Genomic DNA, 55267 nt, shown 5'->3' with positions numbered 1-55267 from the left:
GCGGCGGTGAAGTCGTCAGGGGTCGGCGTGATCCCGCTCGCGCCGCTGGCCATCACGGTCACGGTGTCGTTGGTGGACATGCAGCCGTCGGAGTCGAGACGGTCGAAGCTGACCCGGGTCGACGCGCGCAGTGCCCGGTCGAGCTCGTCGGCCGGCACGACGGCGTCGGTGGTGATGACGACCAGCATCGTGGCCAGCTGGGGCGCGAGCATGCCGGCGCCTTTGGCCATCCCCCCGATCGACCAGCCGGCGCCCTCGACGACTACCTGCTTGGCCACCGAGTCGGTGGTCATGATGGCGGTCGCGGCGGCCGTGCCGCCGTCGTACGACAGGGCCGCGTGAGCGGAGTCGACACCCGCCAGCAGCTGGTCGCGCGGGTTGGCTAGGCCGATGAGGCCGGTCGAGCAGACGACGACGTCGATCGCGCCGATGCCGAGGTGCTCGGCGACCCGCTCGGCGACCGCGTGCGTGGTCTGGAAGCCGTCGGGGCCGGTGTAGCAGTTGGCGCCGCCGGAGTTGAGTACGACGGCGCGTACGACGCCGTCCTTGACGACCTCCTGGCTCCACAGCACCGGGTTGGCCTTGCAGCGGTTGGCGGTGAACACGCTCGCCGAGTCGTGAGTCGGCCCCTCGTTGACGACGAGGGCCAGGTCGGGGGCACCGGTGGACTTCAGGCCGGCGGCGACGCCGGCGGCCTTGAAGCCCGCGGGATGGGTGACGGTCATTTCTTCTTCGGCTTCTTTCCTGGCTTGACGGGAGTGGCGACGACGACTTCATGCCCGTGTCGTCGCCACGCCTCGCCGGCCCGGGCCGCATCCTTGGTCGGCACCAGGATCCAGTCGGTCTCGTAGGTCGAGAGCGTGAAGACGCTGATCTCGGCCTCGGCCATCGGTGTCAGCAGCTCGACCAGCACGCCGGTGAGGGCGAAGTCGAGCGGCCCCTCGACCGCGAACGCGGTGAACGGCTTCTGGTGCACCGACTTGGTCGGCACGCTGCGGCCGGCGCAGACGAGCGAGGTCTCGGTCGCGGTCGCGGTGATCGAGAAGATCGACGACGACTCGGCCCAGTCGGGGACCTCCCCACCGGGCGGCAGCTTCACGACGGCCAGGGTCTCGGGGAACTGGTTCAGCTTCACGGTGCGACTCCCACAGTCGTCAGCCCCAGGGTCTCGTCGAGGCCCAGGGCGAGATTGAGGCACTGCACGGCAGCTCCGGCGGTGCCCTTGGTCAGGTTGTCGACAACGCCGACGGCCACCAGTCTGCGGGCTGCCTCGTCGACGGTGACCTGCAGGTGTACGGCGTTGGCCCCGGTGACCGACTGGGTCTGCGGCCACTGCCCGGCGGGCAGCAGGTGGACGAACGGCTCGTCGGCGTAGGCCTTGGCGTAGACGGCGTACGCCTCCTCGGCGGTGACGTCTCCCTTGAGGGGAGCAGAGACGGTCGCGAGGATGCCGCGGGCCATCGGCACGAGGATCGGCGTGAAGCTGACGGTGACGTCGCCGTCGTGCACGAGACGGAGGTTCTGGACGATCTCGGGCGTGTGCCGGTGCGCGCCGCCGACACCGTACGCGCTGGCGTTGCCCATGATCTCGGACCCGAGCAGATGCGGCTTGGCGGCCTTGCCCGCGCCCGAGGTGCCGCTGGCGGCGACGACGGTGATGTCGGAGGTGATCAGGCCGGCCGCGAGGGCGGGCGCGATGGTGAGCGTGCTGACCGTGGGGTAGCAACCGGGTACGGCGATGCGCGTGGCCCCACGCAGCTGGCTGCGCTGGTCGGCCAGCTCGGGCAGGCCGTAGGGCCAGGAGCCGGCGTGGTCGCCGCCGTAGAACGTGGTCCACGCAGCCGGGTCGGTCAGCCGGAAGTCGGCGCCGCAGTCGATGACCACGGTGTCCTCTCCCAGCGCTGTCGCCATCGCTCCCGACTGGCCGTGCGGGAGCGCGAGCACCACGACGTCGTGGCCGGCCAGCGTCTCGGGCGTGGTGGGCTCGAGGATCCGGTCGGCGAGGGGTAGCAGGTGCGGCTGGAGCGTGCCGAGGGCCTCGCCGGCGTTGCTGCCGGCCGTGAGGGCGCCGATCTCCACCAACGGGTGGGCCAGGAGCAGCCGCAGCACCTCACCGCCGGCGTATCCGCTCGCGCCGGCGACTGCCACCCTGATCTTCGCTGCCATGCGCATGACTATACACCTGCCTGCATGTTCATGTTAAGCGGGTACAGGGTGTCGGCGGGCGCCCCTAGCGTGGGCGCATGACGCGACTGGAGTTCGACGACTACCTCGACCACATCCGCCGCGAGTCGGCGCGCTTCCGCGAGGTGCTGACCAGCTGTGCCCCCGCAGCGCGGGTGCCGGCCTGCCCCGACTGGGATGCCGGCGACCTGCTCTGGCACCTCACCGGCGTGCAGTGGTTCTGGAGCCGGATCGTGCTCGGTGAGTCCGATCCCGAGGCCGTTGTCGAGCGCGAGCGACCGTCGTCGTACTCCGAGCTCCTCGACCTGTACGACGAGTGCTCGGCCGCACTGACCGACGCACTCGCCGCGGCCGACCCGGCGGCCGCGGCGTGGACGTGGGCGACGGAGCAGACGGTCGGGTTCACGTTCCGTCGCCAGGCGCACGAGGCACTGATCCACCGGCTCGATGCCGAGCAGACGGCCGGCGACGTCACCGATCTCGACCCGCAGCTCGCGGCCGACGGAGTCAACGAGACGCTCGACGTGATGTTCGGCGGCACTCCTCCGTGGGGCACGTTCACGCCGGGTGAGCCGTTGCTCCGGGTCGACTGCATCGATACCGACGACCACGTGTGGGTGCGGCTCGGCATCTTCTCCGGCACCGACCCCGACAGTGGCACGTCCTATGCCGACGAGGCCGACATCTCCGTGATCGACGACCCGGGCGTCGAGCCCGACTGCCTCATCTCCGGCCCGGCGGGTGCACTCGACGCCTGGCTGTGGCGGCGGGCCGGCGACGACGGGATCGACGTGACCGGTGACCGGGCGACGTACGACGCGCTCCGGGACATCGTGAACAACCCGATCAACTGAGTCTCGCTACACCTCGCGAGTCGGTTGTCGAGTAGCGAGAGATCAGGCGCGCTGAACGGCCCCGGTCTTCGCGGCGGCCGCCGCGACCGCGGCGTCGCGAGCAGCCGTGGTCTCGGCCTCGGTCAGCGTGCGGTCGGGTGCGCGGAAGCGCAGCGCATAGGCCAGCGACTTCTTGCCCTCCCCCACCTGCGGCCCGGTGTAGATGTCGAAGAGGTGGATCGACTCCAGCAGTCCACCGGCACCTTCGCGCAGAGCCGCCTCGACCGAGGCCGCAGGCACGGAGGCATCCACGACGAGGGCGACGTCCTCCTTTGCCACCGGGTACGACGAGAATGTCGGGCCCGGCACGACCTGCTGGGCCTGCTCGAGCAACGCGTCGAGGTCGACCTCGGCGACGGCGGTGCGCGGCGGCACCCCGAAGGCCCGGCAGACCGACGGGTGCAGCTCCCCACCGTGGCCGATCACCCGGTCCCCGATACGGATCGCGGCGCAGCGCCCGGGGTGCCACGGCGCCGACGTGTCGGCACTGACATCGACCTCAACACCCAGGGCGCGCGCCACGTCTCGGACGGCGCCGATGGCGTCGGACCAGCCGGCCTCACGCCCGGTGCCCCACCAGCCCGAACGCTCGCGATGCCCGGACACGGCCACGGCGAGGTGCATCGGCTGGCTCGGCACGGCCTTCTCGATCGCGGCCCACTCCTCGGCGGTGGGCGGGCCGTCGACGCCGAGGATCGGCGCCTTCTCGTTGCCGGTCGGCCGGAACACGAGCGAGTGCTCGAAGAGCGCGACGTCGGCGTTGGCGCGACCGATGTTGCGGGCCAGGGCCTTGAGCAGCCCCGGAAGCAGCGTCGTGGTGAGCAGCGGCTCCTCGTTGTTGAGCGGGTTGGCCATCCGCAGCGTCGTACGACGCGGGTCGTCGGCAGGCAGGCCGAGCCGGTCCCAGTCGGCCTCGCCGACGAACGGGTAGGTGATGGCCTCGGTCCAGCCGGCGCCGGCCAGGGTGAGCCCGACGCGACGGCGCAGCTTCTGGGTCGGGGTCCAGCCGTTGCCGGCGGGCGTGGTCGGCAGCACGGACGGCACCCGGTCGTAGCCGACGACCCGGACGACTTCTTCGACCAGGTCGTAGGGGTCGGTCAGGTCGGGACGCCAGCTCGGCACGACGGCGGTGAGCTGGTCACCGTCGACGGTGACGTCGCAGCCGACAGCGACGAGGTGGGCCGCAGCCGTGGCGGCGTCGATGTCGACCCCGCTGATGCGGGCCGGCAGGTCGACCGGGATGGTGATCTGGCCGCGCGCGGGCGGGATGCCGACGATCGTCACGCCGCCGTCGTCGGTCGCGCCACCGAGCTCCACCATCAGCGCCACAACGCGGTCGGCAGCCGCCTCACAGATCCTGGGGTCTACCCCGCGTTCGTTGCGCTTGCCCGCCTCGGAGGTGATCCGATGCCGACGACCCGTGCGGAACATCGACACTGCGTCCCAGTGGGCAGCCTCGACCAGCACCCGCGTCGTGGAGTCGGACATCTCTGTCTCCTCGCCGCCCATGACACCGCCCAGGCCGATGAGGCCGGAGTCGTCGGTCACGACGAGATCCTGGGTCGACAGTGCCCGGACGGTGCCATCCAGAGTGGTGAGGCGCTCACCGTCAGTGGCGCGTCGCACCCGGATGGCCCCGGTCAACTTGTCGGCGTCGTAGCCGTGGATGGGTCGGCCCGTCTCGAGCATGACGTAGTTGGTGATGTCGACGCCCAGCGAGATGGACCGCATGCCGCACTGGGTGAGCCGACGAGCCATCCAGTCGGGCGTCGGCGCATCGGGCTGGAACCCGGTGACGCTGCGCGCCACGAACACGGGGCAGCCGTCGGCGTCATCGACCACGACCGGGTAGCCCCGGTCGTTCGCTGCCGGCACATCACGATCGGCCGGGTCGGAGTACGGGGCGGAGAACCCCAGCGCGGCGTCGCGCGCGATGCCACGCAACGACAGCGCGTAGGCGCGGTCGGGGTTGATCTCGAACTCGATGACGGCGTCGTCGAGGCCGAGCACCGCGAACGCGTCGTCGCCGGGCGCGCCCGTCTCGGCGGGCAGCACGATGATGCCGTCCTGGCCCCCGGGACCGCTGTCGGGCAGGCCCAGCTCACTGGCGGAGCAGATCATGCCGGCGGAGAGGTGGCCGTAGGTCTTGCGGGCGCTGATCTCGAACCCGCCGGGGAGTACGGCGCCGGGCAGGCACACCACGACGAGGTCGCCGACGGCGAAGTTGTGGGCGCCGCAGACGATGCCCTGCGGCTCACCTGACCCGTTGGCGTCACCGACGTCGACGGTGCACCAGTTGATCGTCTTGCCGTTCTTCTGCGGCTCCTTCTCGAGGGTCAGCACGCGGCCGAGCACCAGCGGACCGGTGATCGAGTCGGCCGGGTTGTGCAGCGCCTCGAGCTTGAGCCCGAGCATGGTCAGTCGCCACGTGAGGTCGTCGACGGTCACGTCGGCCGGCAGGTCGACGTACTCCCGGATCCAGGACAGGGGGGCCTTCATCAGATCTCGACTCCGAACGGCTGGGCGAAGCGGACGTCTCCTTCGAAGACGTCGCGCAGGTCGGCGACGTTGTGGCGGAACATCAGCATCCGGTCGATGCCGAAGCCGAACGCGAAGCCCGAGTAGACGTCGGGGTCGATGCCGCACGCGATCAGCACGCGCGGGTTGACCACGCCGCAACCACCGAGCTCGATCCAGCCCTCGCCGCGGCAGGTGCGGCAGGCGACGGAGTCGACGCCGCGACACACGAAGCAGACCATGTCCATCTCGGCCGACGGTTCGGTGAACGGGAAGTACGACGGCCGGAAGCGCGTGGAGATGCCCTCACCGAACAGGGCCTCGGTCATGTGGTCGAGCGTGCCCTTGAGGTGGGCCATCGTGATGCCCTTGTCGATGACGAGTCCCTCGACCTGGTGGAAGACGGGCGAGTGCGTGGCGTCGATCTCGTCGGTCCGGAAGACGCGACCGGGGCAGATCACGTGGATCGGCGGCTGCCTGGTGAGCATCGTGCGGGCCTGCACGGGCGAGGTGTGCGTGCGCAGCACCAGTGCGGCGTCGGCCGGCTCGAGCCAGAAGGTGTCCTGCATGGTGCGCGCGGGGTGGTCGGCGCCCATGTTGAGGGCGTCGAAGTTCAGCCACTCGGCCTCGACCCACGGGCCCTCGGCGACGTCCCAGCCCATGGCCACGAAGATGTCGGCAATGCGCTCGGAGAACGTCGTGATCGGGTGCCGGGCACCGACGGGACGCCGGTCGGTCGGCAGCGTGACGTCGACGGTCTCCTCGACGAGCATCCGCTCCTCGTGCTCGGCCTCCAGCACGACCTGGCGCTGGCCTAGGGCCTGGTTGACCTTGCCGCGCGCCTGGCCGACGCGCTGGCCGGCGTCCTTGCGGGCCTGCGGCGGCAGCGCACCGATCTCGCGGTTGGCCAGGGCCAGCGGCGAGCGGTCGCCGACGTGGTCGAGCCGCACCTGCTTGAGCGCCTCGAGGTCGTCGGCGTCGGCGATGGCCGCGAGCGCGGCGTCGCGCATCGCCTCCACCTCCTCGGCTTTGAGGGGCGTGACCTCGACGGGGTCGTAATCGGTGTTGGGGCCGGACATGGGCGTCAGTCTAGGAACGGCCCGCCCACACCCACCACCGGGTTAGTACGTCGTTCGGTCCAGGTCACCCGGGCACGACTGGATCGGTGGGACCGCGAGACTCTCACCGCCGACCGCGAGTCGGGCCCGTGCGCGGCCGAGGTTCCAGCCCAACCAGTCGTCGTCGCTGCGCCAGCCGCTCATCAGGGCACAGGCACGCACATCGTCAGGCAGCTTCATCAGCTCGGGGACAGCGTCGGCCGACAGCCCCGCGAGGTAGTCGAAGTCGACCTTGCCCGACGTCTCGTAGCGATCGATGTTGTGCCGGGCGATCCAGGCGTCCGGGTTGACCAGGGCCAGGCCTGCCAGCGCCGCGGCCCCGGCGAACACCGCGGCGCGGGGCAGCCAGCGCCCCTCGAGCCGCAGCCCGGCGACCAGCACGCCCAGCACGACGACGCCCAGCCAGCCCTCGAAGACGTCGACGAGCAGGCGCAGACGCGTGAACCCGTAGGCGTCCTGGTAGACGTCCATCCGGAAGAGGGCAGAAGCGACCACGACGAGCGTCATCAGGCACAGCCCGCCGAGGGACGCACGCAGCGCGAGCCGGTCGCCCGGCGTCGTACGCGCTGCCTTGCGAGACGCCGCCCAGACGACGAGCAGGGTGAGGGCGGTCGCGACGGTGAGCTGGCCGAAGCCCTGGTGCACGTAGTCGGCGTAGGTGAGGCCGGTGGTGCGTTCGAGGTAGTCGTGGCCGCCGAAGACGACGGTGGCCTGGGCCACGAGGAACAGCGCGAAGACGGCGTCGACCAGCAGCACCGGCGCCAGCCACTCGTAGCGGTGTCGCACGGGCCGAGGCGGCTCGAGGTCGGCGAGCCCGGTCTGGGGCGGGTTCAGCGCCAGGTACGCCCCGGCCAGGACGAGGCCGAAGACGAACGCGGCCAGGAAGGCGCGCACGGCGAAGGTGTCGAGGTCGGGCACCAGCGCGTCCAGCCACGACGCCACAAGCGCATCTGCGGATGCGAACAGCACCCCGAAGACCACGACTGCCAGCAGCGACCAGACGATCGTGCGGATCAAGGCGGGCGCGCTGCCCCGTCCGGTGAGCCCGGTCAACGTTCGGCCGAACCACGGCAGCCCACGAAGCGAGGCGAGCGGCCAAGCCAGCCAGCCGAGCAGGAACGACGGCACGCTGCTCCCCCGCGTCACGCCGATCAGCGCCAGCGCGCCACCGGCCAACCAGCACAGCGACGAGATCCACTCCGCGTCGAGCAGCACGGTCGGCAGGCACAGCACCGTGCATCCGACAAGACAGGCCATCGTGAAGGGATCGCGGCGGTGCCGCGCGGCGTACGCGAGTGTCGCCGTGCCCGAGACGAGCACGAGGAACATCGCCACGCCAAGATCCCTGAACGGGAGTACGACGCCCGCCAGGACGCCGACGGCGAGCGCAGCACCGACCAGGTCACGCCGGCCAGGGAGGTTGTCCTCGCGCCAGAATGCGCCGAAGAGCGGGTCAATGAGCGGGGGCGGTGACACCGGTGCCGTCGCGGGCTGCTGGGCGGGCGGGGTCGTCACGGGCATGAGCACGTCTCCTTGGGATGATGCGCTGTGGGGCGCCAGCGGCAGGGTCACCACGACCCGCGCTCCTGGGGCGTCGCCTTCGGGGTCGGTGAAGCCGATCGACCCGTGGTGCAGGTCGGCCACCCAGCGCGCGATCGCGAGGCCGAGACCGGTGCCGCCGCCGGTGTCACCGCCCTCGGGGCCGGTGAGAGTGCCGAAGCGTTCGAAGACGTGCTCGCGGTCGGCCGCCTGCACACCGGGGCCGGAGTCGGTGATCTCGAGGGTCCAGCTGCTGGGGCCGCCAGTGGCTCGCACGGTCACGACTCCGCTGGTGGGGCTGTGCCGGGCCGCGTTGTCGAGCAGGTTGGTGACCAACTGGCACAGCCGTGCCGGGTCGGCCTGCACCGTGAGTCCGTCGGGCGCCGAGACGTCGTAGGTGACGCCTCGCACGGGCGACGTGCCTGTGTCGACGAGGTCGACGAGGAAGCCCGCGACATCGAGGTCGGCGAGCCGCAGCGGCGCTACGCCGGCATCGACGCGCGAGAGGTCGAGGAGGTCGTCGACCAGGCCACCGAGTCGACGGGCCTGGTCGAGCACGCCCGCCAGCGTGTCGTCGTCGGGCGCTTCGACGCCGTCGGCGAGGTTCTCCAGGCGCGCGGTCAGCGCGGCCACCGGCGTACGCAGCTCGTGCGAGACGGTCGCGACCAGCGCCTGGCGCTCCGAGTCGACATGTCCGAGGTCCGCGGCCATCTGGTTGAAGGTGCGGGCCAGCTCGCCGACCTCGTCGCCCGCCGACGCATCGACGCGGCCGGAGTAGTCGCCGCGCGCCATCCGCCGCGCCACCTCGGTCATCTGGCGCAGCGGGCTGGTCATGCCCGCCGCCAGCAGCTGCGTCACGCCCAGCGCGATCGCCACGGTCACCGGCACGGCCAGCCAGGGGGTCACTCCCCCGACCGAGCCGAGCGTCCCGACCGCCGTCGCGATCACGACGCTCGCCGCCACCAGCAGGCCGAGCTTGACCTTGATCGACGTGACGCGGCCGAGCGGCTCCCCACTCACGGTGCCTCCAGCGCGTAGCCGACGCCGTGCACGGTGCGCACCCGGCCGGCGCCGAGCTTGGCGCGCAGTGCCTTGACGTGGCTGTCTACGGTGCGCGTGCCCGACGCGTCGGGCCAGTCCCACACCTCGGCCAGCAGCCGCTCGCGGGTCAGCACCTGACGCGGCTCGCCGGCGAGACAGACGAGCAGGTCGAACTCCGTCGGCGTCAGGTGCACCTCGCCGCCGGCCACGTCGACCCGTCGAGTGCCGGTGTCGACGGTCAGGTCTCCGACGGTGAGTACGCCGGCCGGCTGGGCCGCGAGCACACCGGCTCGCTCCACGCGCCGCAGCAGGGCGCCGATCCTGGCGACGAGCTCGCGCATGCCGAACGGCTTTGTCAGGTAGTCGTCGGCGCCCACCGCCAGTCCGGCAAGGATGTCTGCCTCGTCGTCGCGCGCGGTGAGCATCAACACCGGCACCGGGCGCGTCGCCTGCACACGGCGGCACACCTCTAGCCCGTCGAACCCGGGCAGCATGACGTCGAGCACGAGCACGTCCGGCCGGCACTCGGCGGCCGCCGCCACGGCCGCGGGTCCGTCCCAGGCCTGCGTGACGTCGTACCCCTCGGCGACGAGACGACGGGTGACCGCGTCGTTGATGACCGGGTCGTCCTCGACCACGAGCACTCGTCTGTGGGCGCTCTGTGGGAGGTCTGATGTGGTCGGCTGGCTCACAGAAGGAGCCTAGGAGCGCGAGGGGTCGAGATGTCGGGGCGACTCGTGAAGGTTGTGTGGAGATGCGTTTCAGCCGCGGCGGTCGTCGCCCGGCCACACGACGCTGATGCGGGCGCCGCCGCCGTCTGCCTCGCCGATGCTGACGTGGCCGCCGTGCGCGCGGGCGAGCCCGCCGACGATGTAGAGACCGAGGCCGGAACCGCCGCTGGTGCCCTCGGTCCAGAACTTCGTGAACACTCGTCGCCGCAGCTGCTCGGGGATGCCGTCGCCCTGGTCGGAGACCACCAGCTCGATGCCCGGGAACTCCCAGTCGGCCGGCAGCGCAAAGAGCTCGACGCGCACGGTGCCCTCGCCGTGCCGTACGGCGTTCTCGATGAGGTTGGTGACGACCTGGGTGAACTTGTCGGGGTCGGCGAAGACCTCGGGCAGGGCCTCGGCCACGGCCAGCTCGATCGGCCGCGCCGTGCCTGCCTGCACCGAGTCGACCGCGCGTGCGGTCAGCACCCCGGCATCGGACTCGCGCGGGTAGAGACTGAGCCGACCGGTGTCGATGCGGGCCACGTCGAGGAGCTCGGCGATCAGCCGAGCGAGCCGGTCGGCGTCGGCGTTGACGGTGGTGAGCATCAGCTTCTTCTGCTCGTCGCTCAGCTTGTCCCAGCGGTTCAGCATCGCCTGCACGAAGCCCTTGACACCGGTCAACGGCGAACGCAGCTCGTGCGCGACGGTCGCCACGAGGTCGGATCGCTCGCGGTCGAGCCGGGCCCGGCCGCGGCCGTTGCGCAGGCCGATCACGAGCATCTCCACCGGGGACCGCACGTCGCGGCGGTGCAGCTTGGCGTTGACCAGCACCTCCAGGCCGCTGGACAGCAGCCACGACTGCTCGGGCACGCCGGTGCGGGTGCGCAGCCCGTCGTACGGCCTGTTCTCCGACACCCAGTCGTGGCCGTCCTGGTCGATCAGCGTCAGCACCTCGCGCAGCGGGCGACCGACCAGCTCGTCGACGGGGCGGCCGAGGAGCTCCGCGGCGACCCAGTTGGCCGCCACGACCGTGCCGTCGGCGTCAGCCATCACCACGCCGTCGGGCAGCAGGTCGAGGGACTCCTGGGTGGTGGCGTACACGTCGGCGAATCTAGCCGCTTGAATGGAAGACATGAGTGACCTGTCGCAGTGGTGGCCCGTCGTGGGTCTCGACGACGTGCGCGACCAGCTCGTCGCGGCGTACGCCGACCCGGCGCGTGGCTATCACGACCTGCGTCACCTGACCGAAGTACTGGAGCGTCTCGACGAGCTCTCCGGGGCGGGTGCCGGCTTCGACCGGGAGCCGGTGCTGCTGGCCGCGTGGTTTCACGACGCGGTCTACGCGGGCGCCGCTGACGACGAGGAGCTGTCTGCCCAGTGGGCCGAACGGGCGCTGCCGGACGAGCTCGACGTCGCGGAGGTCGCCCGGCTCGTGCGGCTCACCGCGTTGCACCGGCCGTCGGCCACCGACGCCAACGGATGCGCGCTCTCAGACGCCGACCTGGCCATCCTGGCCGCGCCGGCCGAGCGCTATGAGGAGTACGCCGCGACCCTGCGCCGCGAGTACGCCCACGTGTCGAACAGCGAATTCGCCGCCGGCCGGGCGTCGATCCTGGCCGACCTGCTCGCCAAGGAGACGCTCTTCCACACGCCGCACGCACGTGACCACTGGGAGGCGGCGGCCCGGGCAAATGCCGGAGCCGAGCTGGCTCGGCTCAGCCGTGGGCTGCCTTCGGGCGGCGCAGCCCCGCTCGACGAAGCGCGATGACCAGCTCGCGCGACGTCACCTCGCGCGCGCCGGCCTCGACCATGGCCTCGTAGTACTCCTCCGGCACGTCGTAGTGGTCGCGGTCGAAACCCCGGGGCGGCAGACCGAGAACGGCCGCGAACTCGTGCAGCTCGTCGTACGACGCGTCGCTGGCCAGGTGCGACCAGAGCCGGCCGTGGTGCGGCACGGCGGGCGGGTCGATCAGGATCATGACCGGTGGGCCCGCGCTGAGGAGTAGAGGCAGATCGCCGCGGCGGTCGAGAGGTTGAGGCTCTCGGCGCGGCCGTGGATCGGGATGGCGACCTGGTGGTCGGCCAGGGCGACCAGCTCGGGCGGGAGCCCGTGCGCCTCGTTGCCGAACAGCCAGGCGGTGGGGCCCGACAGGTCAGCGTCGTACAGGTCGACCGAGCCGCCGCCGGTGGTCGCGAGCACGGTCAGACCTGCAGCCCTGGCCGCCTCGATCGCGGCCACCGGATCGGGCTCGACCACGATCGGCAGGTGGAAGAGACTGCCCACCGTGGCCCGCACCGTCTTGGGGTTGTAGGCGTCGACCGAGGAGCCGGCCAGCACCACCGCGTCCGCACCGGCGGCATCGGCCGTGCGGATGACCGTGCCGGCGTTGCCGGGGTCTCGGACGTCGGCACAGATCACCCAGAGGGCCGGTGTCGACTCCGCTCGACCAGCCAGTGATGAGAGCGGCACGTCGACGAACCGGCACACCGCCACCACCCCGGCCGGGTTCACCGAGTCCGACAGGCCAGCCATGGCCCGGTCGTCGACCAGGGTCACGTCAGCGGCGGCCAACAGGTCGGCGTACTGACCGACGGCGGTGGTTGTCGCGAACAGCTCGACCACGCAGCCGTCGACCGACAGCGCACCCTCCACGGCCTTCGCGCCGTCGGCAAGGAACAGCTGCTGCTCGGCGCGTTCGGAGCGCCGAGCCAGCTTGCGGGCCGCCTTGACCCGCGAGTTCGAGGCAGCCAGCGGCCGCCCCGGTTCGTCAGGCGACACGCGTCTTGGGAGAGTTCTCGGTGGTCATGCCCGGGTCCCGCACGACGATGTCGCCGAGCGCCTCGTCGATCGCCGTCATCACCTCGGGCTCGAGCACCACACCGGCGGCCTTGACGTTCTCGCCGACCTGCTCGGGCCGCGAGGCGCCGATGAGTGCAGCAGCCACGTTGTCGTTCTGCAGCACCCACGCTACGGCGAGCTGTGCCATGGTCAGGCCGGCGTCGGCGGCGACAGGCTCCAGCTTCTGCACGCGCCCGAGCACGTCGTCGTTCATGAAGCGCTTGACCATGTCGGCCCCGCCCTTCTCGTCGGTTGCCCGCGAGCCCGCGGGCGGCTGCTCGCCCGGCTTGTACTTGCCGGTCAGCACGCCCTGCGCAATGGGGCTCCACACGATCTGCGAGATGCCGAGCTCACGCGATGCCGGCACGACCTCGTCCTCGATGACCCGCCACAGCATGGAGTACTGCGGCTGGCTCGAGATGAGCTGGAAGCCGAGCTCCCGGCTCAGCGCGTGGCCCGCGCGCAACTGGTCGGCGGTCCACTCGCTGACGCCGATGTAGAGCGCCTTGCCCTGGCGCACGACGTCGGCAAACGCCTGCATCGTCTCCTCGAGCGGGGTCTCGGTGTCGTAGCGGTGGGCCTGGTAGAGGTCGACGTAGTCGGTCTGCAGTCGGGTCAGGGAGCCGTCGATCGCCTCCACGATGTGCTTGCGCGAGAGGCCGGTGTCGTTCTTGCCCCGCGGGCCGGTGGGCCAGTAGACCTTCGTGAAGACCTCCAGGCTCTCGCGGCGCTCACCCTTCAGCGCCTCGCCGAGCACCGTCTCCGCTGCGGTGTTGGCATAGACGTCTGCCGTGTCGTACGTCGAGATGCCGGCGTCGAGCGCCGCTCGCACACACTGGATGGCGACGTCGTTCTCCACCTGGGAGCCGTGGGTGAGCCAGTTGCCGTAGGTGATCTCGGAGATCTTGAGTCCGCTGTTGCCGAGGTATCGAAACTTCATGGCTCCACCGTATCCAGCGGACCCCGGACGCACGTCGCCCCCGGCACCGTGCGGGTGTCGGGGGCGAGGTGAGGAACTGCGGCGTCAGCCGGGCACTCAGGCAGATGCCTCGGCCTTGGGCGCGTTGACGTCATCGGGCAGGGCGGCCTTGGCGGCGTCGACGATCACGGTGAACGCGGCGATGTCGTTGACGGCGAGCTCGGCGAGGATCTTGCGGTCGACCTCGATGCCGGCCAGGTTCAGGCCCTGGATGAAGCGGTTGTAGGTCATCCCCTGCGCGCGGGCGGCGGCGTTGATGCGCTGGATCCACAGTTTGCGGAAGTTGCCCTTGTTCTTGCGACGGTCGTTGTAGCTGTAGACCAGCGAGTGGGTGACCTGCTCCTTGGCCTTGCGGTACAGGCGCGAACGCTGACCGCGGTAACCGGAAGCGCGCTCGAGGATTACCCGGCGCTTCTTGTGGGCGTTTACTGCCCGCTTGACGCGTGCCATCTCTTTACTCCTTGCTCAACAAACTTGTGGGTGTGCGGCCGGCGTGAGTCGGAAGACTCAGAGACCGAGCATCTTCTTGACACGCTTGACGTCGGCCTTGGCGACCTCGGTCGTGCCGCTCAGGCGGCGGGTGACCTTGGAGGGCATCTTCTCGAGGTTGTGGCGCTTGCCAGCCTTCTCGCGAAGGATCTTGCCCGTGCCGGTCACGCGGAAGCGCTTGCTGGCACCGGAGTGAGTCTTGTTCTTCGGCATGTCAGTCCGTTCCTTCTTCAGTGGCTCTGGTGGTGATCGCGACTTCGTCGCGACCGGCTGATCGAGGCGTCACGCCTCGATCTCGGGATCCAGGTTCTCGGAGCGACCGCGCTCCCTCTTCTTGGCAACCGGGCCGGCGGCGTGCGCTGCTTCGCGCTCGGCCTGCTCGTCGGCAACCAGGGCGGCACGCTCGGCTGCCTTGGTGTCCTTCTCGGCCTGGATGTCGACCTTGGCGTCGGCCTTCTTCTTGTGCGGGCCGAGCACCATGATCATGTTGCGGCCGTCCTGCTTGGGCGACGACTCGACGAAGCCCAGCTCCGTGACGTCCTCGGCCAGCTTCTGGAGCAGGCGGAAGCCCAGCTCGGGGCGGTGCTGCTCGCGGCCGCGGAACATGATGGTGATCTTCACCTTGTCGCCGGCGCGGAGGAAGCGGACCACGTGGCCCTTCTTCGTCTCGTAGTCGTGCGCGTCGATCTTGGGACGAAGCTTCATCTCCTTGATGATCACGTTCGTCTGGTTCCGGCGTGCCTCACGGGCCTTCTGGGCGTTCTCGTACTTGAACTTCCCGTAGTCCATGAGCTTGCACACGGGGGGTCGTCCTTGGGGCGCGATCTCGACCAGGTCGAGGTCCGCCTCCTGGGCAAGCTTCAACGCCTGGTCGGTCGGCACGATGCCAACCGTTTCGCCGTTGGGTCCGACGAGCCGGACCTCGGGAACCCGGATCCTGTCGTTGATGCGTAGCTCGGTGCTGATGTGTCCTCCATGGGTGGTGGGACGGGAGCCGGGACCGCCCGAAATGCAACGATGGCTCCCGCGAAACCTCGCGGAAGCCAGTCACCGTGCACACCCCTCACAGGGAACACGCTTCGAGTCGTACGACGGATCGCACTGCCTCGGACCGGACCCGACGACCTGTGTGCTCGTGAGAGTACGGCGATCGATGCGGGTGGGGGGCGCTTGGAGCTCGCCTCCGCTTGGTGGTTGAACAACACCGAATGCTAGCCGAGCATTCCGCGGGAGGCCTAATCGTGCGGCGTACCGGTCGGAGCCGCAATTCATCGGGCTTTGGCCAATACGCGGGTGGGCGGCGATGAAGGCACGCATACTCGCGCGCATGGCGCCCCTGATTGCGAACACCCTCGGACTTCTCTTTGGGTGGGAAGTTGGGCGTCTGTCCGCATGGGCCGGCGAACGCTTCGGATCGCGCGTGGCGGGCCAGTTCCACATGGGGGCAGTCACGACGACCTTGCTTGTCATCGTTCTGGAGCCGAGAGCCTGGCCAATCATCACTGCGGCGCTCCTCGGCTACATCGCTACCGCTGTCAGCCGAACACTGAAACCCAACGAGTCTCCCGTGGTCGGCGAGTAGCACGACTGCTCATCACAAGTCACTCAGTCGGGCTTCTCAAGTCCAGACACACCTCCTGCCCCGCCAATCAGTTTCAGGCGGGGCGTGGGGGCGTGGTGGTCAACCCGGCTTGGTGCCTTCGTCGTCCCTGACGAACCCGTGGCCGTGGGGGCTGGTCCAGGTGTACGCCGCAGGGCCGGTGCGCCGGTACCGCCACCTGCCATGGGTCTTCAGCCGGTGATGTCGTCGACAGAGTGCGGCCAGGTTGTCGGTGGAGGTCACAGCACCGTCTTCCCACGGGACGATGTGGTCGAGGTCGCAGGACCTCGAGCTCTTGGTGCACCAGGGGAAGACGCAGGTCTGGTCGCGGAGGATCACCTGTTCGCGGAGCCGGGCCGAGGGGTGGTAGCCGTCGCAGACGAGGTGCTCGTTGAGGTCGATGACCGGCCTCACGACCACCTGGGTGCGGGACTGAGTGCACCACTGCTGGATCTGGTCCAGGGCGGCGAGGTTGCCGCGTTCGAGGCGGGCGACCGGGTCGCCCTCGATCAGGTGGACGTGGAGCACGACCTGTCTTCCGCTGGTGGAGGAAGTGCGAAGTCCTGTCTCGAAACCTGCGGTCAGGTCGAGCGACAGCTGGGACCGCGCCATCTCACCGACCGCGGACGCCCGCCGGGCATCGAGCGACTCTTCGGACCCGAGGCTCTTCAAGACGTCTGCACCGTGGGTGACGGCGGCGCCGAAGTCGAGGGCGTCGGCCAGGTCGAGCTCGGCGGTCACCCGGATGGTGCCGGCGAAGGAGACCTGCTCCTCCTCGATCGTCACGTGCCGCCTGTCGGCAGCGAGCCGGGCTTCGGCAGCAGCGCGTTCGGGGTCGAACCGGGCGATCGCCGCATCCACCAACCGATCGACGGCCGAGGTCGAGGTGCGGTGCGCGAACGGGGCGAGCTGGGCGTCGACGTACGACGCGGCCTCACGGGACAAGTCAGCGTGGATGGTGGTCTCCGCGACCCGGCGTGCCCGCCAGGCCGGCAGGTCACCGGACTGCACCCGGCGCCACAACCGCGGGAGACGGTGCCGCAGCTCGAGGGCCTGACCGATCAGGTGCTTCGCCGACACCGTGGAGATGCCCAGGACGGCACCGAACTCCGCGATGCAGAACTCCGCCACCAACGGCGCACCCGGACCAGCGACCGGCTCCTCATGCTCCGAGCCACCGCCGAGCAGGAACGCCGCCGCATCCGAGACCGACGAAGCCGGGTGCAGATCAGCCCACTCGCACGCAGCGACCAGCAACTCGGCCTCGCCACGATCAGCAATGGCGCGAGATGAGCGGGCGAACGCCAGCACCGCGGATGCGGTGTCGGGAAGCTCGCTCGTCGTGATCGCCATACGAGAAGCCAATCAGGGACCACCGACATTTCGGGGCCAGATCGAGGCGTTGAAGCCCGCATCGTGGACAGCTCAAGAAGCGATCCAGCAGGATGTGGGCATGGGGGTTGTGTTCATTCATGGGGCAGGCAAGGACGGAGCCTCGGCTTGGCCGAAGCAGGTGGCCCAAGCGGACCCCGGTTGGTCTTTCCTGCCGCGAGGTGTCGAGGGCGACGACGCCGCTCGGGACGCACTGCGCATCCTGGCCGACGCCGAGGCCTCCGACGGCGCACACGTTGTTGCGCACTCCTACGGGGCGAATGCAGCAGTGTTGGCGGCACAGACCGACCCCGCGGTGATTCGTTCGCTGGTGCTCTTCGAGCCTGCCTGCTTCGACCTGGCTCGGGGAATGTCCGAAGTGGAAGCGCACATCGCCGCCATGACACCGGTCTTCGATTGCGCTGGAGACCCTGCGGTTTCGACTCGCGAGTTCTCGGCGTTGTTCGCGGCCGGGATGGGAACGGAGCCACCGAACCTGCCCGAAGACGTCCTCGAGGCACAGGTGGGGAAGCTTCGAGCACTGCGGCCACCGTGGGGACTTGGTCTCGAACCAGCGGTCGGACTTCCCGTACCCACGCTTGTCCTGACCGGCGGGTGGAGCCCTCTCTACGAGCAGACCGCCCAGGCACTGGTTGAGCTCGGCGCGCAGCATCATCGACTCACGGGTGCCGGCCATCGTGTCCAGGACGCGCCGACCGCGACCGAGGTGTTGCGCGACTTCTGGTGAGCCCCGGTCAACGAGGTCGGCCGGGATTCTCCTTCTCGCGCAGCCACGCAACCCGCTCGCCAGCCCGGGTCAGCGTCCACCCCGCAGCGACGGCGGTGAGGTCGTCGCCCTCGACCACGAATCGGTGCGGGCCGGCGACGTCGACGACCAACGCTGCGGCGTCCTCCTGCACGGCCGAGAGCGCGGCGGTGCGGGCGGTCACAGGGACCGGGCGGGCTTCGGGGTCCCACGCGGCGAGGGTGGCGGCCGAGGTGAAGGCGAGGAGGGCCAGTCGGCCGTCGGCTCCGGTGAGGAGGACGGCGGCCATGTCGCTGGTCTTGTCGTGGGCCAGTCCGGCGGCGTCGTACTCCATCTCGCCGAGCAGGGCGACCACGGGCACGAGCAGACGGCTGCCGATCAGCGCGGACAGTACTTCGGCGCCGCGGGCGGCACTCCCGTCGTCGGCGGACAAGGCCGCTGCGAGCGCCGGGTCGGCGGAGCCGTCGTCATCGGCGAAGCCGGGATCGGGGATGCGTCGCTGGTCGTCCACGCACCGATTCTTGCAGTGCGCCTGCTCCCCACCCGTGTGGGAGTCTTGAGGCGTGAGTGACGCAACCTGGGTGGCCCTGACCGTGACCCTGACACTGATCGGCGCGCTCTGGACGTTCTACGCGTTCCGCAACCGGGGCGTGGCGTCAGGACTGCGCGGCGCGGGCTTCACGTTGCTGCCCGCGGCGGCCTACCTCACCGGCACCCTGGAGATGTTCACCGAGATCGGGCAGTCGGTCTTCGATTGGGCGACGCACCTGGTCTTCAGCCCGATCGTGTGGGCCGGAGTCGCGCTGGGCGGCATCTCGCTCCTCCTCTTCATGGTCTCCACCGGACTGCGCGAGCGCGGCCGCGGCGGCCAACCAGCCGCCAAGATCAAGGCGCCCACCGAGAAGGGCCGGCTCAACAAGTCGAGCCAGCCCACATCGGCGGTGATGGACGACGACATGGCCGACATCGAGGCGATCCTGCGCAAGCGCGGCATCTCCTGATGACGCATGGATACGTCGACCTGAACCAGCTCTGGCGTCGACTCGGCGAAGCGGTCGAGGCACATCCCGAGGCGCTGCCCACTCCCCTGATGGTCGTCGACCTCGACGCGTTCGACGCCAACGCCGCCGACCTCGCCCGCCGGGCCGCCGGCACCCCGATCCGCGTCGCGTCCAAGTCGCTCCGCGTGCCAGCGCTGATTGCCCGGGCGCTCAAGAAGCCCGGCTTCGCGGGCGTGCTCGCTTACTCGCTGCGCGAGGCGCTCTGGCTGCACGAGTCCGACACCAGCAACGACATCGTGGTTGCGTACCCCACCGTCGACCGCCGAGCGCTGGCCGAGCTGGTCGCATCCCCCTCGGCCGCTGCAGCGATCACCCTGATGGTCGACGACGTCGCCCACCTCGACATGGTCGACTCCGTGCGCTCCTCGAAGGCCGTGCCCGTGCGCCTCGCCATCGAGGTCGACGCCGGCCTGCGCCTCGGTCGCCAGCACGTCGGCCCCAAGCGTTCTCCCTTGTACGACGGCCCGTCGGTCACCGCGCTGGCCAAGGTGATCGAGCGGCGCAGCGGGTTCCGGCTGGTCGGCGTGATGACCTACGAGGGCCAGGTGGCCGGTGTGCCCGACGACGTGCCCGGGCAGCGCGCCAAGTCGGTCGTCGTACGTCGTCTCAAGCAGGCGTCGGTCAGCCAGCTGCAGGCGCGGCGTGCCGAGGTCGACGAGGCGCTGGCGCCATACGGTCCGCTGGAGTTCTGGAATGCCGGCGGCTCGGGCTCGGTCGAGACCAGCGCCGGCGACCCGGTGGTGACCGAGGTAGCTGCGGGTTCGGGGCTGCTGGTGCCCGGGCTGTTCGACCACTACCAATCGTTCCAGCCGCGGCCAGCGGCGTACTTCGGGCTGCCGGTGACCCGCAAGCCCAGCCGCGAGATCGCCACGGTCCACGGCGGCGGGCTGATCGCCAGCGGGCCGGTCGGCGACGACCGCGCACCGATCCCGTGGGCGCCGCCGGGACTGCACCTCACCGGGCTCGAGGGCGCGGGCGAGGTGCAGACACCGCTGACCGGTCACCAGGCAGCATTGCTGGCGATCGGCGACCTGGTGTGGTTCCGGCACGCGAAGTCGGGCGAGCTGTTCGAGCACACCACCGAGGTGCATCTCGTGCGCGGGAGCCGGATCGTCGAGTCCACGCCGACCTACCGCGGCATCGGCCATGCCTTCTGACGCAGAGGTCGTTCTTGCGACGGCGCTCGCCAGGCCGCCGACCCTGCACGAGGGCCGCCTCGTGTGCATCGATGGCCCCGCCGGCTCCGGCAAGACCACGCTCGCGGCCGGCATCGCCGCCGCGACTGGCGCCGCCGTCGTCCACACCGACGAGCTGCTGCACGGCTGGCGCGGATTGCCCGGCCTGGCCGCGAGCCTCGACGCGATGCTGCGACCGCTCGCCGGCGGACTGCCGGGTTCGTGGCGGCGCTGGGACTGGTACGCCGACGACTGGGCGGAGGACCACCCCGTCGCCCCGGCTCCCCTGCTGGTCGTGGAGGGCGTCGGATCGGGAGCCGCACCGATCGCCGACTTGATCACCACCCTCGTGTGGGTAGAGGCACCACCCGAGCTGCGGCTGGCCCGGGGCATGGCGCGCGACGGCGAGCAGATGGCGCCGCACTGGGCGCAGTGGATGATCGACGAGGACGAGCTGCACGCGGCCGACGGCACGCGTGACCGGGCCGACGTCGTACTGGACGGCACGGGTGTCAGGCCACCGGCCGTTCGGTGATCGTGCACTCGTCGAAGCGATCGAGCGAGCCCTGCGCCGCGTCACGATCGACCTCGCGAACGACTGTGCCGCGATCATCACCGACGACAGCCGGCTCGTCGGGGCGAGGCGCGACGAGTCGATGGAACGGAGCGCCCCGGAGTCCGTGCCCGAGGTAGGGGTCCGCGCGTCCTGGCCATCCTCGGAGCTCTCTACGAATCACTGCGTGACACCGCGGTGCGACTCGACTTCGTGCGCGGCCCGGTGCCGGTCGCCGCGATCGATGAGCACGCGCTCTACACGCATGCCGACAAGTTCGATGTCGGTGAGGTGGTGATGACGGTCGCCGCGGTCCGGGATCTGCTCGCCGGCGCGGACCTCGCACGCGCGCGTCCGGTCACGGCCTTCGGGCGGGCCTGGGTCTCACACGCGGTTTGAACGGGCCTGCACCATGGAAGGGTCCCCCACATGATGCGACAGGTAGCGATGGCGATGGCGACGGCGGTGGCGATGCTCGCCACGGCCTGCGACGACCAGCGGCCGGCCTCCTGGCGTACCAGCGCCGATCGGGTCACCACAACTGGTCTTGCCTGGGCCGCCGGGTCGACCGTGCATCTCTCCGACGGCACCGAGATCGACACGGGCGCCGCCGTCCGCTTCTTTGTGGTCGCTGGTGACGGAGTGTTCTTCGTGCCGGTCGACCGCAAGGCAGACAGCGGGTCGACCGCGTTCGCCGACTACGAGCTGGTGTTTGCCGCGCCGGGAATGCCTGCGACCGGGACCGGGCTCGTGGTGTCGCCCGACTATGTCGCAGCCTCTCCGGATGGGCGCTATCTCGCCGCCATCGACAGGACGTCTGGCGAGAAGGACCGGTTCGGTACGCCGCAAGCCACCGTGTTGGCCTTCGATCTCGAAACGGGCGAACAGATCATCGACTCCACCCTCGGCATGGGAGACCCGGCGAAGGACGACTTCGCTGACGGCTACTCCGAGTCGGAGATCGAGATCAGCGCCATGACCGGCACGAGGCTCTACGTCCAGGGCTTCGGGCGCTTCGTCTTCGACCTCGCCACGGGTGAAGGCGAGGAGTACGCCGGCCTTGCGCCTTCAAGGGGCGTGTCCACGAGTTTGGAGCGTGAGGCGCGCCGAATCCGCAAGGATGCCGCCGGCAAGCGAGTGGTCTTCCCGCTCGGGTTCCCTCGCTAGGGTCTGGCCAATGGTCGGTGCACCGGGCGAAACCCCCAGACAAACCAGCGGCGTTCTTCGCTTCGGCCGACGAGTTCCGTGAGCAACTCGAGGCCAACCGCGAGACGGCCACCGAGCCATGAATGGCGCTCGACAAGAAGCACGTCCGCGACCGTGGTCTGACCAGGGCCGACGTCGTACTCGACGGCACGGGTGTCAGGCCACCGGCCGTTCGGTGATCGTGCACTCGTCGAAGCGGGCCACCGTGCGAAAGCCCGCCCGCTCGTAGAACCCCAGCGCGCCCGTCGGGTTGTGCGCGTCGACCTCGAGGCTCATCCGGGCCACGCCCTGGTCCCGAGCGGCCAGCAGGGTGTGGCTCATCAGCGCGCTGGCCAGACCACGGCCGCGATGTACGGGCAGGGTGCCGAGGTAGGGCACGTAGGTCTCGCGGCCGTCGTTCCTGCCCGACAGCGGGGCGGCGTACTCGTGCGTGAAGAGGTACGCCGCCACGTCGCCGCTCTCGTTGCGCAGCCACGACGAGAGGCCGTGCCTGGTGTGCCGCGCCCGGATCATGAAGCCGTCCCAGACGTCGCTGGTCATCGCGCTCGGCACCGGGTAGTCGTCGAACGCGCGCTCGTGGGCCACCCGTAGCAGCTCGGAGTCGGCTGGGCCGAACGGCACCAGTCCGTAGCCGTCGTGCCGGACCGGTGGGATCTCCAGCCCGTCGAGCTCGGCGATCATCGTGAAGCGGTAACGCTCCATCCGGTAGCCCAGCGATGCGAGCAGCCGTGCCTGGTCGGTGCGGCCGGCACCCATTCTCGTGACGTACGTCGCGGGCAGCTCCGCCGCGTCGATGGCGTGCCTGGCCCGGGCGGCAGCGAGCGCGCGAGCACCCATCAGGGTGCCCAGCCCCCGGCCGACATGATCCGGGTGACTGTCGCCGACGACCTGGATCCGCCGGCCGTCGCCCTGGGGTGCTTGGGCCAGGTAGCCGCTCCACGCGACCAGCTCGCCGGCGTCGTACGCACCCTCGATGACGGCACCGGCCAGCTCCCGGATCTCGATGAACTCCTCGGCCGAGAGCTGGAGGTTGGTGGGGTGGTCTGCCTCGATGGCCGCAGCCAGCGCGGCGAAGTCCTGCGCGTCTGTGTCGTCCAGCCGGCGTACGTCGAATGGCATGGCGTCACGGTAGTGAAAGGGTGGCCGCATGGTGGCGCCGTCGGGAGACCAGTTCGAGATCCGTGGCGCCGGCTATCACGCCGTCGTGACCGAAGGCGGTGCTGCGTTGCGGGTGCTCGAGCACCAGGGCCACCGCATCATCGACGGCTTCGATGCGGACGCGATGGCCGCGGGCGGACGCGGGCAGCTGCTGATGCCGTGGCCCAACCGGCTCCGCGACGGGAAGTACACCTGGCAGGGACGCGACCTCCAGCTCGCGCTCACCGAGCCGGCCCGGCAGCACGCGTCGCACGGGCTGGTGCGCTGGGTCTCGTGGACGCTTGAGGAGCACGCGCCGCACTCGGTGTCGCTCGTTCACCGGCTGATGGCGCAGACCGGCTACCCGTGGCTGGTCGAGCTGCGGGTGCACTACGTGCTCTCGGCCGACGGGCTTACCGTCACGCAGTCGGCCACCAACCTGGGCGACTCCCCCGCGCCGTACGCGTCAGGCGCGCATCCTTACCTGCGCATCGGCGAGGGTCCGGTCGACGGCTGGGAGCTCACCCTGCCCGCCGCGAGCCGCTGCCTGGTCGACGACCGGCTGATCCCGGTCGGGCGCGAGGTCGTGGAGGGCACGGCGTACGACTTCAGGGTGGCTCGGCCCATCCGGCAGACCCAGCTCGACGACGCCTTCACCGACCTGGACCGGGCGGAGGACGGCACGACCACCGTGCTCGTGCGCGACCGGGCGTCAGGACGCGGCGTCGCGCTGTGGGTCGACGAGCAGCACACCTGGCTGCAGCTCTACACCGCCGACGTGGTGCCGGAGTACGCCCGCCGGGCGCTCGCGGTGGAGCCGATGACGGCGCCGGCCAACGCGTTCAACTCCGGTGAGGACGTCGCGACGCTGGCGCCGGGCGAGGAGTTCTCGGCGTCATGGGGCATCCGCGCCCTCGACTGAGTGCTGTCAGTGCGCCTGGTCGACGAGCGCCCGCAGCTCTCGCGCGGCTCGCCGAGCGCGGTCGCCGTCCGAGCCCTGGATCGCCATCGCCGGCACGGTCGTCCCGTCGGCAAGATCGAGCACGGCCCACGGCGCACCCGGAAGCATCTGCACGGCGACGACCTCGGCCCACTCGAACCTGCGGCGCCGGTAGCCGTTGACCACGAGCAGCGAGTCGGCGCGGGCCACCACCCTCGAGCGGGCCAGGGCATGGCCGCAGGCGAACGCCATCAGCCCGAGTCCGACGAGCGTGCCGCGCTGCAAGAACGAGAACTTGTCACGCGTCGCCTGGTCGAAGCCGAACCACGCGAACAGGCACAAGATCAGCAGCATCAGCCCGAAGAACGTCGCGGCCAGCCGCACTCCGAGCGGTCGCCAGGTGTGCGGCAGCGGCACGCCGTCAGAGGCGGCAGGCATGGATGTCGGTGAGCAGGATCGCCCGGGCACCGAGGTCGTAGAGGTCGTCCATGAGGCGCTGGGAGCCAGCGCGCGGCACCATCACGCGTACGGCCACCCAGCCCTCGCGGCGCAGCGGCGAGATGGTGGGGCCCTCGAGGCCCGGCGCCAGCTTGACCGCGTCGTCGACGCGTACGGACTCGATGTCGTAGTCCATCATCACGTAGCTGCGGGCGACCAGGACGCCCTCGACCCGGCGGCGGAACACCTCGAAGCCGTCGGGACGGTCGCTCCCGGCCCGCGAGATGAGCACGGCCTCCGACTCGAGCACCACCTCACCGAAGATCTCGAGCCCGGCGGCACGCAGGGTGCTGCCCGTCTCGACGACATCGGCGATCGCGTCGGCGACGCCGAGCTGGACGCTGGTCTCGACGGCGCCGTCGAGTCGCGTGACGGTCGCGTCGATGCCGCGCTCCTCGAGGAACGTGCGTACGACGCCGGTGTAGGAGGTCGCGATGCGCTGCCCGGCCAGCTCGCTGACGTCCTTGAAGACACCGAGCGGGCCGGCGAAGTGGAAGCGCGACCGGCCGAAGCCGAGTCCCATCACCTCGTCGGCCTTGGCCCCGCTGTCGAGCAGCAGGTCGCGGCCGGTGATGCCGACGTCGAGCGTGCCCTCGCCGACGTACAGCGCGATGTCGCGGGGGCGGAGGTAGAAGAACTCCACGCCGTTCTCGGCATCGGTGAGCGTCAGCTCCTTGGAGTCACTGCGCTGGCGGTAGCCGGACTCGCGGAGGATGTCGGTGGCCGCCTGGGACAGCGACCCCTTGTTCGGAATGGCGATGCGAAGCAGAGGCATGTGAACTCTCAGAGGTGGGCGTAGACGTCGTCGAGGGTGAGGCCGGAGGCGAGCATCAGCACCTGCGCGTGGTAGATCAGCTGGCTGATCTCCTCGGCGGCGCGGTCCTTGCCCTCGTGCTCGGCGGCCATCCAGGACTCGGCGGCCTCCTCGACCAGCTTCTTGCCGATGGCATGCACGCCGGCGTCGAGCTGCTGGACGGTGCCGGAACCCTCGGGCCGGGTGCGGGCCTTCTCGCTCAGCTCGTCCCAGAGCCCTTCGAACGTCTTCACGGATGTCAGCCTAGGCGGTCGCCGCGCGGTGCGACGACGCGGTCTCAGGCGTCGTACCCGCGCTTGATGGTCTTGATGGTGGCCGCGGTCGACAGGGCGGCGGCGGTGGCCTCGTAACCCTTGTCCTCGCGCGACCCCTCGAGGCCGGCGCGGTCGAGCGCCTGCTGCTCGTTGTCACACGTGAGTACGCCGAAGCCGACGGCGACCTGGTGGTCGAGCGCAACCCGGGTCAGCCCGTCGGTTGCGGCGCTGCAGACGTAGTCGAAGTGCGGAGTGTCCCCGCGGATCACCACTCCCAGGGCGACGACAGCGTCGTAGCCCTGGGCGGCCAGCGCCTGCGCGACCACCGGGAGCTCGAAGGTGCCCGGCACGCGGATCAACGTCGGCGCCTCGACCTGGTAGTGCCGCATGGCCTCCTGGGCGCCGGCGACGAGGCCGTCCATGACCTCCTCGTGCCAGGTCGCCGCGACGATGGCGGCGCGCAGGTCGTGGCAGTCGATGGGCTTCTGGGCCGGTGCTCCGGGTCCGCTCATGAGTTTGCTCCCAGGTCGTCTGGCAGGGCGTGGCCCATTCGGTCACGCTTGGTCAGCAGATAGGCCAGGTTGTGGTCGTTGGGGCGCGGCGTGAGCGGCACCTGGGCCACCACGGGCACACCGTAGTCCTCGAGGTCGACGGTCTTGCCCGGGTTGTTGGTCATCAGCTTCACCGAGCCGACGCCGAGGTCGCGCAGGATCTGGGTGGCCGTGCCGTAGTGCCGCGCGTCGGCCGGCAGCCGGAGGTCGAGGTTGGCGTCGACCGTGTCGCGACCGCCGTCCTGCAGGGCGTAGGCCTGCAGCTTGGCGACCAGGCCGATGCCGCGACCCTCGTGCCCACGCAGGTAGATCACCACGCCGCGCCCCTCGGCCACGATGCGCTCCAGCGCCTCGTCGAGCTGCGGACCGCAGTCACAGCGCAGGCTCCCGAACACGTCACCGGTGAGGCACTCCGAGTGCACCCGGGTCAGCACCGGCACGTCCGCGGCGTCCGACAGGTCGCCGTACACGATCGCCATGTGCTCGGAGTTGTCGATGGTGATGCGATAGCCGTACGCCGTGAAGTCGCCGTGCCGTGTCGGCAACCGGGTCTCGGCAACACGTTCCACGTGCACCTCGTGGCGGCGGCGGTAGCGGACCAGGTCCTCGATCGAGATCATCGCCAGGTCGTGCTCGTCGGCGAACTCACGCAGCTCGGGCGCCCGCTTCATCGAGCCGTCGTCGTTGACGACCTCGACGAGCACTCCGGCCGGGGTCAGTCCGGCCAGGGTGGCGAGGTCGACGGCGGCCTCGGTGTGGCCGCGGCGGACGAGCACACCACCTTCGCGGTAGCGCAGCGGGAAGACGTGACCCGGCCGGGTCAGCTCCCACGGCTCGGTGGCGCTGTCGGCCAGCGTGCGCGCGGTGTGGGCACGGTCGGCTGCGCTGATGCCGGTGCTGACGCCGTCGCGGGCGTCGACCGAGATCGTGTAGGCGGTGCGGAGCTTGTCCTTGTTGTGCGGGGTCATCAGCGGGATCTCGAGCCGGTCGAGCATCTCGGCGGGCATCGGCACGCAGATCACGCCCGAGGAGTAGCGGATGGTGAACGCCATCAGCTCCGGCGTGGCCTTGGCCGCGGCGAAGATGATGTCGCCCTCGTTCTCGCGGGTCTCGTCGTCGACCACCACCACGGCCTTGCCGGCCGTGATGTCGGCGATCGCTCGTTCGACAGAGTCGAGTCGGATACTCATGCGGCCAGCTCCCGTACGCGCTGAGGGGTGTGCGACTCGCGTTCGGCGCGCCACCAGACGAAGAAACCGATCACCACGAAGAACGCGTAGAACACGTACATGCCCGCCGTCGGGTAGTAGCCGGCCCGCACCAGCGACGTCACGCCGACGACGTCGACGAGCAGCCAGACGATCCAGAACTCCACCCAGCCGCGGGCCATGCCGTACGTCGCCAGCATCGAGCCGGCCAGGATCCACGCCTCGGTCTGCGGACCCCAGGAGCCGATCTGGGTGAGGATGGCGTACGCCGCGGCGTACCCCACGACGGCCAGACCGACCAGTTGCAGCCGCTCGGTCCAGGTCGCCCAGCGCGGGGTGATCGCGCCGCCGTCAGCGGCGCCGCCGGAGCGGCTCGCCTGCGACCAGCGCCACCAGCCGTAGACACTGACCGCGGCAAAGAAGACCTGGCGGCCGGCCTGGCCCCACAAGGGCTCCGTGGTGGCGCCGCTGATCTCGCCGGAGACGAAGACGGTGAAGAGCAGGACGTTGCCGACGACGCCGATGGGCCAGGCCCACACGAGGCGTTTCATGCCGAGCAGCGCGCTGCCCAGGCCAAACAGGTTGCCGACGACCTCACGGACGAAGAGCAGCCCGCCGGCGACGGGGATGGTGCCGTGGAGGAGCCAGTCGAGCATCAGTTCTCCTGAGGGAGGTAGGCCGTGACCAGGCGGGCCACGTGCTTCGCGAGGACGTCGGCCTCGAGGTTGACCCGGTCGCCGACAGCGCGGGTGCCGAACGTGGTGCGGGCGAGCGTCTCGGGGATGAGCGAGACGCTGAACCTGTCGTCGGTGACGGTGACGACGGTCAAGCTGACCCCATCTACGGCGATCGAGCCCTTGTCGACGAGCAGGGGTGCGAGCCCGGGCGGCAGGGAGATCTCGACGATGTCCCAGTGGTCGCTCGGGTGGCGCGCGAGGATCGTGCCGACGCCGTCGACGTGGCCCTGCACGATGTGGCCGCCGAGGCGGGCCGTCACCGGCATGGCGCGCTCCAGGTTGACCTGGTCCCCCTCGACGAGGGCCCCGAGGCTGGTCCTGTTGAGAGACTCCTGCATGACGTCGGCGGTCCAGCGCCGGCCGTCGTACTCCGTGACGGTGAGGCAGCAACCGTTGACGGCGATGGAGTCGCCGGTGTGTACGTCGTCGAGCAGGCCGCAGTCGATGGTGATGCGGGCGGCATCGTCGAGCCGCTCGAGGGCGGCGACGGTGCCGAGTTCTTCCACGATGCCGGTGAACATCTAGCTCTCCTTGGATGGGGTCATGGTGAGTCGCACGGTGGGGTCGGAGTCGCCACTGCCGAGCAGCGCGACGTCGGTGATCGTGAAGCGCAGGGCCTCGGCGATGGTGGTGATGCCGAGGTCACCGACGGCGCCGCGGCCGGAGCCGAGCAGCATCGGCGCGACGTAGGCGACGACCTCGTCGACCAGGCCTGCCTGCACGAACGCGCCGGCCAGGGTCGGCCCACCTTCGAGGAAGACGTGCTGGCGCCCTCGGACGAAGAGGTCCGCGAGTACGGCGTGCGGGTCGCGGGTGCGGAGGTGGAGCGTCTCGGCGGCATCGCCGAAGACCCGGCGAGCGCGTTCGAGGTCGCGCTCCCCCATCACCACGCGCATCGGCTGGTAGGGCAGCGGTTGGTCGTGGTCGTCCCGAACGGTGAGCAGCGGGTCGTCGACGGCGATGGTGTTGGTGCCGACGAGCATGACGTCGCAGAGTGCGCGGAGGCGGTGGGTGTCGCGACGAGCTGCGAGGCCGGACACCCAGCGGGAGGTGCCGTCGGCCGCCGCGCTGCGACCGTCGAGCGTGGTGGCGAACTTCCAGGTCACGAACGGCCGGCGATGGTCGACGGCGAAGGTCCAGGCGCGGTTGATGGCGCGGGCCTCCTGTTCGCAGAGCCCCCCCTCGCTATCGACGCCGGCCCTGGTCAACCCCTCCGCGCCGCCCCGGGCCACCGGGCTGGCGTCCGCCTGGGCGTAGACCACGCGCCGTACGCCGGCTGCGATGAGCGCCTGGGAGCACGGACCCGTGCGGCCGGTGTGGTTGCACGGCTCGAGGGTCACGACCGCGGTGGCGCCCCGCGCCCACTCACCTGCTGCGGCGAGCGCGTCGACCTCGGCATGCGGACTGCCGGCGCCTCGGTGGTAGCCCTCGGCGATGGTAGTGCCGTCGTCATGGAGCAGGACGCAGCCGACCCGGGGGTTGGGGCCGAGCGGGACGGCCGGGGTCGCAGCCAGGGTGAGCGCCCGGCGCATGGCCTCGTGCTCAGCGGTGCTGAAAGTCATCTCGGTGTCTCACCTGCCTCCCGGGTCCGGTCGCGGACTCTGCGGGGGCGTGGAAGCGGGCTCACCACGGACGACCTCTACGGTCGACCACACTGGCCTCGCTTGCGTGCGCTTTCCATCCGGACTTTGACCGTCGGTCCAGGAGTTCCACCTGGTCAACCGGTCACTGGTGGTGACCGGGTCGCGGACTTTAACCGCCGGTGCGGAGTTTCACCGCCCCCAGAGCACGCGAGCCGTTGGCTCTTGCTGGGATCAAGCCTCCCACAGCGCGGTTCATTCCCGCGCGTGAGGTGGGCCACGTGGACATCGTGAGTCGGGTCGACGGTGCGATGGTCCGGGAAGCTCCGGGGCGCTCCGGGGTGCCCCGCCCCCGGGCTGCGGACATGCCACGACTCATCGATGCCCCGTCCCGCACCGACACGATGGTGTGGGGCGTCAACTACTTGCTCGCCCTGCACGATCCGACCGGCGTGACGTTGCGCGCGCTGGCCCGAACGACGGGCATCAGCACGAGCTCCTTGATGCACCACTACGGCAACCGCGAGCACATCATGCGGGTGGCAGCTCATCGCACGGCGAAGGCTCGGGAACAGCGGATCTGGGTCGAGCTCCGCGACCTAGGCATCACCGCATTTCTCCCGCAAGGTGCCGAGGAGGACATGCGCGACGCGCGGGTGTGGCTCGCCTGGCGGGAAGTGCATCGCTCCGACCGGGCACGCACCTCACCATCGCCGAAGCCCGCGACCGGGAGCGCAGCCTCGTGACCTTGACCTTGCGGCAGGACTACGACTCAGACGAGGTTCGCGAGGTCTACTCCCTCACCGAGGGACTGATGTCCGCGGTGTGCGCTCCCGAGCGCCCTCTGGACCTCGACACCGCCCACCGGATCCTGGAGACGAGAGCCGGCGAGCTCACTGCTCCACCTGTCAGCTCAGTGGGCTGACCGCCGCAGCACGAGCCCGCAGGTCGGCCACCATCTTGTCCGGGTCGTCGGCCGAGTAGACCGCGGAGCCCGCCACGAACACGTCGGCGCCCGCTTCCGCACACCGCTCGATCGTCTCGAGCGACACTCCCCCGTCGACCTGCAACCAGGTCTCGACGCCGTGCTTGCGCATCAGCTCGCGCGCCCGGCGGATCTTCGGCAGGCACAGGTCGAGGAACTTCTGGCCGCCGAACCCCGGCTCGACGGTCATGATCAGCAGCATGTCGAGCTCCGGCAGCATCGCCTCGTAGGGCTCGATCGGGGTGGCCGGCTTCAGCGCCATCGAGGCTCGCGCACCGGCCGCCCTGATCTCACGGGCCAGCCGCACCGGCGCCTTCGCCGCCTCGACATGGAACGTCACGCTGGACGCCCCCGCCTCGGCGTACGCCATCGCGTTGCGGTCGGCGTCCTCGATCATCAGGTGCGCGTCGAGGGGCAGGTCGGTCGACCGGGCCAGCGCCTCGACCATCGCCGGGCCGAACGTCAGGTTGGGCACGAAGTGGTTGTCCATCACGTCGACATGCACCCAGTCGGCGGAGCCGATGCGGGCCAGCTCGGCGCCCAGGTCGGCGAAGTCTGCGTTCAGGATGCTCGGCGTGATCTGGATTCCCACGCGACGAGAGTAGTGGTCGGTTAGTCCTCCAGCTCCGCCGGCGTCTCCGCGCCCTCGGCCTCGTCGCGGTCGGCCCACTCCAGCAGCGGCGCGATGTCGAACGCGTGGTCGTCGATGTCGCCATGCAGGTCACCGATCGACGCGAAGCGCTCGGGCATCGTGAAGATCGTGAAGTCGTGCGGAGTCACCGCGTCGACCTCGTCCCAGCGGATCGGCGCCGAGACCCGCGCGTCGGCGAAACCACGCACCGAGTACGCCGCGGCGATGGTGTGGTCGCGCGCGTTCTGGTTGTAGTCCACGAAGAGGTGGGCCGGGTCGCGGTCCTTGCGCCACCACGCCGTCGTTACGTCCTCGGGTGCACGGCGCTCGACCTCACGCGCGAAGGCGAGTGCGGCGCGGCGTACTGCCTTGAAGCCGTGCTCGGGCGGGATGCGCACGTAGATGTGCAGCCCCGAGCCACCGGACGTCTTCGGGAACCCGACCGCCCCCAGGTCGTCGAGCACCTCGCGCGCGACGTGGGCGACGCGCTGCACGGTCGCGAAGTCGCACTCCGGCCCCGGGTCGAGGTCGATACGCCACTCGTCGGGCTGCTCGGTGTCGGCGCGCCGGCTGTTCCACGGATGGAACTCCACGGTCGACATCTGCACCGCCCAGATCACCGACCCCAGCTCGGTGACACAGAGCTCGTCGGCGGTGCGTTTCCAGCGCGGGAAGAACAGCTCGACGGTCTCGACCCAGTCAGGGGCGCCGGCCGGCAGCCGCTTCTGGTGCACCTTGTCGCCCGCCAGACCCTTCGGGAAGCGGTGCAGCATGCAGGGCCGCTCGAAGAGCGCGTTGACGATGCCCGGACCGACGGACAGGTAGTACTCGACGAGGTCGAGCTTGGTCGCGCCCGACTCCGGGAAGTAGACGCGGTCGGGGTTGGTGACCTTGACGACCCGGTTGTCGACCTCGATCTCGACGAATGGCGAAGGCACGGCACCAACCTAGCGAGCCGTAGCGTGTGGCCCATGGACTTCGACCAGCCACCCGTGGTGCGCGTCGACACCTGGCCGGACCGGCGGCCGAGCGTCGAGCACTGGCCGATGACGATCCCCGCGGTGCGGCAGGTCGTCGACGAGGGCCTCGAACTGGGCAAGGGCGTGACGTTCCTGGTCGGCGAGAACGGCTCGGGGAAGTCCACCCTGGTCGAGGCGATAGCTGTCGCCTACGGACTGTCTCCCGAGGGCGGCACGGCGCAGGGTCAGCACTCGACGCGCCCGAGCGAGTCGCCGCTTGCCTCCTCCTTGCGGCTCGAACGCGGGCTCGGAGCCGGCAGGTGGGGCTTCTTCCTGCGGGCTGAGTCGATGCACGGTTGGTACACGTTCGTCGAGAAGTTCGTCGAGGACGCGGCGAAGGCCGGCGCGGGAGCGCCACGTCGCCCCGAGCCGAATTACCACGAGATGAGCCACGGCGAGTCGTTCCTCACCGTGCTCGCCACCAAGTTCTCGTCCAGCGGCTTCTACTGCCTCGACGAGCCCGAGGCCGCCCTGTCCTTCACCTCGACCCTCAGCCTCATCGGCACCCTGCTCGAGCTCGTCGAGGGCGGCGGCCAGGTGGTCTGCGCGACCCACTCGCCGGTGCTCGCCGCACTGCCCGGCGCGCGCATCCTCGAAGTCGGTGAGTGGGGGCTCCGCGAGGCTGAATGGGCCGACCTGGCGATCGTCGACCACTGGCGCCGCTTCCTGGATGCACCGGAGGCCTATCTCCGGCACCTTGTCGACTGAGTCGGGCTACGGCGTCTGGCTGGGCGGGGGCTCGGTCGGCAGCAGTGCGGGCGCGTTCTCCGGCGTGGCCGGCGGCTCCGGAGTCGGGAGGGGAGACAGCGCCGGAATCGGGGTGGGAGACGGCGCCGGAGTCGGTGTCGGCTGCGAGGTGGGGCTCGGCTGCTTCACCCTGTCAGCCTTTGACCTGTCGGGCTGCTTGGTCGGCTCGGGCTGCTTCGTCGGGTCGGTGGCCTCGTCCGAGCCCGGTCCGGGCTGCGGCGCCGGCTCGACGAGCACCCCGTCGCTCACGTTCGCGTCGGCGTACTCGGAGTCGGCCATCCGCCACCGGTAGTACGTCGCGACATCAGGGTCGACAGTCGCGCGCACGATGGCGTCGGGGTCGGAGAAGGTCGGTCCGCCCACCGGCTTCCAGTCCGCGGTGCCCGCCACCCGCTGTTCGAGGATGAGCGGGTCACCGAGTCGACGCGAGGAGTCACGCTCGGACCAACCGCGGAGGGTGACCGGACGGCCGGGCGTGGCAGCTTCCGCGGCGATAGAAGTGGTGGCCGTGAACCCCTCCAGGTCGTAGGTGGACTGTCCGTAGGTGAGGTTGTCGATGTTGAAGGAGGTGCCGTCGCAGCCGAACCCCGAGACGACGTAACCGGGACCGTCGCCGTGCGCGGCGACGAAGTCGCGCAGCAGCGCACCGGAGGAATCGCCGAGCGGCTGCCGGGTGGCGAGGTCGTGGGCCTGCCAGGTGAACGACGCTGCCGACACGTCGACACGCTGCCAGCCGGGCGCGGCAGCAAGGTCGGCCCGGCCGAGCCAGGCCTGGCCGGCGGGCAGGTCGGGCGAGATGTACCAGACGTAGGACACGCCGCTGGTCGCACCGTCCGGGTTGACCGCCATCGAGACGTCGCCGAGCAGGCCCATCGAGGTCGTCTGATGGACCACCCCGGCCGCGGTGCCGGCGCCCGCCATCGCGAGGCCGAAGCTGCGTCGACCGAGCGGCGCCCCGTCGGGGCCCCGGTTGATCCGCAGGCCGGGCATCGTGGTGCCGGAGGCGAAGAAGCCCGCACACGGCACGTAGGTCAGGAACGTCTGGTCGTCGAGCTGGGTGCTGCCGGGCACGACGCGCGCGTCAGCCGCGCTGGCCGGGGATCCCAGGGCCAGGCTGGCGACACAGGCCACCACGGCTGTGGCGGCGAAACGTCCGACAACGCGCATGAACAACTCCCCCGAGTTCGTGAGTCTCCATCCCACCATCCCCCTGGTCGCTTGCCAAGGCGGATATGGGGGACATTCGGCTACAAGTTGCGCCGGACGAGCGCCATGAACATCGCGTCGGTGTGGTGCCGGTGCGGCCAGAGCTGGACGGTGCCGGGCAACGGACCGTCACAGTCGGGTACGTCGCCGAGCAGCGCACGCGCATCATCGAGCTGTGCGTCGGGCCGGCGGGACAGCGCCGTCTCGACCACACCCCGCGTCTCGGCCAGCACCGGCGAGCAGGTCGCGTAGAGCACGACTCCCCCCGGCCGGACACTCTCGATCGCCGACTCGAGCAGCGCCTCCTGCAGCGGCACCAGATCGCTGACGTCGCCGGGCGTCCTGCGCCAGCGTGCCTCGGGTCGGCGGCGCAGGGCACCGAGCCCGGAGCACGGTGCGTCGACGAGCACCCGGTCGAACGTGCCCGGCGCCCACGGCCGGGCGGTGCCGTCGGCGGTCAGGATGCCGAGCACTCCGTCGGCGCCGGCCAGGTTGCGGCGTACGAGGAGGGAGCGGTGATGCTGGCGCTCGGCGGCCACCAGGCCGGCGCCCTGGGCGGCCGCGAGCCCGGCGAGCAGCGACGCCTTGCCGCCCGGACCTGCACACAGGTCGAGCCAGGTCTCCCCCGCACCGCCGTTCACGGCGGCGCGAGCGAGAGCGATCGAGACCAGCTGGGAGCCCTCGTCCTGCACGCCTGCACGACCATCGGCGACCGCCCGGACAGCACCCGGGTCGCCGGAGGCCAGCACGACGCCGTACGGCGAGAAGGTGGTCGGCTCACCGGGCAGCTCGGTCCGGTCGACCCGGCCCGGCCTCGCGGCCAGCACCACGCGGGGCGCGTCGTTGTCGGCGGTGAGCAGCGCGTCGAGCTCGTCGGTGCCGACGGCGCGGGTCAGCTCCTCGACGACCCAGCGGGGGTGGGAGTAGGCCACGGAGGCGTAGCCGACGGGGTCGGCGCCCGGGTCGGGTGCCACGCGGCGCACCCAGCCGTCGAGGTCGTGCTGCGAGACCTTGCGCAGCACCGCATTGGTGAGGCCGGCCGGCCCCTGGCCGACGCGGGCGCGCACCAGGTCGACGCTCGACGAGATGGCGGCATGGTCGGGCACGCGCATGCCGAGCAGCTGGTGCACGCCCAGACGCAGCGCGTCGCGGACCTTCGCCTCGAGCTTCGGCTTGGTGAGACACGCGTCGATCACCGCGTCGTAGGTGCCCTGGCCGCGCAGCGTGCCGGAGACCAGCTCGGTGACGAACGCCGCGTCGCGCCCGCTGAGCCCGTGCTCGCGCAGCACGTGAGGCAGCACCAGGTTGGTGTACGCGTCGTCGACCCTGACCGCCTTGAGCACGTCGTACGCCGCAAGCCGGGCCGGGTCGGCGCGGCTCATCCGACGCTCAGTCATCGGCGAAGTTCTGGGCAAAGTATTGGGCGACCAGCTTCTTGGGCGCTCGGTGCGCCCACGCGTCGGTGATGATCTCGGCCAGCTCGTCGCGGGTGATCTCGCCGAGGCGGCTCTGCCGCACGAGCACCGCGTTGAAGCCCTTGAAGTGGTCGATGGTGAAGAACGGCGTCGACTCGTCCTCGACGAGCGACAACTTCTCGGCCTCGGTCGGCGTGATGATGACGACCAGGTCGTCGTACATCTCGCCCGTGTCGGGGTCTACCGCCGTCTTGTGCGGCATCCGGAACAGCAGGAAGCCCTTGCCCTTGCCGCCTCTGGGCACCTTGTACGTCGGCCGGTCGCCCCACGAGATGCCGAGCTCGACCTCGGGCAGCGACATGCATATGTCGTCGATGTCCTCCGGTCGGGCCTTCGTGCTCACGGGTCGCACCCTAGTAGGTGCCTCTCTGCTCTCGGCCGTCGCGAGCGTCGTCCCGCGGAGTGCATCGCAAGGCGGAGGAGGGACGCGATGCGCCAGCATCGATGACTGACGACAACGCAGCGAGGTGCCCGCAGGGCGGCGTGCAGCAGGCCACGGAGCAGGGAGACGCCCGCTAGGAGTCGCCGAGGCGGGCACCGGACTCCAGACGTACGCCGCGGGCCCAGTCGGCCGCGGGCATCAGCTTCCGGCCGTTCGGCTTGACGTCGCCGAGCTGTACGACGCCGCTCGCGGTGCCGATGTACACGGCGTTCTTGGTGACCTCGATCCGGCCGGGCTTCAGCTCCTCGTGGTCGGCCACGGGGATGACCGGGCCGAGCTTGAGCCGCTGGCCGTCGAACGTGGTCCACGCACCCGGGGCGGGCGTGCAGGCGCGCACCCGGCGGTCGACGGCAGTTGCGCGCTCGTGCCAGTCGACCAGGGCGTCCTCGACGGCGATCTTGGGGGCCAACGAGATGCCTTCGGCCGACTGCTCCCGGGCCTCCAGCTCACCCGACTCGATGCCGTCGAGCGTCCTGACCAGCAGCCCGGCGCCGCCCTCGGCCAGCCGGCCGAGCAGGTCTCCGGACGTGTCGGTGTCGCGGATGCGTTCGGTCATCACGCCGAACACCGGCCCCGCGTCGAGCGCCTTGACGATGCGGAAGGTGGTCGCGCCGGTGACCTCGTCGCCGGCCCAGATCGAGTGCTGCACCGGCGCGGCGCCTCGCCACGCGGGCAGCACCGAGAAGTGCAGGTTGACCCAGCCGTGCACGGGGATGTCGAGTGCGCTCTGGGGCAGCATCGCGCCGTAGGCAACGACCGGGCAACAGTCGGGGCGCAACGCCGCGAGCTCGGCCTGGAACGCCGGGTCGCGCGGGTGGTCGGGCTTGAGCACCGGCACCCCGAGCTCGTCGGCGCGTACGGCGACCGGGCTGGCGACCAGCTTGCGACCACGCCCGGCGGCAGCATCGGGGCGCGTGACTACGCCGACGAGCTCGTGGTCGGAGGCGGCGATCGCGTCGAGGGCGGGTACGGCGACCTCGGGCGTGCCGGCGAAGACGATGCGCATCAGCTCTGCTCCTTCACCAGGCGAGCCCGTTCGTGGCGTGCGGGCTGACCCGGACCGTCGGCTGCTCGAGCCCGAACCACTCGGACTCGCGAATCTCCTTCATCGCGGCCTTCCGGGAGGCCGTGTCCAGCCGGTCGAGGAAGAGGATCCCGTCGAGGTGGTCGGTCTCGTGCTGGATCGCCCGGGCGAGCAGCTCGGAGGTCTCGATGCGCACGGGCTCGCCGTACATGTCGAAGCCGGTGGCGACCACCGACAGCGCGCGCAGGCAGTCATAGGTCAGCTCGGGCAGTGACAGGCAACCCTCGGCGCCGTCCTGCTGCTCGTCGGAGAGGGTGAGCTCCGGGTTGACCAGGTGGCCGACCTCGTCGTGCACGTTCCAGGTGAAGACCCTCAGCCCGACGCCGATCTGCGGCGCGGCCAGCCCGGCGCCCGGCGCCTCGAGCATGGTGTCGGTGAGGTCCTGGACCAGCGTGCGCAGCTCCTTGTCGAAGGAGTCGACGGCCACGGCGGGCTTGCGCAGGATCGGGTCACCGAACAGGCGGATGGGTTGGACGGCCACACGGTCTCCTCGGTCTCGGCGCTCGCTGTCGAGCGCGGGCCAGTCTAGGGAGTGTCCGCACGAAGCCCGCACCCGCGTGGACCCGGGTCCCGGGCCGCGAGGCTCACAACGACGGTGGGTCGACCTGGATGCGTACGGCGTCAAGCTTGCGCGCCGATCGCACCCGCTGGAGCTCGCCCAGCGCGGTCGACAGGGAGGCTCCCAGCGCACGGGGCACCCGGACCACCAGCCTTACCTCCTCGGATGTCGGGTCGTCGCTGACGGCGACCGGGCCGAGCACCTCGGCAGCCGCGGGTGGTGCGAGCAGGGTGAGCGCGTCGTCGACCGCGCCCGGCTCGCCCGTGACCGTGGCGAGGCGTACGGCGGGCGGCAGGTGCGTGGCCAGGCGCTGGTCGTTCTCACGGGTGGCGAAGCCGGCCGGGTCCCAGCGGACGAGCGCCTGCAAGGCGGGGTGCGCCGGGTCGCCGACCGCGATCACCCGACCGCCGGCTCGCACCAGGCCGGCCGCGCCGAGCCAGCGCCGCAGCGCCTCCTCGTCGGTGCGCAGGTCCGTGCGCGCGAGCGTCAGCCAGGTGTCGAGGATGACGACTCCCGCGTAGCCGCCCTCGGCAGCCGGCTCGGCACCTGGCGTCGCGACGACGATCTCGGGACGGTCGGGGACGCTGGCGCGCACGTGGTCGCCGCTGGACGTGCGGATGGTGGTGCTGGCGAACATCCGGCCGAGCTCCTCGGCGGTGCGCGCGTCACCGAGCACCGGTGCCCGCAGCCCGCGATGGCCGCACTCGGGGCAGGCCCAGCCCAGCGCCTCGTGACCGCACCAGCGACAGTGCGGCGGCGCCGTCGGCCCGGCGAGCAGGAGCGGCCCGGCGCACTCCCTGCACCGGGCCGGCGTGCGGCAGCGTTCGCACGCCAGCGACGCGACATACCCCTGGCGTGGGGTCTGCACCAGCACCGGTCCCTGTTGGAGTGCGTCCCTGACGAGGTCGCGTACGGCGCTGGGGATGCGGGTGCCGATGGCGCGGTCCTCGCCGGGCACGACGGCCGTCGCAACCTGTGCCCGGACGTGGTCGCGGCTGGTGACCAGGGGTCTGGCCCAGCCGGTGCGCAGCAAGTAGTCGGCCTCGCAGGTGCGGGCGAAGCCGCCCACCAGCGCGGCGGTGCCCTGCTGCTCGGCGCGCAGGAGCAGGACCTCGCGGGAGTGGGGGTACGGCGCGCGCGGCTCGGCATGCAGGTCGTCGCCGTCGTCCCAGATGACGACCAGGCCGAGATTGTGCACGGGGGCGAATGCCGCAGACCGGGTGCCGACGACGACGTGGGCGGCGCCGCGGGACACCATCAGGAACTGCCGGTAGCGCTCGGCCGGACCGCTGTCGGCAGTCAGCGCGACATGGCGGCCGGCCCCGAGGACCGCGTCGAGGGCCGCGGACACCCGCTCGACGTCGCGCTTGTCGGGCACGCAGACCAGCACACCCCGGCCACCCGCGACCGTGAGGGCCGCCGCGTGGGCGACAAGGGTCTGCCAGCCGGCGCCGGGCGGTGGGTTCCAGACGGCGCGCGGCGACCCGCCTGCGGCGAGGTGAGTGAGGAACGCTGCCGCGTGCTCGTGCGCCGCCCACGCCTTCCCCGCTGCCGCCGGGTCCGCCACCAAGGGTTCGGACGGCACCGACGGCTGCTTCTCGATGGTCGCATGCCGCGGCGGCACGGCGAGGCGGAGCACGTCGGCCCGGGAACCGGCGTACCGCTCGGCGACACCTGCAGTCAGCGCCGCGATCTCGGGTGCCAGCACCGGCTCACCGCTCACCACCCGCCTCAGGGGGGTGAGCCGCCCGGTGTGCTCACTCGTCTCCGCGCGCTCGACGACGTAGCCGTCGACGTCCTGGCCGGCGAAGCGGACCTTGACCCGTGCGCCCGGCATCGCGGTCTCGGCCATCTTGGCGGGCACCGTGTAGTCGAACGGCCGGTCGAGATGCGCCAGCGGCACGTCGACGAGCACCCGGGCGACCGGGTCGACGGTGGCCGGCTCGGCCTCGGCGGCCTTGCGGGTGCGAGTGGCCGCGGCCTTGGCTCGCGAGTCCTCCACGGCGGCGCGCAGGCCGGGCAGCATGTCGGGGTGGCCGCCCGTCTGCCCATGGTTCGCCGTCATGGCAGATGTCTATCAGCGGGGGCCGACAGCGCCGGATCGGGCTCAGGTCCGTGGGGTTCCGTGAAGATTGTGGGGTTTGCACGCGCCACGAACTTCATGGCCCCCCGCCTGGGCGAGGGACCATGAACGACGAAACCTCAGACCCCGACAGCAGCCTTCAGCGCGTCGGCGCGGTCGGTGCGCTCCCATGTGAACTCGGGCAGCTCACGACCGAAGTGGCCGTACGCCGCGGTCTTGGCGTAGATCGGGCGCAGCAGGTCGAGGTCGCGGATGATCGCGGCCGGGCGCAGGTCGAAGACCGCCAGCACGGCTTCCTGGATCTTCTCGTCGGAGACGGTGCCGGTGCCGAACGTCTCGATGAAGACACCGACGGGCTGGGCCTTGCCGATCGCGTAGGCGACCTGCGCCTCGCAGCGACGGGCCAGGCCAGCGGCCACGACGTTCTTGGCAACCCAGCGCATGGCGTAGGCGGCCGAGCGGTCGACCTTCGACGGGTCCTTGCCGGAGAAGGCGCCGCCACCGTGGCGGGCCATGCCGCCGTAGGTGTCGACGATGATCTTGCGGCCGGTCAGGCCGGCGTCGCCCATCGGGCCGCCGACGACGAAGCGCCCGGTCGGGTTGACCAGCAGGCGGTAGCCCTCGGAGGGGATGGAGAAGGTGTCGAGCACGGGGTCGATGACGTGCTTCTTGATGTCACTCTCGAGGGTGTCGAGCTCGGTCTCCTCGGAGTGCTGGGTGGACAGCACGACGGTGTCGACGCGCACCGGGCGGTTGTCCGCGTCGTACTCGATGGTGACCTGGGTCTTGCCATCGGGACGCAGGTAGTCGAGCGTGCCGTCCTTGCGGACCGCGGAGAGCTTCTCAGCGAGCCGCTGGGCGATCACGATCGGGAGCGGCATCAGCACGTCGGTGTCGTCGCAGGCGTAGCCGAACATCAGGCCCTGGTCGCCCGCGCCCTGCTTGTCCATCGCGTCGACCGAGCCGGTGCGGCTCTCGTGACCTGTGTCGACGCCTTGGGCGATGTCGCCCGACTGGCCGCCGATGGCCACCATGACGCCGCACGATGCGCCGTCGAAGCCCTTGGTGGAGGAGTCGTAGCCGATCGCGAGGATCCGGTCGCGGACCTTCTGCTTGATGTCGACGTAGCCGGTGGTCGAGACTTCGCCCGCGACGACCACGAGGCCGGTCGTGAGGAGTGTCTCCACGGCGACGCGGCTGTGCGGGTCCTGCTCGAGCAGGGCGTCGAGGACCGAGTCGCTGATCTGGTCGGCGATCTTGTCCGGGTGACCTTCGGTCACCGACTCCGAGGTGAAAAGACGTCCAGCCACAGTTGCTCACTCCCGCGCTTGTTGGTGTTGCCGCTCACGATATCGGCCGTCCCGCGGACCGGGATGGCGGTCTCAATCTTGCAGTCTCGACACCACTTCGTCCCAAATGACGTGGGCCAGGGCCGCTTTCGAACCATGGGGTACGGCGCGGCGACCGCCGTCGGCGCCGAGGATGACCGCCTCGTTGTCAAGGCTGCCGAACACGGCGCCGCCGCTCACGTCGTTGACCACCAGCAGGTCGCAGCCCTTACGGGCCAGCTTGGCAGCGGCGAGCTCGAGGACCGATCCGGTGTTGTCGCCGGTCTCGGCGGCGAAGCCGACGATCAACGCCCCCGGGCGGGCCCGGTCGTGCGAGATCTCGGCCAGGATGTCGGGGTTCTGGGTCAGCGCGATCGATGGTGACGACCCGTCGGCTGCCTTCTTGATCTTGTGCTCGCTGGTCGCAGTGGGCCGGAAATCGGCGGGCGCGGCGGCCATCACGACCGCGTCGGCACTGGCCGTGGCGGCCACGACGGCCTCTCGCAGCTCGGCCGTGGTCTCGACGCGGATCACGGTCACGCCGGCAGGGTCGGGCAGCGCGACGTTGGCGCTGACCAAGGTCACCGAGGCACCCCGTGCGGCAGCGGCCCGAGCCAGGGCGTAGCCCTGCAAGCCTGACGATCGGTTGCCCAGGAACCGCACCGGGTCGAGGTACTCACGCGTGCCACCCGCCGACACCACGACGTGCCGGCCGGCCAGGTCGGGCGCGGACGCACCGCGGGCCAGCACCTGGACCGACAGCTCGAAGATCTCGTCGGGGTCGGGCAGCCGGCCCTTGCCGGTGTCCTTGCCGGTGAGCCGGCCCTCGGCCGGCTCGATGACGAAGAGGCCGCGCGAGCGCAGGGTCTCGACGTTGGCGGCGGTGGCCGGGTGCTCCCACATCTCGGTGTGCATGGCCGGCGCGAAGACGACCGGACAGCGCGCGGTGAGCAGGGTGTTGGTGAGCAGGTCGTCGGCCAGCCCGTGGGCGGCCTTCGCGAGCAGGTCGGCGGTTGCTGGTACGACGACCACGAGGTCGGCGGCCTGGCCGATCCGCACGTGCGGGACCTGGTGCACGTCGGTCCAGACGTCGGGCGAGACGGGCTTGCCCGACAGCGCGGACCAGGTGGCCGCTCCGACGAACTGCAGTGCGGCGGCGGTCGGCACGACCGTGACGTCGTACCCGGACTCGGTGAAGCGGCGCAGCACCTCGCACGCCTTGTAGGCGGCAATGCCGCCGGAGACCCCCAGAACGACTCGGGGCCGCGTCCCGGAGGGGGACGCGGCCTCGATGTCGGAGCCGGGCGGAGTGCTCGTGCTCAACGCGGTGGTCGACTACTCGCTGGAGGCGAACGGGTCGGCAGCGGTCTTCTCTTCGCGGGCGGCCTTCGCGGCAGCCTCTTCGGCGGCGAGCTCGGCCGGGTCCACGTCCTCACAGGTCAGCAGGTCGCCGGCGATCTCGCGGAGCGCGATCGAGAGCGGCTTCTCCTGGACGTGCGTGTCGACCAGCGGGCCGACGTACTCGAGGAGGCCCTCACCGAGCTGGGAGTAGTAGGCGTTGATCTGCCGGGCACGCTTGGCGCTGTAGAGAACCAGCTTGTACTTGCTGTCGGTCTTGGTGAGCAGGTCGTCGATCGGGGGGTTGGTTACGCCCACCGCGGCGATGTTGGGTGCAGACACGCGTCAGCCTCGCAGATTGTCGGGATGTGCTCGATCACAGGTCGAACCGATGTTCGTCGTCGAGCAGCATCAAGTCTACCAACTCCTCGGCTGCAGAGTGAACTTCGTGGTTGACGATGGTGACGTCGAACTCCCCTTCGGCGGCCAGCTCGTCGCGCGCGGTCTCGAGCCGGCGCTCGCGTTCCTCGTCGGTCTCGGTGCCGCGACCGACCAGCCGGCGCACCAGCTCGTCCCACGACGGCGGCATCAGGAAGACGAACCGGGCGCCCGGCATCGTCTCGCGCACCTGCCGCGCGCCCTGCAGGTCTATCTCGAGCAGGGCGGGCAGTCCCTTCGCCAGGGCCTCCTCGACCGGCTTGCGCGGCGTGCCGTAACGCGCCCGCTTGTGCACGACCGCCCACTCCAGCAGCTCGCCGTGCTCGATCATCGCGTCGAACTCGTCCTCGGAGACGAACCAGTAGTGCACGCCGTCCTGCTCCCCGGGCCTCGGCTTGCGAGTGGTGGCGGAGACGGAGAGCCAGACCTCCGGATGCTGCTTGCGTACGTCGGCAGCCACGGTGCCCTTGCCCACGGCTGTGGGCCCGGCCAGCACGACGAGCCGGGACGGCCGCGCGGTGTCAAACCCCGCGGCCGGATCGGGATCGGTCACTCGCCCGGGGCGAACTCGCGCTCCAGCGCGGCCACCTGCTTGGTGCCCAGGCCGCGGACCCGGCGGCTCTCGGCGATGCCGAGCCGCTCCATGGTCTGACGGGCCCGCACCTTGCCCAGACCGGGCATCGACTGGAGCAGGTCGACGACGCGCATCTTGCCCACCACGTCGTTGCGCTGGCCCTCGCTCAGCACATCGGCGATCGAGGCGCCGGAGTTCTTGAGCCGGTTCTTGACCTCGGCGCGCTCACGACGGGAGGCGGCGGCCTTCGCCAGCGCTGCCTGGCGCTGTTCGGGAGTGAGCGGGGGCAGAGCCACGGGTGGGGTCCTCGTTCTGTGGGGTTGCTCGCAACGGGTCGGTCCGGCAGCGCCTCAATTTAGTCAGTTGCCGAGGAGACAAGCAACGTCGGGGGGCTATTGGGACAACGGTGTGTGGCACACGTCAAGTGCCTGCTGTTCCAGCTCGCCCATCGCGCCGACGGTCGTCTCGCTGCCCAGCTCGCGGGCAGCACCCTCGATCGCACCGCGTTGCTCGGCGTCGAGCCCGGCGGGCGGCTTCTTCGGGTCGTACGTCTCGGGGTCGACGTCGGCGTCGCGCAGCGCCTTCTCGAGGATCTCGAGCCGACCGATAACGCGTTCCCACTCGTCGTCGATGTCGTCGGGCGCGGCGTCGCGCAGGTCGCGATAGCTGTCGAGCGCGTCGAACAACGCCCCCTGCCCACCGGCGTTGGTCAGGTCGGCCAGCTCGGTCTGGCGATCGGCGACGACCTCGCAGTACGACGGGTGGGTGCGGTCCCAGAACACCCAGCCGGCGCCCGCGATCAGGCCTACGACGAGGCCGAGGAGGAGCAGTCGCCTCCTGTTCACGCGGATCCCAGGCCTGCGACGGCGTCGTTGCCGCGGAGCGCGGCGTCGCGCAGCGCGGTCGGGTCGGGGCCGACAGCCAGCACCTCGCGAGACGACGACGGCAGCACGTGCCGGGCCGCCGACCCGAAGATCCGGCGCAGGTCGGCGGGCGTGCCGCCCTGGGCGCCGTACCCGGGAGCGAGGATCGGCCCGTTGAACGCGAAGTCCTCGCCGGTGTCGCCGATGGTGGCGCCGATGACCGCGCCCATGTCGCCGACCGGCTCGGCGCCGGCGTTGAGGTGGCGCAGGTGGTCGAGCACCGTGCCGGCGACCGTGCCCTCGCCACTGCGGGCGTGCTGCACCTCGGGGCCCTCCTTGTTGGAGGTCAGGGCGAGCACGAAGACGCCCGCACCGTGCTTGCGAGCCGTGTCGATCATCGGGTCGAGCGAGCCGAAGCCGAGGTAGGGGCTGGCGGTGATCGCGTCGCTCGCGAGCGGCGACGAGGGGTCGAGGTAGGCGTCGGCGTAGGCCTGGCTGGTCGAGCCGATGTCTCCCCGCTTGACGTCGAGCAGCACCAGCGCGCCGGCCGCCCGTGACTCCGCGATGACGCGTTCGAGCACGGCCACGCCACGGCTTCCGAAGCGCTCGTAGAACGCGCTCTGCGGCTTCACCACACCCACCACCGGCGCCACCGCCTCGACGACGGTGAGCGCGAACCGCTCCAGCCCGGCCACATCGTCGTTGAGGCCCCAGTCGTGGAGCAGGCCCGCGTGCGGGTCGATGCCGACGCAGAACCGGCCGCGCTCCTCGATGGCGCGGTGCAGGCGCAGCCCGAACGGCTCGATCACTGGTCCTCCTGAAGGTCGGCCACGAGTCGCGTGGCGGTCGTGGGGTCACGGAGCAGCGCGGTGCCGACCTGTACGGCGACCGCACCGGCCGCGAGCAGGGCGCGCGCCCCCGCGGCATCGGCGACGCCACCGCACCCGATCACGGTTGCTTCGGGAAGCTGGCTGCAGACCTCGGTTACGCAGCGCAGTGCGATGGGCGCGATCGCAGGTCCGGTCAGCCCGGCGGGGCGGCCGTCAGGCATGGCGGCGGGCACGGCGTTGCCCACCACCACGGCGGTCGCGCCGGCCTCGACGACCGCCCGCGCGGCCTCGACCACGCGACTCACGTCGGGTCGCAGCTTGGCGAGCACGGGCAGGTCCGACGGTGTCTCGCGTCGTACGGCGGCGACGGCACTGGCCGCGTGGAACGGCTCACGGGCCTCGAAGATGTTGGCCCCACCCGGGTCGGGCACCGACACGTTGACCTCGATGCCGGCGACACCCGGCGCGCGGCCGGCGATCCGGGCGAGGTCTGCGTACTCCCCCAGCGTCGCCCCCGCGACGGACACGAAGACCTGCACCCCGGCGCGGATCAGCCAGGGCAGCTCCTCGTGGAGGAAGTATGCGAGCCCGGGGTTGTTGAGACCGATGATGTTGAGCAGACCGCTGGGGGCCTCCGCCATCCGGGGTGCGGCGCCACCCCGGCGCGGGTCACGCGTCAGGGTGCGGGTGACGAACGCCAGCCCGTCGAGGTCGACGTACGGCGCCAGCTCACGTCCGGTGCCGCCACAGCCCGAGGCGATCATCACCGGGTGCAACAGGTGCAGGGTCACGATGCGTCGCCCAGCAGGGAGGCCCAGTCGACCCGGTCACCGGGCAGCACCGGGCCGTCGAGGCAGGCGCGCACCTGATGGGCGTCGCCCTCGGCGTCACGGACGTCGATGACGCAACCCCGGCACAGGCCGGTGCCGCACGGCAGCGGCTGCTCGATCGCGACCTGGCTCTGTACGCCGGCCTCCTCAGCCGCCTCCGCGACGGCCCGCAGCATCCGCGTCGGTCCCGCGGCGTAGACCACCGCGGCCTCCGTCGCCTCGATCGCGGTCCGCAGCACGGTCATCACGTCGCCACGGCTGCCGACGGAGCCGTCGGCGGTGACGACCTGCACCGACCGCGACATCCGGCGCGCCTCCCGAGGGGCCAGCAGGTGCGACTCATCGGCGCCCGCGAGCACGAACGACACCGGAGCCCGGCGGTCGCGCAGGCGCTCGGCCAACGGGAACAGCGGCGCCGCGGAGCAACCCTCACCGACGAGCAGGCAGGCCACCGGCTCCTTGGGGATCGCGAACGGTCGACCCAGCGGCCCGGTGAGCTCGAGGCGCGAGCCGACATTCACCTCAGCCAGCCAGCGACCGCCGATGCCACGCGGCTCGACCACGACATCGAGGGTGGGCCCGAAGGCGCCGGTCTCGGCGACGCGGTGGATCCACAGCGCCCGCCGGGCCATCTGCGTCGGCGCGACCGAAGCCGCTACGAACGTGCCGGGACGGAAGCGCTCGGGGATGCCGCGAGCGGTCAGGGTGAGGTGGCGGAAGGCGCCGGCCCTCCGCGTGGCCAGCACCTCGCCAACGACGTGGCGCGGGTCGCGCTCACCCACGGGCCAGCCCGGCGACGATGCGCTGCGGCCACGCAGGACCTTCGTAGATGAACGCGGAGTAGCCCTGCAGCAAGGCGGCTCCGGCCTCGAGCCGCGCACGGGCGTCGTCGACGGTAGTGATGCCGCCGACGCCTACGAGCACGAGATCGTCTCCGACCCGGCCCTTCAGCAGCCGCATCACCTCGAGAGCGCGAGCGGTCAGTGGCCGACCCGAGAGCCCGCCCGCACCGAGGGCGGCGACCAGGTCGGCACCGCTCACCAGGCCGTCACGGCTGATCGTGGTGTTGGTGGCGGAGATGCCGTCGAGTCCGAGCGCGAGCGCCAGATCGGCGACGGCGAGCACGTCGTCGTCGTCGAGGTCAGGGGCGATCTTGACCAGCAGCGGGACCCGTCGGTCGGTGCTCGCGTCGGCCTCGTCGCGGACGGCGCGGAGCAGCGGCTCGAGCTTCTCGACGGCCTGGAGGTTGCGCAGCCCGGGGGTGTTGGGTGACGAGACGTTGACGACCAGGTAGTCGGCGTACGGCGTGAGGAGCCGGGTGCTGGCGCGGTAGTCGGCCTCGACGGCGGCCGCGTCGTCGTCGGGTACCACCTTCGACTTGCCGACGTTCACTCCTACGACGGTCCGACTCTTCGGGCGGGCTGCCCGTCGCGCCAGCCGGGCCGCCACGACTGCGGCGCCGTCGTTGTTGAAGCCCATCCGGTTGACGACCGCACCGTCGCGCGGCAGCCGGAAGAGCCGTGGCTTGGGGTTGCCGGGCTGCGCCAGCGCGGTGACGGTGCCGATCTCGACGTGCCCGAAGCCCAGGGCAGCCAGGGCGTCGATGCCGACGGCGTTCTTGTCGAAGCCGGCGGCGAGCCCGAGCGGGTGGTCGAACGTCAGCCCGAGAGCCTCCACCCGCTGGTTGAGGTGCGAGCGCAGCGAGCCTCGAAACCAAGGGACTCTGCGCAGCACCGGCTCCGCCGCCCGGATCGCCGCGAACCCCGCATGGTGCGCCCGCTCGGGATCAACCCGGGTGAACGCGTGGTCGAAGAGCAGGCGGTACGGTCCGGCCGACAGGGGAGGCATCAGCGACGCGACTCCCCTGCCGCGGCGGCGGACATCGCATTCCACTCCTGCAGGCTGCGCACGCCCACCTCGCCGCGACTGAGTGCCTCGATGCCCTGCACGGCCGCGCCCAGCCCGGGCACGGTCGTGATGCACGGGATGTTGGCGAGGACTGCCGCCGTACGAATCTCATAGCCGTCGAGCCGCGCGGAGTTGCCGGTGGAGTACGGCGTGTTGACGACGAGGTCGATCGCACCGTCGTTGATCAGCTGCACACTGGTGCGCTCGCCGTTGGGGCCTTCGCCCTCGTGGTGCTTGCGGACTTCTCTGACCTTGATGCCGTTGCGGCGCAGCACCTCAGCGGTGCCCTGGGTCGCGAGGATCTCGAAGCCGCGATCGGCCAGCACCTTCACCGGGAAGATCATGTTGCGCTTGTCGCGGTTTGCGACCGACACGAAGATCCGGCCCGAAGTCGGCAAAGACCCGTAGGCCGCGGTCTGCGCCTTGGCGAAGGCCGTGCCGAAGTCGGCGTCGAAGCCCATCACCTCGCCGGTCGACTTCATCTCCGGACCGAGCACTGTGTCGACGTGACGGCCTTCCGACGTCATGAATCGGTTGAAGGGCAGCACCGCCTCCTTCACCGCGATCGGAGCGTCGGTGGGCAGCGTGCCGCCGTCTCCGGTGCGGGGCAGCACTCCGGCCGTGCGGAGGTCGGCGATCGACTCGCCCAGCATCACCCGGGCAGCTGCCTTGGCGAGCGGGGTCGCCGTCGCCTTCGAGACGAACGGCACGGTGCGCGACGCACGCGGGTTGGCCTCGAGCACGTAGAGCACGTCGGCAGCCAGCGCGAACTGGATGTTGAGCAGCCCGAGCACACCCACCCCCCGGGCGATCGCCTCGGTGGCGTGCCGGATGCGGGTGATCTCGGAGGCACCCAGGGTGATTGGCGGCAGCGCGCACGACGAGTCGCCGGAGTGCACGCCGGCCTCCTCGATGTGCTCCATCACGCCCCCGAGGAAGAGCTCCTCTCCGTCGAAGATGGCGTCCACGTCGATCTCGACCGCGTCGTCGATGAACCGGTCGACCAGCACCGGGTGCTCGGGGCTGATCTCGGTGGCCCGGTCGATGTAGCCGCGCAGCGAGTCGTCGTCGTACACGATCTCCATGCCGCGACCGCCCAGGACGTACGACGGCCGCACCAGCACCGGGTAGCCGATGCTGGCGGCGATGCGCCGGGCGTCGGCCCACGAGGTGGCCATGCCGAACTTCGGCGCGGGCAGCCCGGCCTCCTGCAGGACGCGGCCGAACGCGCCACGGTCCTCGGCAAGGTCGATGGCCGCGGGTGTGGTGCCGACGATGGGCACGCCTGCCTCGGCCAGGCCTCGCGCGAGCCCGAGCGGCGTCTGACCGCCGAGCTGGCAGATCACGCCCGCGACGGGGCCGGCCTGCTGCTCGGCGTGCACGATCTCGAGGACGTCCTCGAGGGTGAGCGGCTCGAAGTAGAGGCGGTCGGAGGTGTCGTAGTCGGTCGAGACCGTCTCGGGGTTGCAGTTGACCATGATCGTCTCGTAGCCGGCCTCGCTCAACGCGAGCGACGCGTGCACGCACGAGTAGTCGAACTCGATGCCCTGCCCGATCCGGTTGGGCCCGCTGCCGAGGATGATGACGGCTTCCTTCTCGCGCGGCGCCACCTCGGACTCCTCGTCGTAGGACGAGTAGTGGTACGGCGTGGCCGCCGCGAACTCGGCCGCGCAGGTGTCGACGGTCTTGAAGACCGGCCGCAGCCCGAGCGCATGGCGTACGCCGCGGACGACGTCCTCGCTCATGCCGCGGATGCGTCCGATCTGCGCGTCGGAGAAGCCGTGCCGCTTGGCCTGGCGCAGGGTCTCGTGGTCGAGTTGGCTGGCCGCGGCGATGTCCTCGGCGACCTCCTTGATGAGGAACAGCTGGTCGACGAACCACGGGTCGATCTTCGTGGCGTCGTGGACCTGCGCGGCCGTGGCGCCGGCGATGATCGAGTCCATCACCGTGCGCAGCCGACCGTCGGTCGGGATCTTCGACTTCTCCAGCAGCGCCTGCACCTCGAGCTCCGCGCCGGGTGCGAAGTCGAAGACCGCACCCTTGCTCTCGAGTGACCGCAGCGCCTTCTGCAGCGCCTCGGTGAAGTTCCGCCCGATCGACATGGCCTCGCCCACCGACTTCATGTGCGTGGTCAGTGTCGGGTCGGCGCCGGGGAACTTCTCGAACGCGAACCGCGGCACCTTCACCACGACGTAGTCGAGGGTCGGCTCGAACGCCGCCGGGGTGCTCGACCCGTCGGCCCGCATGGTGATGTCGTTGGGGATCTCGTCGAGGGTGTAGCCGATCGCCACCTTCGCGGCGATCTTGGCGATCGGGAAGCCGGTGGCCTTCGAGGCCAGCGCGCTCGACCGGGACACCCGCGGGTTCATCTCGATGACGATCAGGCGGCCGTCGGCCGGGTTGACGGCGTACTGGATGTTGCAGCCGCCGGTGTCGACGCCGACCGAGCGGATGATGCCGATCGCCAGGTCGCGCATGTCCTGGTATTCACGGTCGGTGAGCGTCATCGCGGGCGCCACGGTGATCGAGTCGCCGGTGTGCACGCCCATCGGGTCGAGGTTCTCGATCGAGCAGACGATCACCACGTTGTCCTTGGTGTCACGCATGACCTCGAGCTCGTACTCCTTCCAGCCGATGATCGACTCCTCCAGGAGCACCTCGGTGGTCGGGCTCGCGGCCAGGCCGCTGCCACCGATGCGCCGCAGGTCGGCCTCGTCGTAGGCCATGCCGGAGCCGGTGCCGCCCATCGTGAACGAGGGCCGCACCACCATCGGGTAGCCGAGGTCGTCGGCCGCCCCCAGCAGGTCGTCGATGGAGTGGCAGATGGCGCTGCGCGCGCACTCACCGCCTAGCTCCTCGACGATCTTCTTGAAGACCTGGCGGTTCTCGCCGCGGTCGATGGCCTCGATCGAGGCGCCGATCAGCTCGACGCCGTACTTCTCGAGCACGCCGTCGGCAGCCAGCGACATGGCCGTGTTGAGCGCCGTCTGCCCGCCGAGGGTGGCCAGCAGCGCGTCGGGCCGTTCCTTGGCGATCACCTTCTCGACGTACTCGGGAGTGATCGGCTCGATGTAGGTCGCGTCGGCGAACTCGGGGTCGGTCATGATGGTGGCCGGGTTGGAGTTGACCAGGATCACGCGCAGCCCCTCGGCCCGCAGCACCCGGCACGCCTGGGTGCCGGAGTAGTCGAACTCGCAGGCCTGGCCGATGATGATCGGCCCCGAGCCGATGACCATGACGCTCTGGATGTCGGTGCGCTTGGGCATCAGCGCTCTCCTTCGGTGGTCGAGTGACTCGCGAGGGACGAGCGTGTTGTATCGAGACCCATCAGGTCGCAGAACCGGTCGAACAGGTACGCCGCATCGTGCGGGCCGGCGGCGGCCTCGGGGTGGTACTGGACCGAGAAGCTCTTGAGGGCTCCCCCGGCGTCACGCAGCTCGAGCCCCTCGACCACGTCGTCGTTGAGGCAGACGTGGCTCACGGTCGCCTCGCCGTACGGCGTGGTGGTGCTGCCCTCCAGTGGCGCGTCCACCGCGAAGCCGTGGTTGTGCGCGGTGACCTCGACCTTGCCGGTGGTGCGGTCCAGGACGGGCTGGTTGATGCCGCGGTGGCCGTACTTCAGCTTGTAGGTGCCGAAGCCGAGCGCCCGACCGAAGAGCTGGTTGCCGAAGCAGATGCCGAAGTACGGGATGCCCCGCTCCAACGCGGCCTGCAACAGCTCGACCTGACCGGTGGTGGCCGCCGGGTCACCGGGACCGTTGGAAAAGAAGAGCCCGTCCGGCTGCACCGCGAGCACGTCGTCGATCGTGGACGTCGCGGGCAGCACGTGCACGTCGATGCCGCGCTCGCTCATCATCCGCGGGGTGTTGGTCTTGATGCCCAGGTCGACGGCCGCCACGGTGAAGCGCCGTGTCCCGACCGCGGGTATGACGTACGCGTTGGTCGTGGACACGGCCTCCGACAGGTTGGCACCGGCCATCTCGCCGGACGCACGGACCCGCTCGAGCAGGGCGGCGACGGTGGTGTCGGCCGAGGAGATGCCGACCCGCATCGCGCCGCGCTCGCGCAGGTGGCGGGTCAGGGCGCGGGTGTCGATGTCGCTGATGCCGACCACCCCCTGCTCGCGGAGCGCGTCGCCGAGGCTGCGCTGCGAGCGCCAGTTGGACGGGACCCGTGCGGGATCGCGGACGACGAAGCCGGACACCCAGATGCGGGAGGACTCCGGGTCCTCGTCGTTCATGCCGGTGTTGCCGACATGCGGCGCGGTCATGATGACGACCTGCCGGTGGTAGCTGGGATCGGTGAGCGTCTCCTGGTAACCGGTCATGCCGGTGGAGAACACGGCTTCGCCGAATGTCTCGCCCTCGGCGCCATAGGACCTCCCATGGAAGGTCCGGCCGTCTTCGAGGACGAGGATTGCAGGTGCATGCCGCGGCACGCCGTACCTCCTTCTCCGCCTCTCAGGACGGATCGTTAAAGGATGTTCGAGCGCTGCTGACCCTACCTCACGCGGACGTGGCCACCGGCACCTGTCCGGTGTCGGGTTCGGCGACGATCACCGGCGGGCACAGCTCACGATCTGCCCCTTCGTGCTCGTGCCCCGCGGCGATCAGATCCTCGACCCGGCTCGAAGGCCAGTCGGCACCTCGACGCGCAATGTTCATGTCTCCCCCTTGTTGTCCGCACATCGAGAGTCGCACCAAAAGCGTCGTCGCGCCACGACTCCCCGTCATGCGGACAGGTGGATCAGACCACTTGCCATGCCGTGACCCAGTGCCCCTCGCTGAGCTACCGGACAGTCCGCATGCCAGGAACGCGAATATCCTGCCGACTGTTTCGTTAGCGGCACGGGCGCAGGTCGCGACCCACCGAGACGCTCGTCGGCCGCGCCAGGAGGCCGGCCAGGTGGGCGGGGGCGATCAGGGTGCCTATGGGCCCCTAGGCGTTGCGGGGATCCGGGATGGAGAGGGCGGCCAGTGCCCGGTGCAGTACGTCGGCCGCCGTACCGTCCACCGACACCTCGACTCCCGATTCCTCGGAGTCGAGTGGCTCGAGCGTGTCGTACTGGCTGTACAACAAGGACGCGGGCATGTAGTGGTTGGCGCGCCGACCCACCCGCTCGGCCAACAGGTCCTCACCCGCGACCAGGTGACAGAACCGCACCTCGGGTCGACCTTCGGCCAGGAGATCGCGGTAGACCCGACGCAGCGCGGAACAGGTGATGACCGACGGCTGACCGTCGGCGATCCGGGTGTCCATCCACGCGCCGATGCTGCGCAGCCAGGGCCAGCGGTCGTCGTCGGTGAGCGGGGTGCCGGAGTGCATCTTTGCGACGTTGGCCTCGGAGTGGAACGCGTCGCCCTCGGCGTAGGTCCACCCGAGGACGGTCGAGAGCCCCTTGGCCACGGTCGACTTGCCGACGCCCGAGACGCCCATCACGACAATTTGCTGGGCGTCCGAGAGTGGCTGGATTGCCGGCACGCTACTCCCAGGCCGGCTTCGGCTCAGGCCAGCGCGCCGTCGCGCACGGTGACCTGGCCGGCGTACACCGTGTGCACGACGGCGCTCGTCAGCGCCCGCCCGTGCCACGGGTTGTTGCGCGACAGCGAGACCGAGGCGTCGCGGTCGACGGTGACTGCCGCAGCGGGGTCGACGAGCGTCAGGTGCGCCGGGTCGCCGACGGCCAGGCCGCCGCCGTGCGTCGACAGCCCGGCGATCCGGGCCGGCGCCTGCGACATCACCCGGGCGATGTCGGTCCAGGTGAACGAGTCGTCCATCGCGGTGCGTACGACGGCCAGTGCGGTCTCGAGCCCGAGCATGCCGAACGCCGCGTCGACGAACGCGTGCTCCTTGTCGTGACGCGCGTGCGGGGCGTGGTCGGAGGCCACCGCGTCGATCGTGCCGTCGGCCAGCGCAGCACACAGCGCGGCGACGTCCTCGTCGGGTCGCAGGGGCGGGTTGACCTTGAACGTGGGGTCGTAGCCGCCGAGCAGGTCGGTGGTGAGCAGCAGGTGGTGCGGCGTCACCTCGGCGGTGACGTGGATGCCCTGCTCCTTGGCCCAGCGCAGCACCTCGACCGACCCGGCCGTGCTGACGTGCGCGATGTGCACGCGCGAGCCGGTGTGCCGGGCGAGCATGACGTCGCGCGCGACGATGACCTCCTCGGCGACCCCGGGCCAGCCGGGCAGGCCGAGGCGACCGGACAGCTCACCCTCGTGGCAGCACGCGGTCGGGCCGGCGAGGTCGGGGTCCTGGGCGTGCTGGCTGATCACGCCGCCGAACGCCTTGACGTACTCCAGCGCCCGTCGCATCACCCGCGCGTCGTGCACGCACCTGCCGTCGTCGGAGAAGACCCGCACCCGGGCCCGGGAACGAGCCATCAGGCCCAGCTCGGCGAGCTCCTCGCCCCCGAGGCCGCGCGTCACGGCACCCACCGGTTGCACGTCGACCAGGCCGGCAGCACGACCGAGGTCGAGCACCCGCTCGGCAGCCTCGCCCGTGTCGGTGACCGGGCTGGTGTTGGCCATCGCAAGGATCGCGGTGAACCCTCCGACCGCGGCGGCGCGCGACCCGGAGAGCACCGTCTCGGCGTCCTCCCGGCCGGGCTCGCGGAGGTGGGTGTGCAGGTCGACGAGGCCGGGCAGGGCGACAAGGCCGTCGGCGTCGAGGATCTCGGTGTCCTTCGGAGCCGACACCGAGCCGACCTCGCGGATCACGCCGTCCTCGACGAGCAGGTCGGCGGCCTCGCCGCCTAGCAGCGCGGCGCCCTTGATGACGAGACTCACTGAGCTTCCTCTCCGGCAAGCAGGTGGTAGAGCACCGACATCCGCACGGCCACACCGGCCGACACCTGGTCGAGCACGACCGACTGGGCCGCGTCGGCGGCATCGGCGGCGATCTCGAGGCCACGGTTCATCGGGCCCGGGTGGCAGATGGGTGCGTCCGGCTTGAGGGTGGCAAGCCGGTCGCGCGTCAGGCCGTAGCCGACGGTGTACTCCCGCGAGCTCGGGAAGTAGCCACCAGCCATCCGCTCCCGCTGCACCCGCAGCATCATCACGGCGTCGGCGTCGGGCAGCACCTCGTCCAGGTCGTACGACGCTGCGAAGCCGGCCTCCTTCGACCAGGCATCGATACCGCTCGGCATCAGCGTCGGCGGTGCCACGACCG

Annotated in this window: 62 protein-coding genes and 1 riboswitch (2 of these 63 only partly in view); of the genes, 13 read left to right on the top strand and 49 right to left on the bottom strand. The window is 70.7% G+C overall.

Translation table 11 applies throughout. The features are described 5' to 3' along the window. The 3 genes in view from argJ to argC are tightly spaced (each overlapping or abutting the next) and all read right to left on the bottom strand, a layout consistent with a single transcriptional unit that may run on beyond the window. Positions 1–725, bottom strand: partial view of a bifunctional glutamate N-acetyltransferase/amino-acid acetyltransferase ArgJ gene (gene argJ, locus H4Q84_RS00650; RefSeq protein ID WP_248581512.1) — the 5' portion only. Its footprint begins 427 nt before the window's first position; only the first 725 of its 1152 coding nucleotides appear in the window; it begins with the start codon at positions 723–725; its stop codon lies beyond the left edge, outside the window. Continuing rightward, positions 722–1135 carry an ACT domain-containing protein gene (locus H4Q84_RS00645; protein WP_248581511.1) on the bottom strand — a complete coding sequence of 138 codons (414 nt, stop codon included), beginning with the start codon at positions 1133–1135 and terminating at the stop codon, positions 722–724. The genes argJ and H4Q84_RS00645 overlap by 4 nt, the downstream gene beginning before the upstream one ends. Next, positions 1132–2172, bottom strand: a complete 1041-nt coding sequence (argC, locus tag H4Q84_RS00640) for an N-acetyl-gamma-glutamyl-phosphate reductase (protein ID WP_248581510.1) — start codon at positions 2170–2172, stop codon at positions 1132–1134. Before argC ends, H4Q84_RS00645 begins: the two co-directional genes overlap by 4 nt. A 71-nt stretch (positions 2173–2243) precedes the next feature. Here argC and H4Q84_RS00635 point away from each other — a divergent pair, with 71 nt between their 5' ends. Next, positions 2244–3038 carry a maleylpyruvate isomerase family mycothiol-dependent enzyme gene (locus tag H4Q84_RS00635; protein ID WP_248581509.1) on the top strand — a complete coding sequence of 265 codons (795 nt, stop codon included), beginning with the start codon at positions 2244–2246 and terminating at the stop codon, positions 3036–3038. A gap of 42 nt (positions 3039–3080) precedes the next feature. On the opposite strand, the gene pheT is transcribed toward H4Q84_RS00635, so the two are convergent. The 5 genes from pheT to H4Q84_RS00610 form a co-directional block, all read right to left on the bottom strand. After that, positions 3081–5576, bottom strand: a complete 2496-nt coding sequence (gene pheT, locus H4Q84_RS00630) for a phenylalanine--tRNA ligase subunit beta (RefSeq protein WP_248581508.1) — start codon at positions 5574–5576, stop codon at positions 3081–3083. After that, positions 5576–6673 carry a phenylalanine--tRNA ligase subunit alpha gene (gene pheS / locus H4Q84_RS00625; protein ID WP_248581507.1) on the bottom strand — a complete coding sequence of 366 codons (1098 nt, stop codon included), beginning with the start codon at positions 6671–6673 and terminating at the stop codon, positions 5576–5578. The genes pheT and pheS overlap by 1 nt, the downstream gene beginning before the upstream one ends. 42 nt (positions 6674–6715) lie before the next feature. Then, positions 6716–9271 (bottom strand): DUF4153 domain-containing protein, encoded by a 2556-nt coding sequence (locus H4Q84_RS00620; RefSeq protein ID WP_248581506.1) that lies wholly within the window; start codon positions 9269–9271, stop codon positions 6716–6718. Further along, on the bottom strand, positions 9268–9984 hold the full coding sequence (locus tag H4Q84_RS00615; protein ID WP_248581505.1) for a response regulator transcription factor: 717 nt from the start codon (positions 9982–9984) through the stop codon (positions 9268–9270). Before H4Q84_RS00615 ends, H4Q84_RS00620 begins: the two co-directional genes overlap by 4 nt. Positions 9985–10053: 69 nt before the next feature. Continuing rightward, positions 10054–11136, bottom strand: a complete 1083-nt coding sequence (locus H4Q84_RS00610) for a PAS domain-containing sensor histidine kinase (RefSeq protein ID WP_248581504.1) — start codon at positions 11134–11136, stop codon at positions 10054–10056. On the opposite strand from H4Q84_RS00610, the gene H4Q84_RS00605 reads away from it, so the two are divergent. Then, positions 11135–11770: a hypothetical protein gene (locus tag H4Q84_RS00605; protein ID WP_248581503.1), complete on the top strand. Its 636-nt coding sequence runs from the start codon at positions 11135–11137 to the stop codon at positions 11768–11770. The two genes, H4Q84_RS00610 and H4Q84_RS00605, sit on opposite strands and share 2 nt — an antisense overlap. Here the strand turns inward: H4Q84_RS00605 and H4Q84_RS00600 are convergent. The 6 genes from H4Q84_RS00600 to infC all read right to left on the bottom strand — a co-directional run bounded on the left by H4Q84_RS00600 (position 11718) and on the right by infC (position 15257). Continuing rightward, complete coding sequence (locus H4Q84_RS00600) at positions 11718–11981, bottom strand: DUF4031 domain-containing protein (protein WP_248581502.1); 264 nt, start codon at positions 11979–11981, stop codon at positions 11718–11720. The two genes, H4Q84_RS00605 and H4Q84_RS00600, sit on opposite strands and share 53 nt — an antisense overlap. Next, positions 11978–12781: an RNA methyltransferase gene (locus H4Q84_RS00595; RefSeq protein WP_248581501.1), complete on the bottom strand. Its 804-nt coding sequence runs from the start codon at positions 12779–12781 to the stop codon at positions 11978–11980. The genes H4Q84_RS00600 and H4Q84_RS00595 overlap by 4 nt, the downstream gene beginning before the upstream one ends. Next, entirely contained in the window at positions 12771–13781 is a 1011-nt protein-coding gene (locus H4Q84_RS00590) for an aldo/keto reductase family protein (RefSeq protein ID WP_248581500.1), read from the bottom strand. The genes H4Q84_RS00595 and H4Q84_RS00590 overlap by 11 nt, the downstream gene beginning before the upstream one ends. A gap of 96 nt (positions 13782–13877) precedes the next feature. After that, positions 13878–14270, bottom strand: a complete 393-nt coding sequence (gene rplT / locus H4Q84_RS00585) for a 50S ribosomal protein L20 (RefSeq protein WP_248581499.1) — start codon at positions 14268–14270, stop codon at positions 13878–13880. 57 nt (positions 14271–14327) lie between these two features. After that, positions 14328–14522, bottom strand: a complete 195-nt coding sequence (gene rpmI / locus H4Q84_RS00580; protein WP_248581498.1) for a 50S ribosomal protein L35 — start codon at positions 14520–14522, stop codon at positions 14328–14330. A gap of 69 nt (positions 14523–14591) precedes the next feature. Beyond that, positions 14592–15257 (bottom strand): translation initiation factor IF-3, encoded by a 666-nt coding sequence (gene infC / locus H4Q84_RS00575; protein WP_349238413.1) that lies wholly within the window; start codon positions 15255–15257, stop codon positions 14592–14594. Positions 15258–15636: 379 nt separating this feature from the next. Here infC and H4Q84_RS00570 point away from each other — a divergent pair, with 379 nt between their 5' ends. Then, on the top strand, positions 15637–15891 hold the full coding sequence (locus H4Q84_RS00570; RefSeq protein WP_248581497.1) for a hypothetical protein: 255 nt from the start codon (positions 15637–15639) through the stop codon (positions 15889–15891). A 99-nt stretch (positions 15892–15990) separates the two neighbouring features. On the opposite strand, the gene H4Q84_RS00565 is transcribed toward H4Q84_RS00570, so the two are convergent. Next, positions 15991–17262: an HNH endonuclease signature motif containing protein gene (locus H4Q84_RS00565; RefSeq protein ID WP_248581496.1), complete on the bottom strand. Its 1272-nt coding sequence runs from the start codon at positions 17260–17262 to the stop codon at positions 15991–15993. Here H4Q84_RS00565 and H4Q84_RS00560 point away from each other — a divergent pair. Further along, complete coding sequence (locus tag H4Q84_RS00560) at positions 17252–18028, top strand: alpha/beta hydrolase (RefSeq protein WP_248581495.1); 777 nt, start codon at positions 17252–17254, stop codon at positions 18026–18028. The genes H4Q84_RS00565 and H4Q84_RS00560 overlap by 11 nt on opposite strands. Positions 18029–18035: 7 nt before the next feature. Here the strand turns inward: H4Q84_RS00560 and H4Q84_RS00555 are convergent, their stop codons facing one another. Beyond that, entirely contained in the window at positions 18036–18557 is a 522-nt protein-coding gene (locus H4Q84_RS00555) for an SseB family protein (protein WP_248581494.1), read from the bottom strand. A gap of 52 nt (positions 18558–18609) precedes the next feature. Between H4Q84_RS00555 and H4Q84_RS00550 the strand changes: the two genes are divergently transcribed. The 5 genes from H4Q84_RS00550 to H4Q84_RS00530 all read left to right on the top strand — a co-directional run bounded on the left by H4Q84_RS00550 (position 18610) and on the right by H4Q84_RS00530 (position 22002). Then, entirely contained in the window at positions 18610–19047 is a 438-nt protein-coding gene (locus H4Q84_RS00550; RefSeq protein ID WP_248581493.1) for a hypothetical protein, read from the top strand. Further along, entirely contained in the window at positions 19047–20264 is a 1218-nt protein-coding gene (locus H4Q84_RS00545) for an amino acid deaminase/aldolase (RefSeq protein ID WP_248581492.1), read from the top strand. The genes H4Q84_RS00550 and H4Q84_RS00545 overlap by 1 nt, the downstream gene beginning before the upstream one ends. Continuing rightward, positions 20254–20817: a 4-amino-4-deoxy-L-arabinose transferase gene (locus tag H4Q84_RS00540; RefSeq protein WP_248581491.1), complete on the top strand. Its 564-nt coding sequence runs from the start codon at positions 20254–20256 to the stop codon at positions 20815–20817. Before H4Q84_RS00545 ends, H4Q84_RS00540 begins: the two co-directional genes overlap by 11 nt. Before the next feature lie 216 nt (positions 20818–21033). Then, complete coding sequence (locus H4Q84_RS00535) at positions 21034–21234, top strand: hypothetical protein (RefSeq protein ID WP_248581490.1); 201 nt, start codon at positions 21034–21036, stop codon at positions 21232–21234. Positions 21235–21264: 30 nt separating this feature from the next. Next, on the top strand, positions 21265–22002 hold the full coding sequence (locus H4Q84_RS00530) for a hypothetical protein (RefSeq protein WP_248581489.1): 738 nt from the start codon (positions 21265–21267) through the stop codon (positions 22000–22002). 195 nt (positions 22003–22197) lie between these two features. Here H4Q84_RS00530 and H4Q84_RS00525 read toward each other — a convergent pair whose 3' ends face one another. Further along, the gene (locus H4Q84_RS00525; RefSeq protein ID WP_248581488.1) at positions 22198–23160 is read right to left on the bottom strand and encodes a GNAT family N-acetyltransferase; all 963 of its coding nucleotides are present in this window, start codon (positions 23158–23160) and stop codon (positions 22198–22200) included. Between the two features lie 28 nt (positions 23161–23188). On the opposite strand from H4Q84_RS00525, the gene H4Q84_RS00520 reads away from it, so the two are divergent. Continuing rightward, a complete protein-coding gene (locus tag H4Q84_RS00520; protein ID WP_248581487.1) occupies positions 23189–24100 on the top strand; it encodes an aldose 1-epimerase family protein in 912 nt (303 codons plus the stop codon). A gap of 6 nt (positions 24101–24106) precedes the next feature. On the opposite strand, the gene H4Q84_RS00515 is transcribed toward H4Q84_RS00520, so the two are convergent. Genes H4Q84_RS00515 through ribD form a run of 8 tightly spaced genes read right to left on the bottom strand, consistent with a single transcriptional unit; the run spans position 24107 to position 29742 of the window. Further along, complete coding sequence (locus tag H4Q84_RS00515; protein WP_248581486.1) at positions 24107–24556, bottom strand: PH domain-containing protein; 450 nt, start codon at positions 24554–24556, stop codon at positions 24107–24109. Continuing rightward, the gene (gene hisG / locus H4Q84_RS00510; protein ID WP_248581485.1) at positions 24540–25391 is read right to left on the bottom strand and encodes an ATP phosphoribosyltransferase; all 852 of its coding nucleotides are present in this window, start codon (positions 25389–25391) and stop codon (positions 24540–24542) included. Before hisG ends, H4Q84_RS00515 begins: the two co-directional genes overlap by 17 nt. Positions 25392–25399: 8 nt before the next feature. Beyond that, complete coding sequence (locus H4Q84_RS00505) at positions 25400–25663, bottom strand: phosphoribosyl-ATP diphosphatase (RefSeq protein ID WP_248581484.1); 264 nt, start codon at positions 25661–25663, stop codon at positions 25400–25402. A 44-nt stretch (positions 25664–25707) separates the two neighbouring features. Continuing rightward, positions 25708–26196, bottom strand: coding sequence for a 6,7-dimethyl-8-ribityllumazine synthase (gene ribH, locus H4Q84_RS00500; RefSeq protein WP_248581483.1), 489 nt, complete (start codon positions 26194–26196; stop codon positions 25708–25710). Next, on the bottom strand, positions 26193–27425 hold the full coding sequence (locus H4Q84_RS00495) for a bifunctional 3,4-dihydroxy-2-butanone-4-phosphate synthase/GTP cyclohydrolase II (protein WP_248581482.1): 1233 nt from the start codon (positions 27423–27425) through the stop codon (positions 26193–26195). The genes ribH and H4Q84_RS00495 overlap by 4 nt, the downstream gene beginning before the upstream one ends. Further along, positions 27422–28099 carry a nicotinamide riboside transporter PnuC gene (gene pnuC, locus H4Q84_RS00490; RefSeq protein ID WP_248581481.1) on the bottom strand — a complete coding sequence of 226 codons (678 nt, stop codon included), beginning with the start codon at positions 28097–28099 and terminating at the stop codon, positions 27422–27424. Before pnuC ends, H4Q84_RS00495 begins: the two co-directional genes overlap by 4 nt. Continuing rightward, positions 28099–28701: a riboflavin synthase gene (locus H4Q84_RS00485; RefSeq protein ID WP_248581480.1), complete on the bottom strand. Its 603-nt coding sequence runs from the start codon at positions 28699–28701 to the stop codon at positions 28099–28101. The genes pnuC and H4Q84_RS00485 overlap by 1 nt, the downstream gene beginning before the upstream one ends. Then, complete coding sequence (ribD, locus tag H4Q84_RS00480; protein ID WP_248581479.1) at positions 28702–29742, bottom strand: bifunctional diaminohydroxyphosphoribosylaminopyrimidine deaminase/5-amino-6-(5-phosphoribosylamino)uracil reductase RibD; 1041 nt, start codon at positions 29740–29742, stop codon at positions 28702–28704. A gap of 102 nt (positions 29743–29844) precedes the next feature. Next, positions 29845–29974: riboswitch (FMN riboswitch) on the bottom strand. A 67-nt stretch (positions 29975–30041) separates the two neighbouring features. Between ribD and H4Q84_RS00475 the strand changes: the two genes are divergently transcribed. Together H4Q84_RS00475 and H4Q84_RS00470 are read left to right on the top strand one after the other, a co-directional pair. After that, on the top strand, positions 30042–30506 hold the full coding sequence (locus tag H4Q84_RS00475; protein WP_248581478.1) for a TetR family transcriptional regulator: 465 nt from the start codon (positions 30042–30044) through the stop codon (positions 30504–30506). Positions 30507–30508: 2 nt separating this feature from the next. Further along, complete coding sequence (locus H4Q84_RS00470) at positions 30509–30685, top strand: hypothetical protein (protein WP_248581477.1); 177 nt, start codon at positions 30509–30511, stop codon at positions 30683–30685. Here the strand turns inward: H4Q84_RS00470 and rpe are convergent. Together rpe and ligD are read right to left on the bottom strand one after the other, a co-directional pair. Next, positions 30669–31337, bottom strand: coding sequence for a ribulose-phosphate 3-epimerase (rpe, locus tag H4Q84_RS00465; RefSeq protein WP_248581476.1), 669 nt, complete (start codon positions 31335–31337; stop codon positions 30669–30671). The genes H4Q84_RS00470 and rpe overlap by 17 nt on opposite strands. Before the next feature lie 20 nt (positions 31338–31357). Then, positions 31358–32314, bottom strand: a complete 957-nt coding sequence (ligD, locus tag H4Q84_RS00460) for a non-homologous end-joining DNA ligase (protein WP_248581475.1) — start codon at positions 32312–32314, stop codon at positions 31358–31360. Between the two features lie 33 nt (positions 32315–32347). Between ligD and H4Q84_RS00455 the strand changes: the two genes are divergently transcribed. Continuing rightward, positions 32348–33103, top strand: coding sequence for an AAA family ATPase (locus H4Q84_RS00455; RefSeq protein WP_248581474.1), 756 nt, complete (start codon positions 32348–32350; stop codon positions 33101–33103). A gap of 6 nt (positions 33104–33109) precedes the next feature. Here the strand turns inward: H4Q84_RS00455 and H4Q84_RS00450 are convergent, their stop codons facing one another. The 22 genes from H4Q84_RS00450 to H4Q84_RS00345 all read right to left on the bottom strand — a co-directional run. Further along, positions 33110–34309, bottom strand: coding sequence for a hypothetical protein (locus tag H4Q84_RS00450; protein ID WP_248581473.1), 1200 nt, complete (start codon positions 34307–34309; stop codon positions 33110–33112). Between the two features lie 80 nt (positions 34310–34389). Next, entirely contained in the window at positions 34390–35745 is a 1356-nt protein-coding gene (locus H4Q84_RS00445) for a transcription antitermination factor NusB (protein WP_248581472.1), read from the bottom strand. After that, positions 35738–36166 (bottom strand): MmcQ/YjbR family DNA-binding protein, encoded by a 429-nt coding sequence (locus tag H4Q84_RS00440; protein WP_248581471.1) that lies wholly within the window; start codon positions 36164–36166, stop codon positions 35738–35740. The genes H4Q84_RS00445 and H4Q84_RS00440 overlap by 8 nt, the downstream gene beginning before the upstream one ends. Before the next feature lie 172 nt (positions 36167–36338). Next, positions 36339–37271: a methionyl-tRNA formyltransferase gene (gene fmt, locus H4Q84_RS00435; protein ID WP_248581470.1), complete on the bottom strand. Its 933-nt coding sequence runs from the start codon at positions 37269–37271 to the stop codon at positions 36339–36341. A gap of 13 nt (positions 37272–37284) precedes the next feature. Next, positions 37285–37830, bottom strand: coding sequence for a peptide deformylase (gene def / locus H4Q84_RS00430; RefSeq protein WP_248581469.1), 546 nt, complete (start codon positions 37828–37830; stop codon positions 37285–37287). Between the two features lie 103 nt (positions 37831–37933). Next, positions 37934–39973, bottom strand: a complete 2040-nt coding sequence (locus H4Q84_RS00425; RefSeq protein WP_248581468.1) for a primosomal protein N' — start codon at positions 39971–39973, stop codon at positions 37934–37936. A gap of 137 nt (positions 39974–40110) precedes the next feature. Beyond that, positions 40111–41301: a methionine adenosyltransferase gene (gene metK, locus H4Q84_RS00420; protein WP_248581467.1), complete on the bottom strand. Its 1191-nt coding sequence runs from the start codon at positions 41299–41301 to the stop codon at positions 40111–40113. Positions 41302–41373: 72 nt separating this feature from the next. Beyond that, the gene (gene coaBC, locus H4Q84_RS00415) at positions 41374–42642 is read right to left on the bottom strand and encodes a bifunctional phosphopantothenoylcysteine decarboxylase/phosphopantothenate--cysteine ligase CoaBC (protein ID WP_248581466.1); all 1269 of its coding nucleotides are present in this window, start codon (positions 42640–42642) and stop codon (positions 41374–41376) included. Between the two features lie 12 nt (positions 42643–42654). After that, positions 42655–42999: a DNA-directed RNA polymerase subunit omega gene (rpoZ, locus tag H4Q84_RS00410; RefSeq protein WP_248581465.1), complete on the bottom strand. Its 345-nt coding sequence runs from the start codon at positions 42997–42999 to the stop codon at positions 42655–42657. Between the two features lie 34 nt (positions 43000–43033). Beyond that, positions 43034–43648, bottom strand: a complete 615-nt coding sequence (gene gmk, locus H4Q84_RS00405) for a guanylate kinase (RefSeq protein WP_248581464.1) — start codon at positions 43646–43648, stop codon at positions 43034–43036. Then, positions 43645–43965 (bottom strand): integration host factor, actinobacterial type, encoded by a 321-nt coding sequence (gene mihF / locus H4Q84_RS00400; RefSeq protein WP_248581463.1) that lies wholly within the window; start codon positions 43963–43965, stop codon positions 43645–43647. The genes gmk and mihF overlap by 4 nt, the downstream gene beginning before the upstream one ends. A 96-nt stretch (positions 43966–44061) precedes the next feature. Next, on the bottom strand, positions 44062–44514 hold the full coding sequence (locus H4Q84_RS00395) for a hypothetical protein (protein WP_248581462.1): 453 nt from the start codon (positions 44512–44514) through the stop codon (positions 44062–44064). Continuing rightward, positions 44511–45338: an orotidine-5'-phosphate decarboxylase gene (pyrF, locus tag H4Q84_RS00390; RefSeq protein ID WP_248583718.1), complete on the bottom strand. Its 828-nt coding sequence runs from the start codon at positions 45336–45338 to the stop codon at positions 44511–44513. The genes H4Q84_RS00395 and pyrF overlap by 4 nt, the downstream gene beginning before the upstream one ends. Further along, positions 45338–46153, bottom strand: a complete 816-nt coding sequence (locus tag H4Q84_RS00385) for a tRNA-dihydrouridine synthase (protein WP_248581461.1) — start codon at positions 46151–46153, stop codon at positions 45338–45340. Before H4Q84_RS00385 ends, pyrF begins: the two co-directional genes overlap by 1 nt. After that, positions 46150–46974, bottom strand: a complete 825-nt coding sequence (locus H4Q84_RS00380; RefSeq protein WP_248581460.1) for a hypothetical protein — start codon at positions 46972–46974, stop codon at positions 46150–46152. The genes H4Q84_RS00385 and H4Q84_RS00380 overlap by 4 nt, the downstream gene beginning before the upstream one ends. Next, positions 46967–48040, bottom strand: coding sequence for a quinone-dependent dihydroorotate dehydrogenase (locus H4Q84_RS00375; protein WP_248581459.1), 1074 nt, complete (start codon positions 48038–48040; stop codon positions 46967–46969). The genes H4Q84_RS00380 and H4Q84_RS00375 overlap by 8 nt, the downstream gene beginning before the upstream one ends. Continuing rightward, positions 48040–51366, bottom strand: coding sequence for a carbamoyl-phosphate synthase large subunit (gene carB / locus H4Q84_RS00370; protein ID WP_248581458.1), 3327 nt, complete (start codon positions 51364–51366; stop codon positions 48040–48042). The genes H4Q84_RS00375 and carB overlap by 1 nt, the downstream gene beginning before the upstream one ends. After that, entirely contained in the window at positions 51366–52538 is a 1173-nt protein-coding gene (gene carA, locus H4Q84_RS00365) for a glutamine-hydrolyzing carbamoyl-phosphate synthase small subunit (protein WP_248581457.1), read from the bottom strand. Before carA ends, carB begins: the two co-directional genes overlap by 1 nt. A 67-nt stretch (positions 52539–52605) precedes the next feature. Beyond that, the gene (locus H4Q84_RS00360; protein WP_248581456.1) at positions 52606–52764 is read right to left on the bottom strand and encodes a hypothetical protein; all 159 of its coding nucleotides are present in this window, start codon (positions 52762–52764) and stop codon (positions 52606–52608) included. Positions 52765–53038: 274 nt separating this feature from the next. Then, positions 53039–53581, bottom strand: a complete 543-nt coding sequence (locus H4Q84_RS00355) for a gluconokinase (protein ID WP_248581455.1) — start codon at positions 53579–53581, stop codon at positions 53039–53041. 23 nt (positions 53582–53604) lie between these two features. Then, the gene (locus H4Q84_RS00350) at positions 53605–54885 is read right to left on the bottom strand and encodes a dihydroorotase (RefSeq protein WP_248581454.1); all 1281 of its coding nucleotides are present in this window, start codon (positions 54883–54885) and stop codon (positions 53605–53607) included. Next, positions 54882–55267 carry the final stretch of an aspartate carbamoyltransferase catalytic subunit gene (locus tag H4Q84_RS00345; protein WP_282580295.1) on the bottom strand. The gene runs 544 nt beyond the window's last position, so 386 of the gene's 930 nt are visible here — the last part of the coding sequence; the start codon falls outside the window, past its right edge; the stop codon is at positions 54882–54884. Before H4Q84_RS00345 ends, H4Q84_RS00350 begins: the two co-directional genes overlap by 4 nt.

The sequence above is a fragment of the Nocardioides sp. InS609-2 genome (assembly GCF_023208195.1).
Taxonomy (GTDB): Bacteria; Actinomycetota; Actinomycetes; order Propionibacteriales; family Nocardioidaceae; genus Nocardioides.
The sequence above is the reverse complement of the archived record's forward strand: the minus strand, read 5'-3'. Positions and strand labels throughout refer to the sequence as shown.

Excerpts from the sequence above, each read along its gene's own strand:
- argC (WP_248581510.1), bottom strand. The coding sequence starts at position 2,172 with ATGCGCATGGCAGCGAAGATCAGGGTGGCAGTCGCCGGCGCGAGCGGA.
- H4Q84_RS00635 (WP_248581509.1), top strand. The coding sequence starts at position 2,244 with ATGACGCGACTGGAGTTCGACGACTACCTCGACCACATCCGCCGCGAG.
- pheT (WP_248581508.1), bottom strand. The coding sequence starts at position 5,576 with ATGAAGGCCCCCCTGTCCTGGATCCGGGAGTACGTCGACCTGCCGGCC.
- pheS (WP_248581507.1), bottom strand. The coding sequence starts at position 6,673 with ATGTCCGGCCCCAACACCGATTACGACCCCGTCGAGGTCACGCCCCTC.
- H4Q84_RS00605 (WP_248581503.1), top strand. The coding sequence starts at position 11,135 with ATGAGTGACCTGTCGCAGTGGTGGCCCGTCGTGGGTCTCGACGACGTG.
- H4Q84_RS00610 (WP_248581504.1), bottom strand. The coding sequence starts at position 11,136 with ATGTCTTCCATTCAAGCGGCTAGATTCGCCGACGTGTACGCCACCACC.
- H4Q84_RS00600 (WP_248581502.1), bottom strand. The coding sequence starts at position 11,981 with ATGATCCTGATCGACCCGCCCGCCGTGCCGCACCACGGCCGGCTCTGG.
- H4Q84_RS00590 (WP_248581500.1), bottom strand. The coding sequence starts at position 13,781 with ATGAAGTTTCGATACCTCGGCAACAGCGGACTCAAGATCTCCGAGATC.
- rplT (WP_248581499.1), bottom strand. The coding sequence starts at position 14,270 with ATGGCACGCGTCAAGCGGGCAGTAAACGCCCACAAGAAGCGCCGGGTA.
- rpmI (WP_248581498.1), bottom strand. The coding sequence starts at position 14,522 with ATGCCGAAGAACAAGACTCACTCCGGTGCCAGCAAGCGCTTCCGCGTG.
- H4Q84_RS00570 (WP_248581497.1), top strand. The coding sequence starts at position 15,637 with ATGGCGCCCCTGATTGCGAACACCCTCGGACTTCTCTTTGGGTGGGAA.
- H4Q84_RS00565 (WP_248581496.1), bottom strand. The coding sequence starts at position 17,262 with ATGGCGATCACGACGAGCGAGCTTCCCGACACCGCATCCGCGGTGCTG.
- H4Q84_RS00545 (WP_248581492.1), top strand. The coding sequence starts at position 19,047 with ATGACGCATGGATACGTCGACCTGAACCAGCTCTGGCGTCGACTCGGC.
- H4Q84_RS00540 (WP_248581491.1), top strand. The coding sequence starts at position 20,254 with ATGCCTTCTGACGCAGAGGTCGTTCTTGCGACGGCGCTCGCCAGGCCG.
- H4Q84_RS00530 (WP_248581489.1), top strand. The coding sequence starts at position 21,265 with ATGATGCGACAGGTAGCGATGGCGATGGCGACGGCGGTGGCGATGCTC.
- H4Q84_RS00525 (WP_248581488.1), bottom strand. The coding sequence starts at position 23,160 with ATGCCATTCGACGTACGCCGGCTGGACGACACAGACGCGCAGGACTTC.
- H4Q84_RS00520 (WP_248581487.1), top strand. The coding sequence starts at position 23,189 with ATGGTGGCGCCGTCGGGAGACCAGTTCGAGATCCGTGGCGCCGGCTAT.
- H4Q84_RS00515 (WP_248581486.1), bottom strand. The coding sequence starts at position 24,556 with ATGCCTGCCGCCTCTGACGGCGTGCCGCTGCCGCACACCTGGCGACCG.
- hisG (WP_248581485.1), bottom strand. The coding sequence starts at position 25,391 with ATGCCTCTGCTTCGCATCGCCATTCCGAACAAGGGGTCGCTGTCCCAG.
- ribH (WP_248581483.1), bottom strand. The coding sequence starts at position 26,196 with ATGAGCGGACCCGGAGCACCGGCCCAGAAGCCCATCGACTGCCACGAC.
- H4Q84_RS00495 (WP_248581482.1), bottom strand. The coding sequence starts at position 27,425 with ATGAGTATCCGACTCGACTCTGTCGAACGAGCGATCGCCGACATCACG.
- pnuC (WP_248581481.1), bottom strand. The coding sequence starts at position 28,099 with ATGCTCGACTGGCTCCTCCACGGCACCATCCCCGTCGCCGGCGGGCTG.
- H4Q84_RS00485 (WP_248581480.1), bottom strand. The coding sequence starts at position 28,701 with ATGTTCACCGGCATCGTGGAAGAACTCGGCACCGTCGCCGCCCTCGAG.
- ribD (WP_248581479.1), bottom strand. The coding sequence starts at position 29,742 with ATGACTTTCAGCACCGCTGAGCACGAGGCCATGCGCCGGGCGCTCACC.
- H4Q84_RS00455 (WP_248581474.1), top strand. The coding sequence starts at position 32,348 with ATGGACTTCGACCAGCCACCCGTGGTGCGCGTCGACACCTGGCCGGAC.
- H4Q84_RS00450 (WP_248581473.1), bottom strand. The coding sequence starts at position 34,309 with ATGCGCGTTGTCGGACGTTTCGCCGCCACAGCCGTGGTGGCCTGTGTC.
- H4Q84_RS00445 (WP_248581472.1), bottom strand. The coding sequence starts at position 35,745 with ATGACTGAGCGTCGGATGAGCCGCGCCGACCCGGCCCGGCTTGCGGCG.
- fmt (WP_248581470.1), bottom strand. The coding sequence starts at position 37,271 with ATGCGCATCGTCTTCGCCGGCACGCCCGAGGTCGCCGTACCCGCCCTC.
- H4Q84_RS00425 (WP_248581468.1), bottom strand. The coding sequence starts at position 39,973 with ATGACGGCGAACCATGGGCAGACGGGCGGCCACCCCGACATGCTGCCC.
- H4Q84_RS00375 (WP_248581459.1), bottom strand. The coding sequence starts at position 48,040 with ATGCCTCCCCTGTCGGCCGGACCGTACCGCCTGCTCTTCGACCACGCG.
- carB (WP_248581458.1), bottom strand. The coding sequence starts at position 51,366 with ATGCCCAAGCGCACCGACATCCAGAGCGTCATGGTCATCGGCTCGGGG.
- H4Q84_RS00360 (WP_248581456.1), bottom strand. The coding sequence starts at position 52,764 with ATGAACATTGCGCGTCGAGGTGCCGACTGGCCTTCGAGCCGGGTCGAG.